The sequence below is a fragment of the Vibrio penaeicida genome (assembly GCF_002933855.1).
Lineage (GTDB): Bacteria > Pseudomonadota > Gammaproteobacteria > Enterobacterales > Vibrionaceae > Vibrio > Vibrio penaeicida_A.
Genome location: NZ_BFAQ01000008.1, coordinates 173950 through 231620, shown reverse-complemented (window position 1 = coordinate 231620; position 57671 = coordinate 173950). Strand labels below are relative to the sequence as shown.

Annotated in this window: 47 protein-coding genes and 1 pseudogene (1 of these 48 running past the window's edge); 15 read left to right on the top strand and 33 right to left on the bottom strand. The window is 43.1% G+C overall.

Annotated features, from left to right (window positions below; all coding sequences use genetic code 11):
- Positions 1-293 precede the first annotated feature (293 nt).
- From VPNCDNU1_RS02830 to VPNCDNU1_RS02780, 12 genes and pseudogenes are all read right to left on the bottom strand, one after another.
- Positions 294-1508, bottom strand: coding sequence for an iron-containing alcohol dehydrogenase (locus VPNCDNU1_RS02830; protein WP_104398949.1), 1215 nt, complete (start codon positions 1506-1508; stop codon positions 294-296).
- Between the two features lie 212 nt (positions 1509-1720).
- The gene (locus VPNCDNU1_RS02825) at positions 1721-1966 is read right to left on the bottom strand and encodes a hypothetical protein (protein WP_104398948.1); all 246 of its coding nucleotides are present in this window, start codon (positions 1964-1966) and stop codon (positions 1721-1723) included.
- Positions 1967-2083: 117 nt separating this feature from the next.
- Positions 2084-2914, bottom strand: coding sequence for a methyl-accepting chemotaxis protein (locus tag VPNCDNU1_RS29400; RefSeq protein ID WP_442758990.1), 831 nt, complete (start codon positions 2912-2914; stop codon positions 2084-2086).
- 36 nt (positions 2915-2950) lie between these two features.
- Positions 2951-3448, bottom strand: a pseudogene (locus tag VPNCDNU1_RS29395) (HAMP domain-containing protein); the annotation flags it as partial.
- An 807-nt stretch (positions 3449-4255) separates the two neighbouring features.
- A complete protein-coding gene (locus VPNCDNU1_RS02815; protein WP_201797106.1) occupies positions 4256-5449 on the bottom strand; it encodes an ABC transporter substrate-binding protein in 1194 nt (397 codons plus the stop codon).
- A gap of 262 nt (positions 5450-5711) precedes the next feature.
- Positions 5712-6191 (bottom strand): DUF2947 domain-containing protein, encoded by a 480-nt coding sequence (locus VPNCDNU1_RS02810; protein WP_104398946.1) that lies wholly within the window; start codon positions 6189-6191, stop codon positions 5712-5714.
- A gap of 12 nt (positions 6192-6203) precedes the next feature.
- Entirely contained in the window at positions 6204-6785 is a 582-nt protein-coding gene (rimJ, locus tag VPNCDNU1_RS02805; protein WP_104398945.1) for a ribosomal protein S5-alanine N-acetyltransferase, read from the bottom strand.
- Positions 6786-6787: 2 nt separating this feature from the next.
- Complete coding sequence (gene tyrR, locus VPNCDNU1_RS02800; protein WP_104398944.1) at positions 6788-8329, bottom strand: transcriptional regulator TyrR; 1542 nt, start codon at positions 8327-8329, stop codon at positions 6788-6790.
- 160 nt (positions 8330-8489) lie between these two features.
- Entirely contained in the window at positions 8490-9512 is a 1023-nt protein-coding gene (locus VPNCDNU1_RS02795) for a YcjF family protein (RefSeq protein WP_104398943.1), read from the bottom strand.
- Positions 9509-10888, bottom strand: a complete 1380-nt coding sequence (locus VPNCDNU1_RS02790; RefSeq protein WP_104398942.1) for a YcjX family protein — start codon at positions 10886-10888, stop codon at positions 9509-9511. Before VPNCDNU1_RS02790 ends, VPNCDNU1_RS02795 begins: the two co-directional genes overlap by 4 nt.
- 69 nt (positions 10889-10957) lie before the next feature.
- The gene (locus VPNCDNU1_RS02785; RefSeq protein ID WP_101114690.1) at positions 10958-11143 is read right to left on the bottom strand and encodes a hypothetical protein; all 186 of its coding nucleotides are present in this window, start codon (positions 11141-11143) and stop codon (positions 10958-10960) included.
- A 159-nt stretch (positions 11144-11302) separates the two neighbouring features.
- On the bottom strand, positions 11303-12823 hold the full coding sequence (locus tag VPNCDNU1_RS02780) for a fumarate hydratase (protein WP_104398941.1): 1521 nt from the start codon (positions 12821-12823) through the stop codon (positions 11303-11305).
- A gap of 239 nt (positions 12824-13062) precedes the next feature.
- On the opposite strand from VPNCDNU1_RS02780, the gene pabB reads away from it, so the two are divergent.
- On the top strand, positions 13063-14430 hold the full coding sequence (gene pabB, locus VPNCDNU1_RS02775; RefSeq protein WP_104398940.1) for an aminodeoxychorismate synthase component 1: 1368 nt from the start codon (positions 13063-13065) through the stop codon (positions 14428-14430).
- A gap of 64 nt (positions 14431-14494) precedes the next feature.
- Here pabB and VPNCDNU1_RS02770 read toward each other — a convergent pair whose 3' ends face one another.
- Together VPNCDNU1_RS02770 and VPNCDNU1_RS02765 are read right to left on the bottom strand one after the other, a co-directional pair.
- Positions 14495-16210: an ATP-binding protein gene (locus VPNCDNU1_RS02770; protein WP_104398939.1), complete on the bottom strand. Its 1716-nt coding sequence runs from the start codon at positions 16208-16210 to the stop codon at positions 14495-14497.
- A gap of 10 nt (positions 16211-16220) precedes the next feature.
- Entirely contained in the window at positions 16221-16760 is a 540-nt protein-coding gene (locus VPNCDNU1_RS02765; protein WP_104398938.1) for a heme NO-binding domain-containing protein, read from the bottom strand.
- 118 nt (positions 16761-16878) lie between these two features.
- Between VPNCDNU1_RS02765 and VPNCDNU1_RS02760 the strand changes: the two genes are divergently transcribed.
- The 4 genes from VPNCDNU1_RS02760 to VPNCDNU1_RS02745 all read left to right on the top strand — a co-directional run bounded on the left by VPNCDNU1_RS02760 (position 16879) and on the right by VPNCDNU1_RS02745 (position 21043).
- Positions 16879-17469: a CoA pyrophosphatase gene (locus VPNCDNU1_RS02760; protein ID WP_104398937.1), complete on the top strand. Its 591-nt coding sequence runs from the start codon at positions 16879-16881 to the stop codon at positions 17467-17469.
- 335 nt (positions 17470-17804) lie between these two features.
- The gene (locus VPNCDNU1_RS02755; RefSeq protein WP_104398936.1) at positions 17805-19058 is read left to right on the top strand and encodes an aromatic amino acid transport family protein; all 1254 of its coding nucleotides are present in this window, start codon (positions 17805-17807) and stop codon (positions 19056-19058) included.
- A gap of 81 nt (positions 19059-19139) precedes the next feature.
- Positions 19140-20501, top strand: a complete 1362-nt coding sequence (locus VPNCDNU1_RS02750; protein WP_104398935.1) for an L-serine ammonia-lyase — start codon at positions 19140-19142, stop codon at positions 20499-20501.
- A 146-nt stretch (positions 20502-20647) separates the two neighbouring features.
- On the top strand, positions 20648-21043 hold the full coding sequence (locus VPNCDNU1_RS02745) for a GNAT family N-acetyltransferase (RefSeq protein WP_167404706.1): 396 nt from the start codon (positions 20648-20650) through the stop codon (positions 21041-21043).
- Positions 21044-21200: 157 nt separating this feature from the next.
- Here the strand turns inward: VPNCDNU1_RS02745 and queD are convergent, their stop codons facing one another.
- The 3 genes from queD to VPNCDNU1_RS02730 form a co-directional block, all read right to left on the bottom strand.
- Positions 21201-21563 carry a 6-carboxytetrahydropterin synthase QueD gene (gene queD / locus VPNCDNU1_RS02740; RefSeq protein ID WP_104398933.1) on the bottom strand — a complete coding sequence of 121 codons (363 nt, stop codon included), beginning with the start codon at positions 21561-21563 and terminating at the stop codon, positions 21201-21203.
- Between the two features lie 144 nt (positions 21564-21707).
- A complete protein-coding gene (locus tag VPNCDNU1_RS02735) occupies positions 21708-22889 on the bottom strand; it encodes a hypothetical protein (RefSeq protein ID WP_104398932.1) in 1182 nt (393 codons plus the stop codon).
- On the bottom strand, positions 22886-23458 hold the full coding sequence (locus VPNCDNU1_RS02730) for a hypothetical protein (RefSeq protein WP_104398931.1): 573 nt from the start codon (positions 23456-23458) through the stop codon (positions 22886-22888). Before VPNCDNU1_RS02730 ends, VPNCDNU1_RS02735 begins: the two co-directional genes overlap by 4 nt.
- Positions 23459-23891: 433 nt before the next feature.
- Here VPNCDNU1_RS02730 and VPNCDNU1_RS02725 point away from each other — a divergent pair, with 433 nt between their 5' ends.
- The 6 genes from VPNCDNU1_RS02725 to VPNCDNU1_RS02700 all read left to right on the top strand — a co-directional run bounded on the left by VPNCDNU1_RS02725 (position 23892) and on the right by VPNCDNU1_RS02700 (position 33167).
- Positions 23892-25511 carry a methyl-accepting chemotaxis protein gene (locus VPNCDNU1_RS02725; RefSeq protein WP_104398930.1) on the top strand — a complete coding sequence of 540 codons (1620 nt, stop codon included), beginning with the start codon at positions 23892-23894 and terminating at the stop codon, positions 25509-25511.
- 122 nt (positions 25512-25633) lie between these two features.
- Positions 25634-27034 carry an asparagine--tRNA ligase gene (gene asnS / locus VPNCDNU1_RS02720; RefSeq protein ID WP_104398929.1) on the top strand — a complete coding sequence of 467 codons (1401 nt, stop codon included), beginning with the start codon at positions 25634-25636 and terminating at the stop codon, positions 27032-27034.
- Positions 27035-27355: 321 nt separating this feature from the next.
- Positions 27356-28858, top strand: a complete 1503-nt coding sequence (locus VPNCDNU1_RS02715; RefSeq protein WP_104398928.1) for an HD-GYP domain-containing protein — start codon at positions 27356-27358, stop codon at positions 28856-28858.
- Positions 28859-29117: 259 nt separating this feature from the next.
- The gene (locus VPNCDNU1_RS02710) at positions 29118-30308 is read left to right on the top strand and encodes an amino acid aminotransferase (protein WP_104398927.1); all 1191 of its coding nucleotides are present in this window, start codon (positions 29118-29120) and stop codon (positions 30306-30308) included.
- A gap of 238 nt (positions 30309-30546) precedes the next feature.
- Positions 30547-32430: a DUF294 nucleotidyltransferase-like domain-containing protein gene (locus VPNCDNU1_RS02705; RefSeq protein WP_104398926.1), complete on the top strand. Its 1884-nt coding sequence runs from the start codon at positions 30547-30549 to the stop codon at positions 32428-32430.
- Between the two features lie 11 nt (positions 32431-32441).
- A complete protein-coding gene (locus VPNCDNU1_RS02700; RefSeq protein WP_104398925.1) occupies positions 32442-33167 on the top strand; it encodes a 3'-5' exonuclease in 726 nt (241 codons plus the stop codon).
- A 98-nt stretch (positions 33168-33265) separates the two neighbouring features.
- Here VPNCDNU1_RS02700 and VPNCDNU1_RS02695 read toward each other — a convergent pair whose 3' ends face one another.
- The gene (locus VPNCDNU1_RS02695; protein WP_104398924.1) at positions 33266-34843 is read right to left on the bottom strand and encodes a BCCT family transporter; all 1578 of its coding nucleotides are present in this window, start codon (positions 34841-34843) and stop codon (positions 33266-33268) included.
- A 499-nt stretch (positions 34844-35342) separates the two neighbouring features.
- Here VPNCDNU1_RS02695 and VPNCDNU1_RS02690 point away from each other — a divergent pair, with 499 nt between their 5' ends.
- The gene (locus tag VPNCDNU1_RS02690) at positions 35343-35831 is read left to right on the top strand and encodes a MarR family winged helix-turn-helix transcriptional regulator (RefSeq protein ID WP_101114716.1); all 489 of its coding nucleotides are present in this window, start codon (positions 35343-35345) and stop codon (positions 35829-35831) included.
- A gap of 57 nt (positions 35832-35888) precedes the next feature.
- On the opposite strand, the gene VPNCDNU1_RS02685 is transcribed toward VPNCDNU1_RS02690, so the two are convergent.
- The 6 genes from VPNCDNU1_RS02685 to VPNCDNU1_RS02660 form a co-directional block, all read right to left on the bottom strand.
- Positions 35889-36545 (bottom strand): response regulator transcription factor, encoded by a 657-nt coding sequence (locus VPNCDNU1_RS02685; RefSeq protein ID WP_104398923.1) that lies wholly within the window; start codon positions 36543-36545, stop codon positions 35889-35891.
- 74 nt (positions 36546-36619) lie between these two features.
- Positions 36620-37975 (bottom strand): cache domain-containing protein, encoded by a 1356-nt coding sequence (locus tag VPNCDNU1_RS02680; protein WP_104398922.1) that lies wholly within the window; start codon positions 37973-37975, stop codon positions 36620-36622.
- 128 nt (positions 37976-38103) lie between these two features.
- On the bottom strand, positions 38104-39387 hold the full coding sequence (locus VPNCDNU1_RS02675) for a TRAP transporter large permease (protein WP_104398921.1): 1284 nt from the start codon (positions 39385-39387) through the stop codon (positions 38104-38106).
- 15 nt (positions 39388-39402) lie between these two features.
- Positions 39403-39927: a TRAP transporter small permease subunit gene (locus VPNCDNU1_RS02670; protein WP_101114668.1), complete on the bottom strand. Its 525-nt coding sequence runs from the start codon at positions 39925-39927 to the stop codon at positions 39403-39405.
- Positions 39928-40148: 221 nt separating this feature from the next.
- Entirely contained in the window at positions 40149-41246 is a 1098-nt protein-coding gene (locus VPNCDNU1_RS02665; protein WP_104398920.1) for a TRAP transporter substrate-binding protein, read from the bottom strand.
- A gap of 522 nt (positions 41247-41768) precedes the next feature.
- Complete coding sequence (locus tag VPNCDNU1_RS02660) at positions 41769-42137, bottom strand: MarR family transcriptional regulator (RefSeq protein ID WP_101114666.1); 369 nt, start codon at positions 42135-42137, stop codon at positions 41769-41771.
- A 197-nt stretch (positions 42138-42334) separates the two neighbouring features.
- On the opposite strand from VPNCDNU1_RS02660, the gene VPNCDNU1_RS02655 reads away from it, so the two are divergent.
- Positions 42335-43009, top strand: coding sequence for a DUF2982 domain-containing protein (locus VPNCDNU1_RS02655; protein WP_104398919.1), 675 nt, complete (start codon positions 42335-42337; stop codon positions 43007-43009).
- A gap of 12 nt (positions 43010-43021) precedes the next feature.
- Here VPNCDNU1_RS02655 and VPNCDNU1_RS02650 read toward each other — a convergent pair whose 3' ends face one another.
- The 9 genes from VPNCDNU1_RS02650 to VPNCDNU1_RS02610 all read right to left on the bottom strand — a co-directional run bounded on the left by VPNCDNU1_RS02650 (position 43022) and on the right by VPNCDNU1_RS02610 (position 52571).
- On the bottom strand, positions 43022-43675 hold the full coding sequence (locus VPNCDNU1_RS02650) for an MBL fold metallo-hydrolase (protein ID WP_104398918.1): 654 nt from the start codon (positions 43673-43675) through the stop codon (positions 43022-43024).
- 88 nt (positions 43676-43763) lie between these two features.
- Positions 43764-44315, bottom strand: a complete 552-nt coding sequence (locus VPNCDNU1_RS02645; protein ID WP_104398917.1) for a DUF882 domain-containing protein — start codon at positions 44313-44315, stop codon at positions 43764-43766.
- Between the two features lie 111 nt (positions 44316-44426).
- On the bottom strand, positions 44427-46028 hold the full coding sequence (locus VPNCDNU1_RS02640) for a L,D-transpeptidase family protein (RefSeq protein ID WP_167404704.1): 1602 nt from the start codon (positions 46026-46028) through the stop codon (positions 44427-44429).
- 108 nt (positions 46029-46136) lie between these two features.
- Complete coding sequence (locus VPNCDNU1_RS02635) at positions 46137-47255, bottom strand: DUF1513 domain-containing protein (protein WP_104398915.1); 1119 nt, start codon at positions 47253-47255, stop codon at positions 46137-46139.
- On the bottom strand, positions 47245-48330 hold the full coding sequence (locus tag VPNCDNU1_RS02630) for an imelysin family protein (RefSeq protein WP_104398914.1): 1086 nt from the start codon (positions 48328-48330) through the stop codon (positions 47245-47247). The genes VPNCDNU1_RS02635 and VPNCDNU1_RS02630 overlap by 11 nt, the downstream gene beginning before the upstream one ends.
- 12 nt (positions 48331-48342) lie before the next feature.
- Complete coding sequence (locus VPNCDNU1_RS02625) at positions 48343-49728, bottom strand: di-heme oxidoreductase family protein (protein WP_104398913.1); 1386 nt, start codon at positions 49726-49728, stop codon at positions 48343-48345.
- 330 nt (positions 49729-50058) lie between these two features.
- On the bottom strand, positions 50059-51318 hold the full coding sequence (locus VPNCDNU1_RS02620; RefSeq protein ID WP_104398912.1) for an imelysin family protein: 1260 nt from the start codon (positions 51316-51318) through the stop codon (positions 50059-50061).
- A gap of 164 nt (positions 51319-51482) precedes the next feature.
- Positions 51483-52079 (bottom strand): GTP cyclohydrolase II, encoded by a 597-nt coding sequence (locus tag VPNCDNU1_RS02615; RefSeq protein ID WP_104398911.1) that lies wholly within the window; start codon positions 52077-52079, stop codon positions 51483-51485.
- A gap of 312 nt (positions 52080-52391) precedes the next feature.
- Positions 52392-52571, bottom strand: coding sequence for a hypothetical protein (locus tag VPNCDNU1_RS02610; protein WP_104398910.1), 180 nt, complete (start codon positions 52569-52571; stop codon positions 52392-52394).
- 433 nt (positions 52572-53004) lie between these two features.
- Between VPNCDNU1_RS02610 and VPNCDNU1_RS02605 the strand changes: the two genes are divergently transcribed.
- Positions 53005-57399: an ATP-binding protein gene (locus tag VPNCDNU1_RS02605; protein ID WP_104398909.1), complete on the top strand. Its 4395-nt coding sequence runs from the start codon at positions 53005-53007 to the stop codon at positions 57397-57399.
- Positions 57400-57407: 8 nt separating this feature from the next.
- Positions 57408-57671: the 5' portion of a response regulator gene (locus VPNCDNU1_RS02600; RefSeq protein WP_104398908.1), read on the top strand. Its footprint extends 1029 nt past the window's final position; 264 of the gene's 1293 nt are visible here — the first part of the coding sequence; its start codon is at positions 57408-57410; its stop codon lies off the right edge, out of view.

The following is a 57671-nucleotide window of genomic DNA, read 5'->3' as shown; positions in this document are numbered from 1 at the left end:
ATTAACTTATTTATCTTCATATTAAGATTGTTTACGTTAATACAAATATTCAACCGGATCAACTCCCTTTACATGCTTTATGTCAAAAGTGGAAAAGAAGCGTTCTGAAAAGAAGGAAACGCGAGCTCATGCCCCAGTTACCTCAAAGTACTTGGCGGCTAGTGCAGCTTAGAATTGGACATTGGAGTTGGGTTGGCTTTAGAACTAGGCACAAATTTAGCCACTTCAATACCAACTCTAGTGTCTGTAACAGGCGAAAAGTTGAATTAGACGTTGTGCCTAGAAAAACACATCTAAGTCGATGGGAGAAATTTATGAATAAGCAATTCACACTGATGTTGGTTCATCTGCTTAGGCACAGGATAGTTCCACTGCGCCTCGTACAGGGCTGCTTTTGCGATATCTGGGATATCTTCATCCACCAATTTATCCAACTTTTCAGGTATATGAAGTTTTGACTGAAGGCTTTGAACATACTGTATAAACGCTTGGGCTTTCATCCTCTCGGTGCTTTTTGGCTCACTGACATGAATAAGATCAGCAAGTTCGGCCAACTGCTTCGTAACCGCCGGTTTGGAGAACTCTAAAACGTGCGGCAATATCACGGCATTCGCCAATCCGTGAGGTGTTCCGTACTTAGCACCAATGTTATGTGAGATGGCGTGAACATAACCAAGGCTAGCTTTCGTAAAGGCTAAACCGGCATAGTAAGATGCAAGCGACATATTTTGCCGAACCGCACTGTTCTGGCCGTAGATAAAGGCTTTTTCTAGGTTCTCGTGAATAAGGGTGATGGCAGCTTTTGCGTACCCATTGGTTTCAGAGCTCGCATTAACAGAAATATACGCTTCAATAGCGTGGGTTAACGCGTCCATACCTGTATGAGCGGTAATATGAGGAGGCAAACCCATTGAGAAAGCAGGGTCCAACGAAACCAACATAGGGACCAATTTCGGGTCCATTAATGGCGTTTTTTGATGAGAAATAGGATCGGATACCACAGCCGCAACCGTGACTTCAGACCCCGTGCCCGATGTTGTTGGCATGACAAAAAGTGGGGCTGGTGCACGCCAAACTTTGAGTAATCCAGTTAGGCGCTTAATGGATTTTTTATTGGTTACACGTGCCGCAATTACTTTTCCACAGTCGATAGGCGATCCCCCTCCCAATGCCAATATTCCCTGACAGTGGTCGCGTTGATATTGTTCCAAACCGAGTTCAACCTGATCGTATGTTGGATCCGGTGTGACTTTTTTAAACACCGAGTATTCAACACTGGCTCGCACCAATTCCGACTCCAACTTTTCCAGCAGACCAGATGAACAAATCCCCTCATCAGTAACAATAAGAACACGTTTGATGCCAAGCAGTGAAATAGAGTGGCAAAGCTGCTTGTGCGAATCCTTTCCCTGAAACAGAGTCGGCTTTGGAATCGGAATAATATCAGCCGCGATTTTCAGTGCTTTTATGTACGCTTTGTGCATTAAAAGTAGTAACTGGGAACGCATGAGATTGCCTAATTTGGAAGCCCTAAGACAAGTCTAGGCAATACAAACAGTTATCTCTACATAGAAAAGTTAAATTCGAGAGGGAGATGCAATAAGAATGGGGGCTGGGTATAGATTTCGCTGTGTTGAGAAAGAAAAAAACCAGCTATCTTCGTAAGCTGGTTTTATTCATTAATATAGTGATACGCCTAAAAATAAGAGTGATATTTGAATCAGTGTTGTTCACCCGTTGGGTTAGCACCAAATACCGACTCACTGTATATATCTGACAACAATTTAGGTCCACGATGTGATGTGTTTTCCTGAGCTACTTTCAAGCGTTTTTTTCGAACAATTGCATCTTCTTTCGCCATTGCTTTCAATGCGTCTTCATGCTCTTTTGCAGCCTTGATAAATTCGGGATCAGCCAATGCTTGCTGACGTAATTTGTTCACCCTTTCCATTGTTTCCCACAACATACTCAGCCCTCCTATAAAAACTGTATACACATACAGTATAGAAATTTTAAAGTACGAGTCAAGAAAAAAGCTGTTTTTTTATACAGTAATAATCAATACACGTAATACGCTATTAAATTATGATGCTTGGCACTTAAACTGACCAACGAGATCTCTCAGCGATCCACTGAGTTGATTGAGGCTCTCACTCAACTCGTCCACATTGCCTGCGCTCACCAATGATTTTTCAGTATTTCCCTGCATCACACTGATACTGTCTTGAACGCTTTCTGAAGCTGTTACCTGCTCGTCCACTGCTCGGGAAATGTCCGACGAACGATGAGCAATTTCTGCAATTGAATCGACGCTGACATTCACTGAATCGTTAGCTTGATTCACTAACTTACTGACCTCTTCTGCCATTTTTACCGCTTCATCGATTTCTTTTGCGGCATTCATCGTTCCTTGTTGTAAGTCTTCAATAATGGTTCCGATTTCTTGTGTCGATTGCTGAGTCCGCCCTGCCAAACTTCTTACTTCATCAGCAACAACGGCAAAACCTCTTCCATGCTCTCCGGCTCGCGCCGATTCAATTGCGGCATTAAGCGCCAGTAAATTGGTTTGCTCTGCTATTTCAGAAATAACACCCAATACAGAACTTATCGAATCCGAGCGAGTTTTAAGCTCTCGCATGACTTGGTCAGCATTTCCCATAACGTTATCAAGCCGCTGGATATTGGTTACAACACTTTCCAATTCATTTGAAGACGATTTTCCGTTTTCACGGGCGACGTTTGATGCATCATCTGCTGAACTAATATTCGTTTTAACCTGCTCAACAACCAAGAGCATTTTCTCCATTGAGCAGGAGACTTGTTTGGTTTCGACATCCTGTTGAACGACTAAGTCGCGAGAGTACTTGGACTCATCCACCAAGGTATTTACCGACTTATCTAAGTGCTGGGTCATGCTTGATACTTCGACAATCACTTTCTCAATGCGGCTAACAAAATGATTGAACAAATCACCGATCTTTCCTAGCTCTTTGAGTTTCGACTTCTCTAGCCTAACCGTTAAGTCGGCTTCGCCTTGCGCAATTCGTTCTAATGCATCAGACAAAGACTTAAGTGATCCCGATATGAGCCGGACAACAGTAATACTGATGATAATAGTAAAAAGAATCACCACGCCACTGACCACATTTAGTATCAACTTGTTTCTTTGCAGAACGAGGGTCGCCGACTCTAATTCTTGATCCTTGAGATCGTTAACACGGCTTGAAATTTCTTGAAGTTTACTGCTGAGGATTTCCCCGGTACTATTCACTTCCAAAACTTCACGGCGAATTTGCTCACCAAGCTCGATGATATGACGCTTTAGATAAAATATGGATACTTTGTCGTTGAATGCGATCAGTAAAAATTGGTTCAGGAGCTCTTCCAGCTTTTGATACTCTTTTTGATACTTATTGATCTCATTAACATAGCCATCAATCGAAGACATTTTCTTGTTAATGCCATCCAGAATCTGCTTAGCTTGGTTCGCCTGAATACTAATAATGGTATCCACTTGTTCGGCAGCTGCTGCTTTCCAAACCAACCCACCTAACGCGGCAATATCAAACCTAAGCTTAGAAACATTATTTTTTGCATCGACAGCGCTACTGCTTAGTGATTCATTAGAGTACTTAATCAAATCTGCGACCTTTTTAGGGTCATCTGCCAATGTTTTACTTTTTAGCGTTCGCTTTAACTTCCTTTCGTTACGCTTAATCGCAAACGCAATTTTCCCATCCAAACTATCTATTGCGCTTTGCAGGTCTTTTTGAACAACGCTGAAAATAGCGATCTTCTCGCGAAGCATAAACTCATCTTTAAGTTGGTCGCGCTTTTCTACCATTAAAAGATCTGTTTCTTCAATATCGTGCTTAAACGACGCCTCTAGAGAAGCACGATCGATGAACCCTGGCATCGACGCTTCGAATTTATCCAACAGAAGCTTAAATTCTTTATCTGCATTGGAGATATCAGGTAGATTGGCTAATTCCTCACTCTTCAGTGAAGAGAGGATGGTGGTCGTCCTCGACAGTAAAGTGAACACAGATTCTTGAGCAAGCCCCATAGACTCTTGTAGAGTCGACATCGTGCCCAATTTCTGCTGTCCCACTTCACTCCTCTGCATTGAATACAGAGACATTGTCAGCAAAACAGCAATAGCGATTAAGCTGGTTCCTGATAATAAAAAGACAAGCAGCTTTATTGATAACTTGGCATTCGCTTTACTCGAAGACATACACCACCTCACCTACGCTTACAGTTCGTTCCAGTTCAGTTTCACGAACTGACCACCTTTAATCTGAGTCGGCCACACATCGTTACTCGCCTGATGATGCGTTGCATCCAGCATGTTTTTGGTTCCAATGCCCAAATCAAAATTGCTTAAACTTTGGATACCATTAACGATGTCTTCTGAATTCAAGATACCTGACTTGCTTTTTATTCCATCAACAAGAATTTTTGCCGCAAGGTAACCTTCTAATGCCAAAAACGAAGGAGGAACTGAATTGTTGAAACTGGATAGGGACGATCTAAACTCATTTACTGTCGGTAAATTAGCCTCATAGTGCGGTACGACCTGAGTGATAATGACACCTTCAGACTTCTCTCCCAGCTCTTTCATCAAAGACACGCTGCCAACAAACGAAACGTTTAGGAACAAAGCATCGGGTAACTCTTCTTGAGCCAAGGATATAAACTCTGCACAAGGCTTATAAGCACCAACCATAATGATGGCTTTCGGTTCAACTTCTGCGTCTAAAACCGTGATTAGCCCATCTTCTACGTTTGTGGTATTTCGCTCATAACGACCATGGGCAATAGAGCCAATGTCCGTAAAACCATGAGATTTAAGTGCGCTCACGCCACCGTTGTAACCCGCATCACCATACCCATCTTTTTGAGTAAAAAATGCGATTTCTTCCGGCTTGATACCACTGCCGAGTAAGCCATCAATCATTGCGGCTGTTTCTTGTGCATAACTCGCACGGTAATTAATAATGTATCGGTCTGGTGGGCTTTGGCGAAGTAAGCCAGCACCGGTTACAGCTCCAATTAATGGCACCTTCATTTCATTTGCAATAGGTACTGTCACAACCGCTGTCGGTGTACCAACATTGCCGATCATGGCAACCACTTTGTGGTCGTTTATTAACGCTCGCGTGTTTTTGGCTGCTTTTCCAGGTTCATAACCGTCATTAATTGCGATTAGTTCCAGTTTGTTGCCATTTACACCACCAGCATCGTTAACCATCTTAAAATAGCTTTCGACACCCGCTTTCACATTGGTACCTAAGCCACTTGCAGGGCCTTCCAAAGCTGTAGACATGCCCACTTTTATGGTACCTGCAGTACTTCCAAACGCCACTAAAAGACAACTTAACGATACAGCTGAAGAGATAGAACCAAGTTTCATAAACCTGGATAGAAAATGTTTTCTAACTAGCATTTTTTGATCCCCTTATTCTTATTGTGGGTAAGATTAACCCTAAAAATAATGCTAGTTCTCTTTCTAAGATGATCCACCATTTTGCGAGTCAAATATCAAACTTTTAAATTAAGTTCGATTTATCAACACATTATAGTTTTAGTTATTTTTACTATAAAACTCACTTTCTTACATAACCTTCTCATATAGAGAAAACTCAAAGCCCAAAAAAAAACCGCCATGAATGCATGGCGGTTTCTTAAGTACAAAATCTAAAGGTTCATCACGGCTTATTTCGGTAACCCACTTTTACGTTACCATTCCCGCTAAACCAAAGTGCTTCATTGCGACGGCGAGCAATTAAGATCGGTCCGTCATCATAAAAAAGGAAGTTCTTCCAATACCTCTTAAAGAATACCCATTTTGTCTCAATCACATTGTACTTCTCATAACAGAAATACACAGTAACGTCGTCTTGCCAATCAATGTGTTCCAAAACTTCAGCAGGCAAATCTTCTATATCGGAATCCCAATCTTGCATCCAGTCGACTTCATGTAACCAATTACTGGTTTTCATTGGCCAGTCTTGAGAGCTAAGACGTTCAGAATCAGGGCTTTGAGCACTGATATTTTCTTTCCAAAGCTGTGCGGCACGTGCTTGTGTCATGGGCTTTATATGGCTCAGTTCTGCTTCAGGAACAGGCATCGACTGATGGGTAAAAATCCATTTGCGTTGATAATCATCCAAGGACAAATAGGACATGTGTTTCCTTTATTAATTAGAGTAATCTGGCTTTTCGCGCCAGTTAGGATTAATCAATGAAGTTAGGTTGTGATCTCGCCACTTACCATCAATAAGCAAGTAATCTTTTGCCGTCCCTTCAAGTTGAAAACCTAGGTGCTTCAAAACCCCTTCACTACGCTGGTTAGTCGGGATATACGCGGCCATAATACGATGCAAATTTTGATTTTCAAATAGCCAATCGCAGGATAATTTAAGCGCGGTTTTCATCACGCCTTTTCCTTGGTGATATTCGGCGACAGAATAACCTACATTACAGGCATGAAACGGATGACGAGATACGTTACTAAAAGAAACCGTCCCCATCATTTCATCCGTTTCTTCGTCGACGATAAGCAAATAAAACGCCAATCCCATTCGATGAAGTTCATGTAGCTTTATCAGTCGCTGTGCCCAACCATCTTCACGAAAAAAGGCTTCTTCACGCTTAGGTTCCCAAGGTTTTAAATGCGCTTTATTTCTTCTGAAATATTCACTGATTTTTTTTGCGTCACCGGGTTCTGCTGTACGCACAATCACACCGTTGCAAGACGCATGCATTATGTATGAACTCATGACTAGGGCTTCCTGATACCGTAATCGCGTAATTTGTTCGCAATGGATGTATGTGAAACATTCAAGCGTTTGGCCAACTTGCGACTGGAAGGGAACGATTGGTATAAGTTTTGAAGAATTTGAGACTCATAGGATTTCATGATCTCATCGAGCGATCCATCCATATTAATGCCCACAAGCGCATTAGATTGCTCAATTGAAGGCAGTTCAAAATCATCAATTTGAAGCGTATCACCCGATAACCGAGTCATCGCTCTTAGCACCATATTGTCGAGCTGGCGAATATTACCTGGCCAAGGATACTGGCTGAGCTCTTCGAGCGCGCTTTCACTAATGGCGGGCTTATTTATCCCCAATTGATGGGCGTACTTAGAAATGAAGAGATCCAGCAACGTGCCAACATCAGCATTGCGCTCTCTTAGGGCAGGGATATGCAAACTTAAAACGTTAAGACGATAATACAAATCTTCACGGAATACGCCTGTTTCCGTTAATTCAACGAGCATTTGCTTGGTTGCTGCAATCACTCGAACATCAACATGTACTTCCTTTTCTTCACCTACACGGCGAAACGTTCCATCTTGCAAAAAGCGTAAAAGCTTAATTTGCAGATGCGCGCTCATTTCCCCAATTTCATCGAGAAAAACCGTTCCGCCATTGGCTTGCTCAAATATGCCTACGTGCCCTTCTTGATTGTTAAACGTTCCAGGCGCGTGCCCAAACAGTTCCGTTTCGGCTACATCATCTGGCATTGACGCACAGCTTAAAACAAGAAATGGGTGGCTCGCTCTTTCTGAGCGGTTATGACATGCTCGCGCCAACATCTCTTTGCCTGTACCCGTTTCACCTTCAATAAGTAAAGGTTGGCTCATGGTGGCAAGCTTTTTGGCTTGCGCCATTAAGCTTTTGTGTCGGTTTGAGCTGCCCACAAAATGTTCAAAGCCCAGATTATTGCTTTCCGATAAGAATGGATCATTTTGCACGTTCGGCAATCGATTTTTCAATGTAACTACCGCACTGGCTAAGACCGTATCGTTAGATTCGCCAGTAATGTACACCGGCATCACTTCTAGCGTGTAATCGAGACCATTGATGACAACTGTATCGCGAAAACGCGCACTGCTCTCTTCTAGCCAGCGAGCAAAGTTAAACTGCGGTATGTAGTGACCTATCGGTTCATCGATGAGTTCTGCACCTTGATGAAAAAACAGATCATGAGCGGAATGGTTTGCCACGTCTATGGTGCCTTTTAAGCTCACCGATAGAACAGGATCGGGCAAATTAGCCAACAATGCCATGAGTTCCGTGCTTTGCCTTTCACTTGGCATAAATTGGATTTTTCGCACGTCCGTCACGCCGTTTATCAAACGGATTTGTGCCATGAGATCACGGAAATCATCAAATTCGATTTCAGGGCAATTGAGGTAGATGATGCCTCGACGATCAATCTCAATCCCTCTGAGATCGATCTCTTTGGTCGCGAGGATACCCAGCAACTCACGGGTAAGACCTAACCGATCTTCACATAAAACTTCTAAACGCACTTTGGAGTCCATCAAGGTGTCAGGAAAAGTTGACACCAAGTCTGGGACAAGCACGAAAGACAGTCAAGAGAACTCCCCAAAATTGAGAGTTCTTAAGGAATTAGCGTCGCCGTTTGCTGGTTCTATATACAAAAAACGCAACAATGATGGGAAAATTCATCTAGGAGACAGATTTAGAAATACGCGAAACAATGCCTTTTCTCACTTCTCCAAGCTTGATCTTGTCGCTCGCTTGCCAGCGTACTGGGCGCAGTAAAGACATAGCTCGAATACCGAGCCTAGCAGTAAGTAAACCGACACCAATACCTTGGGCTGCGCGGGTAGAAACCTTCCCTGCTAAATCCATGGAAAGAAGGTCCATACTGGCGTCGGCAACTAACTCCGTTGCCCCTGCGGCGGCCATGTTCACTAAAACCAGTTTTAGTAATTTGATGCGCGACCAATACCCTAGATCGACACCGTACAACTTTGCGAGATCATCGATTAACTTAAAGTTTCGCCAAGCCACCAAAAGCATATCAGCGGTCGCTAACGGGCTCACCGCCACCAGCAATGCCGATTCGCTTGCAGAACGAGTGATAAGATCTTTTCCTTTTTTATCCAGTTCCTTAAGCACAATACTGTCGTACATTTGCAGAACTTCTTGATCACTATGGTTGGCGTTAATCGCGTTCACCCAACGATCATAAGAAGGTGAAAGTTCATCTATTCCCGCTTGTTTAGCAATTGCAGTACAAAAGGGTTTCGCTTTACCAATTTGGTCGGCATCGTAAATAGCCTGTGCGTTATCTTGAGTGGAGAACTGGTGGCGAAGCTTTTTCAGCTTCCAAAGCTCTTTTCCAATAAAGCCAATGCCTATAGAAGCGAGCCCTGCAACAAAGGCAGACCAACCAAACGCCAGCCAGTCTCCTGATTGAAAAGCCGTTAAAAACGTATCGACCGTTTGCCAAGCAACAAGCCCTGTAAATCCCGTGAGCAACCCTGCCACTCCCCAACGGCCTTTCGTCGAAGGTTTAATGACGGTTTCTAAGTTCTCGTCATTTTCTGATTCAACCGTCACTTCAGCAGGCACAAATTTGGATTTTTCATCAAACTGAAGGTGCGCATTGAGCTCCCTCTCTGATTGCTCATTTTCACCGTCTAAAGATTCGTTAAAAACGCGTTTGGGTTTGAATTCACTCATGCTAGTTTGTCCCCTATCAAGTATTGCAACGCTTTATCCATCCGAACGTGATTCAATGGTTCGCCCTCCCCAACCTGAGAAGGTCTGAAGCTTTGAAAATCAAAGGAATGCGTTGCCCAGTAGCGCTCGTCGGGTAAAGTACGTGGCACTTCACCGGGATAAAGCGTCATAGCTTCATCGGAAAGGAGCGTGCCTTGTATTGCAGGGCAATTGTCGTCACCAGTGCCAACAAACCCTGCTTGCGTAGCTTGTATCGATGCTAATGTCATACAACTCATATCTATATTTTCGAATGCAGCGTGTTGCCATGCTGGGTGTACCATTTGTTTTAGCAGCGAAGCTAAATTGGCATGCTGGTCGGGTGTAACGTGATCAGACTTCGTTGCTGCAAATAACACTTTGTCTATTTTGGTCGAGAAAAGGCGTCTTAGCAGATTATTCCGGCCATATTTGAATGAGCGAAGAAGCTGCTCAATCGCTCCTTTCATATCATTAAAAGACTCTCTTCCGGCATTTAAGGGTTGTAAACAATCCACTAATACGATTTGCCTGTCGAACGTTGAAAAGTGCTCTTTATAGAACGCTTTCACCACTTTTTGCTGATATTCCTGATAACGCTGCTTTAGCATGGAGTACTGGCTGCCTTTCAAGGCGTCATCAACTTTGGAAAAGTCTTGCAGAGGGAAAAATTGTAATACGGGTGCGCCCGCTAATTCTCCAGGTAACACGAAGCGCCCGGGTTGCACCCAATGAAACCCTTCATCTTTGCATCGGTGCAAAAATGAGGTATAGCTAGCACTCAGTTCAGCCAATTCCTTTTCGTTGGCGTCGGCATTGGGTTCAAACCCTTCCATTGCGCTAAACCATTCTTGCGCGAGTGCTTTCCGAGCGTTTTTCATCGATTCAAACTGCGACTGACTCCACTCTTCAAAACTCATTTCAAGAAGGGGTAAATCCAATAACCATTCACCTGGATAATCAACAATATCCAAATACAACGTTGCCGTACTCGAAAGGTATTTCATGACACCGGAATGGGGTCGATATTTGATGGCTAAGCGAATTTCACTGACGTCTCGTGTCGGTTTAGGCCACGATGGTGGAATAGATTGAAGCGAATCTATGGCATCTTCATAACCAAAACGAGGCACCATAAGATTCGATTGAGGTACACGCTTGGCACCAACAAGTCGATGCTCTTGTGAAACCGCCAATAAGGGGAGATTATCGTGAGTAGACGAATGAAGCAGTTGATTAACCAACGAAGTGATAAAAGCCGTTTTTCCTGCTCTAGAAAGACCAGTAACCGCCAGTTTTACGTGTCTGTCCATTCCACGATGGACTAAATCATTGACTTCTTGGGTGATTCGTTTCATTCACATACTCCAGTACTAACCGCAGCCAGAGTATGCAAAAAATTGGATTAATACCAGATGAACTGTTTCTTAATCGTCTTCAATCAATTTGTAGATAACGAATAGCGCAAGTTCCAGTAGTAAAGTCAGAACAACCGTGGTGATCACATAGGTTTCTTGAAAAATGGCGATACCACGGAGGATCATGTCGTAACCGACGATCGCTCCGACGATAACGGCAATTAGAATTTGTAGAAATTTAACAAAACGAGGCATCATTTCTCCTTTTAGTTTTTGCCTTTTATATAGACCGATATTAACCCTTACCAAATGAAAAACCACAAAAAACGCAGCCTTAGCTGCGTTTTTATAATCAATATTTGAAAAGTGAGATTTGGCTTATACTCAAACCAACCTATTCTCTATGCCTATCCATTAAACCTTGTTGGCTTCGGCAATTTTTACCTTCCAAGTATCTGGGCCAATCTGGTGCGCATTTGCGCCTGTTGAGTCAACAGCAACGGTCACTGGCATATCTTCGACTTCAAATTCGTAAATCGCTTCCATACCTAAGTCTTCAAATGCCACAACGCGGGCTTTCTTAATTGCTTTTGCAACCAAGTACGCCGCGCCACCAACTGCCATTAGATAGACGGCTTTGTGATTTTTGATTGATTCTACCGTCGCAGGGCCTCGCTCCGCTTTACCAATCATACCCATTATGCCTGTCTCTTCGAGCATCATATCGGTGAATTTGTCCATTCGTGTTGACGTTGTTGGGCCTGCTGGCCCCACTACTTCATCACCAACTGCATCAACAGGGCCAACGTAGTAAATAAACTTACCTTTCAGATCCACCCCTTCTGGTAAGCCTTCGCCACTATTAAGCATACCTTGCAGACGTTTATGAGCTGCGTCGCGACCAGTTAAGATCTTACCGGATAGAAGTACAGTTTCGCCTGTCTTCCAGTTTTGAACGTCTTCTTTGGTGACGGTATCTAGATTGACTCGGCGTGTATTTTCACCCGCTTCCCAAGTGATGTCTGGCCAATCTTCTAACTTAGGTGGCGTTAGTTCAGCAGGTCCTGTGCCATCCAAAGTGAAATGAACATGACGAGTCGCAGCACAGTTAGGAATTAAACACACTGGTTTTGATGCAGCGTGCGTTGGCGCTGTTTTGATTTTCACATCGACGACTGTCGTCAATCCGCCCAAGCCTTGTGCACCAATACCAAGCCGATTCACACGGTTGAAGATATCCAAACGTAACTCTTCTTCTGCATTTTCAGGACCACGTTCGATCAACTCATGAATGTCGATGTGTTCCATGAGCGATTCTTTCGCCAATACAGCGGCTTTTTCAGCCGTACCGCCAATACCTATACCCAACATACCCGGTGGGCACCAGCCTGCGCCCATGGTGGGTAACGTTTTCTCTACCCATTCAGCAATATCGTCAGATGGGTTTAGCATTACCATTTTGGTTTTGTTCTCACTACCGCCGCCTTTCGCTGCGATTTGTATTTCGACTTTGTCACCCGGCACCATATTGATATGGACAACGGCCGGAGTATTGTCTTTGGTGTTGATTCGCTTACCTGCCGGATCCATCAGAACCGATGCACGCAGCGGGTTATCTGGGTTGGTGTAAGCTTGGCGTACACCTTCATCTACCATTTGTTGAACGGTTAAATCTGAAGAGTCCCATTGCACTCCCATTCCGATATTCACAAAACACGTCACGATGCCCGTATCCTGACAAATAGGACGGTGACCTTCGGCTGACATGCGTGAGTTGATCAGAATCTGAGCGATAGCATCTTTTGCTGCTTGGCTTTCTTCACGTTGGTAGGCTTCATCTAGGGCTTGGACAAAGTCCATAGGGTGATAATAAGAAATGTATTGAAGTGCATCAGCCACACTGCTGATAACATCTTGCTTACGAATGACGGTCATACATTGCCTCGATTGTTATAATTTATGCTTCCATTTTGTATACCAAAGACACTTTTTGGCTTTGTTAAACAGCTCAAAGTGGCTTAGGTATAGCAAGAAGTCTTAACGATTGCTTCCACATGGGATGCTTTTTAATCAGACCGTTAGTACGGATGCATCCTCTCGCTCTCTTTTATGATACTCTTGCTCGCCATAATCCGCTACGTAGTCTCCGAACTCTTTGTCACAAATTTATACAAATGAATAACAAGTCTATTAAAACTCTATCTTCGGTCTCTATTGAGTACTCACCTTCGCTTGCATCAGACCTATTCAGCAAAATCGAATCACGACCTTGGTCCATGCTGCTGCGTTCCGCCTCTGAAAGCCACCCAGATAGCCGATTTGATATTCTTGTAGCCAACCCAGTCGCGACTATCATTACGTCTGGAGACAATACGACGGTTGCCAAAGGCGGTGAGTTTTTTGAATCCCAAGATGACCCTTTCCTGCTTTTGAATGCTCTTCAATTGGAATGCCTCCCTAAAATACAGCCTATTGATGATTTGCCGTTTGTAGGCGGTGCTTTGGGTTATTTTAGCTATGACTTGGGAAGACGCGTAGAGGCACTGCCCGTACAAGCAGAAAAAGATATCCGTTCGCCAGATATGGCGGTCGGTATTTATGATTGGGCACTGATTTGTGATCATCAACTAAAGAAAGCGACGCTTATCGGTACTTCTGCTCAATCCCAATGGGAATGGTTGTCCGGTGTTGCGGATATTCAAAAGCGTGATCCTTTTTCACTCGTCAGCACTTGGCAGAGCAATCTGAGTAAAAGCGAGTACGTTACACGCTTCAATCAAGTTCAGGAATATTTGCAAGCTGGGGATTGTTATCAAATCAATTTAGCGCAACGTTTTTCAGCCAAATATGACGGCAGCGAATGGCTTGCTTACCTAAAGCTTGAAGAACAAAACAAAGCGCCTTTTTCTGCCTTTATTCGCATGGAAAACAGCGCAATCATCAGTGTTTCTCCAGAACGTTTTTTGCAGCTTAAAGAAGGAACGATCGAAACAAAACCCATAAAAGGCACCAGACCAAGATCGGACGATCCAATACAAGATGAAGCGCAAGCGCGAGCTTTAAAGTTAGCTGAAAAAGATCAGGCAGAAAACCTGATGATTGTTGATTTATTAAGAAACGATATAGGCAGAGTGGCAAAACCCGGTACCGTTACCGTTCCAAAACTGTTTGCAATTGAGAGCTTTCCGGCTGTTCACCATTTGGTAAGCACAGTGACGGCAGTATTAGCAGAAGACAAATCCGCGACCGATTTATTACGCGCCTGCTTCCCTGGCGGTTCAATTACTGGGGCGCCAAAAGTAAGAGCGATGGAAATCATAGAAGAACTCGAACCGCATCGCCGCAATGCTTACTGCGGTAGTATTGGCTACATTAGCCGCTGCGGAAAAATGGACACAAGTATCACCATTCGTACGTTGGTAGCTGAAAATCAAAACCTGTACGTTTGGGCAGGTGGTGGGTTGGTGGCAGACAGTGAAGCAAACGCCGAATACCAAGAAACATTCGACAAACTCAGTCGAATCTTGCCCGCTCTTAGCTAGCCAGCTCTAGGTTAAACCACCCGAAAGCAATCCGCTTTAACTTAATGTCAATCATAGGGGGTTATCAAAGACCCCATTTAACAAGCGCGCTTTTGAGATCTGCGCTGGTATACGGTTTATTTAAAATATCGTTCATTCCAACCTTCAAGCATCGCTCTCGTTCCAGCAAGGTTGTTCCTGCGGTTAAGGCCACGATTGGGACACGGATATTACGCTCACGTAGAGTCAGTGTTGCTTCAAACCCATCCATTACTGGCATGCGGCAATCCATGAAAACGACGTCATAATGGCCATTACTCATCGCATCGACCCCTTCTTGTCCATTGTTGGCAAATTCAGGCGTAATACCGAGTTTCTTCAGCATCTTTTTGATAACAAACTGATTTACTCTCAAATCTTCCACCACCAAAACTTTGAGTGTATCAATCGTTTCATCGTTTCCTAGGCTTTCCAATTTATTCGGCTCTACATCTTTAAGCTCCCCCTCAGGTAAACGCAATGACACGTCAAACCGAGTCCCCTTACCCAGTTCACTTTTTAAACATATTGCCCCTTGCATCATAGATATAAGCTGCTTACAAATGGCTAGACCTAACCCCGTACCTTCGTGATTTCTTTTGCTTGAAATATCAGCTTGAACAAATGGCTGAAAAAGATTGGATTGGTCTTTTTCATCGATCCCACACCCTGAATCTTGCACATAGAAAGTTAGCCAACCTTTTTTCCATGAGACATGTACCGAGACATGCCCAGACTCAGTAAATTTAATTGCGTTACCTATCAAATTGACGAAAACTTGTTTAACTCGCTCGGTGTCGCCAATCAAAGTATCTGGGATACCATCAAAACCTTCTAAACGAAAATCGATTCTTTTCTCTTTAGCCAAATTAGAAAAAATACTCACCAGTGTTGATTGAATATCTGGCCAGTGAAATGCTTTTTCTTGTAGCTGCATCATACCCGCGCTAATCTTGCTGTAGTCGAGCAAATCATCAATGATCACTCTTAAAAATTGCCCAGATTGATCCAGTGTATTAAGCAGCTTCCCTTGTTCGTTGGTCAGCTTGGTGTCTGAAAGTAATTCAACAGTGCCCAACAAACCGTTAAGTGGTGTTCTTAGTTCATGGTTGATCATGGCAAGGAAGTCTCTTGTCGAGCGCTCTGAGGCTTCTGCTCGTTCCCTTTCATCAATAGCGTTCCGCAGTATCAGTTGACGGCTGATAGCGCTGCTAACCAACTCTGCCACCAAGGCTATTTGATTCTCGATCCAAGCCTTATCATCAACACTTGGGGCGGGTTTTACAGCTAAAACACCCACCATCATGCCTTCTGCCAATAGAGGCCACCACAAGACTCCTTTCCCGTCCCAAAATTTGTCGGCATGTTCGATAACATGAAGCGGAATAACGTGATACTCCAACCCCCCAAATTCGGTGGTTGAAAGCCCCAACGTGTCCTTTTTAAGTAAAAGAACTTTCGCGCTAGTCATCAATTCATTATTGCAAAGCTCCTTTACCATGCTATTCAGAATGACTTCGTCTGGTGCATGTTTTAGAAACTGTCTGCCATAACGAATCAGAATCCTAGAAATATGCTCATGAAACTGTTTTTTAAGTAACTGTGCATCCGATTGGGCTTTCGCCTGCTGCAAGCTTTCATCCAATTGCTGATTTAAGCCGTACATTTCAATCGATTTTTCTTCGAGCAGTTTTTCAGCCTGTTTTCTTGCGGCCACTTCTCTACGCAGCTTTCTTTCCAGTAATTCGAGCTGGGAATTCATTCTCGCCTCGCTAATTAAGTGTGAGGGTAAACCTCACTAAACTGGCATCTTCAGACTTTGTTTTCATTTTCACCACTAAGTTCTCTTGAAAATGATCCGCGCATCCCAGAATCAATCCTTTACAAACACTCCCCATGCACCGGGCACTTTGATAATCCATCACTAACTCAGTCTTGTTTTCAGACAGAAATTTAAACTGTGGTGGATGAGCATCGGGGTACAGTTTTTTTACTTCTAAATGAATGTAGTCTTCAACATGGCGAAGAAACTGGAATGTACTTTTACTGTGAATTAAAGCGTCTTCTGGTGGCAATGTACTTAAGAGCTTGGCGAACACTACCTTACCAAATACTTCTTGAAGATCATCTGCGCTGACGCCAGTTTCTTTACTCAGTGCAACGATGAGCTTAACCAAATCATGATGATCATAGCTTCCCACTGACGTATAAACGCCATCGTCGCCTGCAATATCAAGTATTTTGTCCAGTGTTGGTAGACCGAACTTTTCTTCAACCAACTCAAGGAATTCGGTAAATATTAAGCCCTTCATTTTCCCCCCTTATCACGTAACCATATTTACGACTTTGGTAATAAAAGCATGATCCACACTAGTCATTTTTTCAATTTTCATTAACAATTAATAAGATAGTTAGAAAAAGTAGGCATTTATGGATAAAGATGAGTTTCTGAAACGTTTTCTATTTACTCCACCTTCGGAATACCATAGAGAAAGCTTCACAAGGCACCATGACTTGGAACACGATACTTTTCGCACCGCTGCTGTACTGATAGGTCTAGTGGAACGAGAGTCGGGTCTCAACATTATATTTACTCGTCGAGCCTCCCATCTTCGCCATCACCCTGGGCAAATAAGCTTCCCCGGTGGGAAAACAGAAAAAGGCGATGCGTCGCCATTTGAAACTGCCATGCGAGAAGCAAATGAAGAAATTGGGTTAATCGCAAATCAAATCCACCACCTTGGTCAACTCGACCCAATAAAAACCATCAGTGGTTTTGAAGTCACTCCAGTCATTGCCTTTGCTGATAATCGCTATGAACCACATACTGACCCTAATGAAGTGGATATTGTTTTCGAAGCGCCAGTTGAATATTTATTCAACAAATCGAATATACACGCCGTGGGAGCGTACTTTAATGGTTCACGTAGAGTTGTGTACAACATACCGTTTAAAAACCACCTCATATGGGGAGTCACAGCACAAATAATTCATACTCTCCATACACAATTCACAAGGTAACGCTTGTTGAACACATTAGCTTTATAGTTTACTTTTTCTCATTCATTACATGCTTATTTTCGTAAACCACTCTCAACATACATTACCAAACCCAAAGCGCGCAAACGTTTGCGTGCCAACAAGAGATAACCAGCCCAGCTTCGGATTACTTTTACTAATAACCAAACACATTAAAACTAATGTGTAGCACGTATTTTTCGTGACATATATCTCTTTTGTTAACCATTGTTTTCATACCTGCAATATTTATTGATCCCGATCCTGATATTTCACTCAAAAACAGAGACAATAGCACCTGTAATTCCTGTTCCCCTAAATTACACGAGATAATAAATATGCAATCAAACGTTACTACGGCTCGCGCCGAAGGGACTCAATCAAAATGGACTTATAGAGACTTCACTTGGGCTCTTTCACTTTTTGGCACTGCTGTTGGTGCTGGTGTTCTATTTCTACCCATTAAAGCAGGTGCAGGTGGTTTTTGGCCATTAGTTATCCTTGCTTTGCTCGCTGCACCAATGACTTGGTTTGCACACAAAGGTCTTGCTCGATTTGTTCTATCCGCTAAAAACCCTAATGCAGACATTACAGATACAGTGGAAGAACATTTTGGTAAAACTGGCGCAAACATCATTACTTTTGCTTACTTCTTCGCCATTTATCCTATCGTTCTTATTTATGGTGTTGGTATCACCAATACTGTCGACTCTTTCATGGTGAACCAACTTGGCTTTGCATCCATGCCACGTTGGCTACTTTCTGGTGCATTGATCTCTTTGATGACTGCTGGTGTCGTTTTCGGCAAAGAACTGATGCTTAAAGCAACGTCTATGATGGTTTATCCTCTGGTCTTCGTTTTATTGGCATTATCGTTTTACCTGATTCCTGATTGGAACACGTCTATGATGTCTGTGAGCCCAGATTGGGCTGCCATGCCTGGCATTATTTGGTTGGCCATTCCAATTATCGTATTTTCATTTAACCACAGCCCAATCATTAGCCAATTCGCGAAAGAACAACGTCGCATATACGGTGAAGACGCAGCCAAGAAAACCGACATGATCACAGGCGGCGGCGCGATGATGCTGATGGGTTTCGTCATGTTCTTCGTATTCTCTGTAGTACTTTCACTGTCACCTGAACAATTGGCGACAGCACAAGATCAGAACATCAGCGTACTGTCTTACCTTGCGAACGTGCATGAATCACCGCTGATTTCAATTCTTGGTCCATTCGTTGCGTTTGCTGCTATCACTTCTAGCTACTTTGGTCACTTCTTAGGTGCACAAGAAGGATTGGTGGGTCTCATAAAGTCTCGCAGTGATGCGCCAGTTAAGCGCATTGAAAAAACCTCTTTGATCTTCATCGTGATCACAACCTGGATTGTTGCGATTGTGAACCCATCAATTCTGGGTATGATTGAAACGATGGGTGCTCCTATGATTGCTGCTATTTTGTTCCTTATGCCTGTATTTGCAATGCAAAAAATCCCAGCAATGGCGAAGTACAAAACATCAGCATTTGTGCAAATATTCACAGCAATTTGTGGTCTAGCGTCTATAACTTCTGTAATCTACGGCGCTCTTTAAATTTCGCTGAAGCGAATACAATTCTATAAAGATAATAAAGAGCCTCCCTATACTTGCGGGGGCTCAACCTAAGGTAAAGATATGATCAGCGTATTCGACATCTATAAAATCGGTATTGGGCCTTCAAGCTCACACACGGTAGGGCCAATGAAGGCCGGTCAATCTTTTGTGGATGATCTTGTTGAACAAGGTCGTCTAGCAGATGTTGACCATATTAAAGTGGATGTTTATGGATCCCTTTCTTTAACCGGGAAAGGCCACCATACGGACATAGCCATTATTCTTGGCTTAGCTGGTAACTCTCCTGAGAGTGTAGATATTGATTCTATCCCCTCTTTTATCGAAACGGTGAAATCCTCAAAAATTTTGCCTCTTGCACTGAACCAAAAAGAAGCAGCGTTTGACTACGACGTAGACATGACATTTCAGACTGGCAACTTATCGTTGCACGAGAATGGGATGCAGATTCACGCGTTTAACCAAGGCGAGTTGGTTCACACTAAAACGTATTACTCTATCGGCGGTGGATTTATTGTTGATGAGGAAAACTTTGGTGTAGAACCTGAAGACAAAGTGATCGTTCCTTACGAATTCAACAGCGCAAAAGAGTTGGTTGATCTTTGTAAAGACAACTGCCTATCTATCAGCGCCTTGGTAATGGCAAACGAGCGTGTTGTTAAAGACACAAACAAGATTGAAGTTGAATTTGAGCATATATGGAACACCATGCAAGCATGTATGGATAGAGGTTTGAACACCGAGGGTGTATTACCAGGACCTCTTCGCGTTCCCCGCCGTGCGGCAGCTTTGCATCAACAATTGAAAACAGGCGAACGCTTATCCAACGACCCGATGACGGTTGTTGATTGGGTAAACATGTACGCGTTTGCTGTTAATGAAGAAAACGCTGCCGGCGGACGTGTGGTTACCGCTCCTACAAATGGAGCATGTGGTATTATTCCGGCTGTTTTGGCGTATTACGACAAATTCGTCCAACCTGTTGGTGTAAAAGAGTACACTCGTTATTTTGCAGCATCTGGCGCTGTGGGTGGTCTGTTCAAACAAAACGCATCCATTTCTGGAGCCGAGGTGGGTTGCCAAGGTGAAGTGGGCGTGGCTTGTTCCATGGCTGCTGCTGGTCTTGCTGAATTGATGGGTGGAAGCCCAGAGCAAGTTTGCATGGCTGCAGAAATCGCAATGGAGCATAACCTTGGTCTAACTTGTGATCCTGTTGCTGGTCAAGTTCAGGTACCTTGTATTGAACGTAATGGTATTGCCGCAGTAAAAGCCATTAACGCTACTCGCATGGCATTGCGTCGTTCTTCCGATCCACGAGTATCTCTCGATAAAGTCATCGAGACGATGCTGGAAACAGGTAAAGACATGAACGCAAAGTACCGAGAAACGTCACAAGGCGGATTGGCCGTAAAAGTTATTTGCTGATAACTTAATCTAGAAATAAACTAAGGGCATGGATATCCATGCCCTTATTTGTATATATAACTATTATGATTGCGATTAAACGCCCTAAAATTAAACATTTTTCTTCGCTTATAGAATTGAACGTTACGTCAGAACAGAGCCATTTTGTGGAAACCTTTGACCACCTGTATGAACACAGAGACAAACAGGATGTCATTTATTCGGTTTCTGAAGATGGCAAGCCAATTGGTTTCTTTGCGCTTGATGAAGGATTTGAAAAGAAATTTACCTTTGTAAAAAGCCGAGAGATTGGATTGAGAAACCTAGTAATAGACCAACGTTTTCAACGCCAAGGAAAAGCAAAGGCCACACTCGAACGCCTATTCGTTTACCTTTACACCGCGTACGCGAACTACGATTCCGTGTGTGTCATTGTAGAAAAGGAAAATGAAGCCGCTTATGAGTGTTTTTTAAGTGCCGATTTTAAAGACACCAACAAACCATTTTATGATGGTAATAAACAACTTAGAATTTTGAGAAAAGCGATAACTGCACCTTTCTGATGAATCTAACACACTACGTTTAATGCCATTTATCTTTCGGCGTTAAAGCATAGTGACCTCTAGATGCTTAGATGCTTAGATGCTTAGATGCTTAAGTATATAGATACAAAAATCCCGAGATAATCTCGGGATTTTCATATTCTAAATATAGAGGCGATTACTCACCTTTATAGATACAACCCGCAGTACAGGTTTCTTTGATTTCGACTTTACTTAGCAAAGGCAATGACGGTTTCAGTTCATTCCATATCCATTTTGCCAATACTTCGCTGGTTGGGTTTTCCAAACCAGGAATGTCGTTCAAATAGTAGTGATCTAAGCGATCATAAATCGGCTTAAATACTGCTTTGATCTCAGAGAAATCGATAACCCAGCCTGTATGTGGATCAACTTCACCTTCAACGTACAAGCGAACAAGGAACGAATGACCGTGTAAACGACCACATTTATGCCCTTCAGGAACATGTGGAAGACGGTGTGCCGCTTCAAACATGAACTCTTTATATAATTCAGTTTTCATCTGTTAACTATGCAGTAGCTTAATTAGGGGGCAATGCTACTCAAATCCCTCGCAATAGACAAGGGAAGATCGGTAACATCTTATTGTTGAGGATGCGTTGCAACCGATACACTTAAATCACCTCAAAGTACAAGACTCAACACTTTAAACCGTAAAGAAAACACGTGAAAAGAAACCAATAGTGATAATCACCGATAGCGCACTAAAAGCACATAAAGTGGGGATCCTCGCCTTCGGGTATTTATCTAACAACAATACGAGGCATAAAAACGCAGGATACAAGCCAAATATGTATCTAGGCATTGCATTCACGCCAGAAGAAAACGGCAGATACAAATTGATGAACATAAATACCGCTTCTGCAAAGTAGCGTTTAACACACAGATACCCCACCATCCCAAACCCGAATAGAGCCATTAATGTGAGGTAGAGTTTAGCTCCTCCTTTTTCAAACCCATATTCAATCCAATTGAACGGGTGTGAGAAAGTACGCCCCCAAGCAATCTGAATATGTCCAAACGCCAACGCATCTCCCGTTTGAAAATACAAAAATGTCATGAATCCGAAAAAGCCCAAGGGCACAACCCAAATCGCTGTCAAAGCTTTAGCTGCTGGCATTTTAAAACGAATCAGCTCTCGAAAGCCGTAATGCTGGATGGCAATGATAAGTATGGAAAATACTAGCATTACCCCTAAGTTGCGTGTAATAGCGGCAGCGAGTCCCAATAGCGCAACGTACAGCCATTGTTCTCGATAAGCGAAAAGGAAAACACCAGATACCAGCGCAATAAACAAAGGTTCGGCATACCCAGCCATTGAATAGACGGTAAAAGGACAAAAACACATAATCCATACCGCGTTTTTCTGCCCAGAAGCACTGATCCCCATTTGTTTTAACACCATAACAAAGACAGGAACACTTAGAGCAAAAGAGAGATTAGAGACAACAATCAATGCAAGCCTAGCATCATCTATTATGGGTAAGAGTAATTTCGCTAGATATGGAGTAGCAGGCATAAATGCCCAATTTGCTGCGTTTTTTCCGCTTAACCATTTAGGGTATAGATCATAGCCATAGTCAATCATTCTCCTAAACCATACGCAATCAAACCGGCAGATCACCTGCCAAGCGGTGAGCTCGCTGGTATCGACAGTATTGAAAGATTCAACACCCACAAAACCAATTAGATACAACAAAGCACGGCTAAATATTACGGCAAAGAGTATCAGTAGCCATTCTTCTTTTGATAACGAGATATCGATTTCTTGTATTGGTGACGTTTTATTTAACAAGCCTTCACGATGAGGGGTAACATTAGAAATCATTGAAACACCACCGAGCTTATATTAATTTCATCGGGTGCATTTATTTTTAAATAATTCAATTCACTTAAAGACTCGTTCATATTTGGGATTGACAGTTTAACTCCATCAAAGGTACGGAATGAGCTCAACTTAATTCCATTTAAAAAATAAGAAGCATTATTCGCCATGTCTAACTCTTTTATTTTTATGGTGATTGTTTTCTTACCCAGTGGAATAGAAGAAAAGTAGATTCCTCCCTCAGATTTTAAGGTCCGAAAGCCCTGCTGTGTTTTCTTTGTCCAACCTGATCTCGATATTAGAGGGGATTTTTGTGATAAGTCGACAACACCCGATGACGGTATCTTAAAGGTTTCGCTGTCTCGCCCCCAGTAGCGCGTTTTTTTATCTATATAATACGTTTTATAAGATAGACTCACTTGAGGGGTAGCTATAAGATACAGCACCCATAGGTAGTATAAGGAAAGTACGGAAAACAATATAAAGAGGGATATATGAATTCTCGACTGCCCCTTGTCAGCACTAACCCTATCGCTTTTTATGCCTTGTTCCTGCGTCACGTTATTCGACACGTTTTGCCCTCCTTGATTGATTCACATTTGAAGTTAATCTTCTTCTTGAGTGTGCTCATCGAAGGGTTTAGTTCTACATTACACCAGCGGGATTTTTGTCAGCCTATAGTCAGCTAACAGACATGCTATCGACCAAATACGATAAATATAAACTGGATTCCAATAGTTCTCCCAAACGCATTCTAATGTTCTAGGAATAAATCGTATTTTCATCCACCTGTAAGTTTTATATTTATTTCAATTCAAAAAATATTAAATTCAGCTCACCAATAACCGAGTTATTAACTCAAGTATTCGGTTTTTATTTGTTCTAAATCAATTTACGATTAATTATTAACATCGACTTCACAATAATAATTTAAAACCACGAGTCAGCGATATTTATTAACATAAAATACAAGATGTCTACAACGAACATTTGAAGTCATCATTTATGCAAATTTCGATTACGTCTAAACTACTCTTAACATTGGTTTCTGTTTTCACTCTGGTATTAGCTTCATCAACAACCTACCAGTACTTTCAGCAACGTAACTTAATCAATACCGTATTAAGTGAACAGCTGATGGATAAAGCAGGCAACTATTTTGACAGCCTTAATATGATGATGTTAACAGGCACAATGTCGCAGAAAGAAACATTACGAGAAAAGGCATTAGCACAAGATGGTATTGAAAACGTCAGGGTGTTGAGAGCTGACGCCGTTTCTAAGCTTTATGGAGCGGGTTCAGAATATCAAAACCCAAAAGATGATATTGATAGGCGCGCTTTGGCTGGCGAAACCGTAATCGAAACCATTGACGCAGAATGGGGAAAAGGGATTGTAGTTGCACTTCCGATGAAAGCGAGAGAAAACTACCGTGGCACCAATTGTATCGCCTGCCATATGTCTCAAGATGGTGAAGTGCTCGGCGCTATTCGGCTGGAGTATAACCTAAGCCATTTGAATGCCTTAGTGAGTCAACGTACGTTAATCGCCGTCGCAATCATGACTGGAATTGCTGCTTTAGGTTTTTTCATTGCGATAGGTGTCATACGCAAAATTATCGTAAACCCTCTTAAGAAAACGTCTTTATTTATGAAGCAGGTCAGCACTAAGAAAGATCTTTCTATCCGGCTGAAAATTCATAAAAAGGATGAAGTCGGTCAACTCACAGAAGACATCAATACACTGCTCGACAATGTTGCAGATAGCCTAGCGCAAGTGCAAAAGACATCCCACTCTTTGGTCGTATCCGCAACGCAGCTTACTGGCGTTGCACGCGACAACGACAATGCAGCGAACAATCAGCAGTTAGAGACATCTGAAGTCAATCAGAACATTATAGAACTGCAAGAGCAGCAACAAAGAATTGAAAATGCGACCATCGAAGCTTCCTCTTTAATTACGCACACCACAGACACGGCCAAATCGGGCTCCACACGTTCGCACAACGCAAGTGAAGATATTCAAAACCTAGTGGGCGATATTGAATCGGTAAAAGGCATGATTACCGACTTGAATGAACAAACAGGCCAAGTTTCTTCCATTCTAGCGGTCATCAAAGGCATTGCCGAGCAAACCAACTTACTCGCCTTAAACGCTGCAATTGAAGCTGCCCGAGCCGGTGAACAAGGAAGAGGGTTTGCCGTTGTCGCAGACGAAGTCCGCCAACTCGCCAGCCGTACTCAAGAAGCGACAGCCAGCATCGAAAGCATCATCTCGAATTTTCAGCAAGGCAGCGATCAGTCACTAGAATCCGTGGATCATGTCTGTCAGCAAGCTCACTCAAGAGCAGAGTCTATTGAATTGCTGTCTAGAACACTGACAGAAGTGGTAGAGGAAATGCAGCAAGCGAATCAACACGCTAATAGCATTCAGGAACAAGTGAGAATGCAGACTTCTGTTAGCAATAATGTGAGTCACAAACTGGAAACCATTACTTTACATGCCGATCAAACCTCCGCCTCCGCAAGTCAGACACGAGAGATCAGTCTAAATCTTGAGCATTTGTCCGAGCAACTTGAGGCATTACTTAATCAATTTACGCTTCCACACGACATTAAAGGTTGAAGCTAATGATTTGACAGGTAATATGTCAGGTTGAAATTGAAGAAATGATTTCTAACCCGATTGAGCGTTCACAAATCACTCAATCGGGTTGTATTTTGACCTCTATGGAGAATATATCAAACATGACTTACGCGCCTGTAACAGACGTACTAAGCGGTAAGCTAGCTGTAGATAGTGAAGTCACTGTCCGCGGTTGGATCCGTTCACGTCGTGATTCCAAAGCTGGAATCTCTTTCCTTGCCATTTATGACGGCTCTTGTTTCGACCCGATTCAGGCCGTGGTCCCAAATAATCTTAATAATTACGAAGACGAAGTATTAAAGCTAACTACAGGCTGCTCTGTTGAAGTAACAGGTAAGATTGTTGAGTCTCCTGCAAAAGGTCAAGATTTCGAACTTGCTGCAACCGACGTTAAAGTTGTTGGCTGGGTAGAAGATGCTGACACTTATCCAATGGCTAAGACACGTCACTCTATTGAATACCTTCGCGAAGTAGCACACTTACGCCCACGTACAAACGTGATTGGTGCAGTGGCTCGTGTTCGTAACTGCCTATCTCAAGCTATTCACCGTTTCTACCACGAAGAAGGTTTCTTCTGGACATCTGCCCCTCTTATCACTGCATCTGATGCAGAAGGTGCAGGTGAAATGTTCCGCGTTTCTACGCTAGATATGGAAAACCTACCTCGTACTGAAAAAGGCGACGTAGATTACAACGAAGATTTCTTCGGTAAAGAGACTTTCCTAACGGTTTCTGGCCAACTTAATGCGGAAGCTTATGCTTGTGCGCTAAGCAAGGTTTACACCTTTGGTCCAACTTTCCGCGCGGAAAACTCAAACACGAGTCGTCACTTAGCTGAATTCTGGATGGTTGAGCCTGAAGTTGCCTTCGCTGATCTTGACGATGTCGCGAAACTGGCTGAAGACATGCTTAAGTACGTTTTCAAAGCAGTTCTTGCAGAGCGTCGTGACGACCTAGAATTCTTTGCTCAACGTATCGACAAAGAAGCGATTACTCGCTTAGAGCAATTCGTTGACGCTGACTTTGCACAAGTTGACTACACAGACGCTATTCAAATTCTTCTTGATTCCGGTAAGAAATTTGAATTTGACGTTGAATGGGGCATCGACATGTCTTCTGAGCATGAGCGCTACCTAGCGGAAGAGCACTTCAAAGCGCCTGTTATCGTGAAGAACTACCCGAAAGACATTAAAGCTTTCTACATGCGTCTAAACGACGATGGTAAAACAGTTGCGGCAATGGATGTACTTGCGCCGGGCATCGGCGAAATCATTGGCGGTGCGCAACGTGAAGAGCGTCTAGATATTCTCGACGAGCGTATGATCGCAATGAATATCGATCCTGAGCACATGAGCTGGTACCGCGACCTACGCAAATACGGAACAGTTCCACACGCTGGTTTCGGTTTAGGTTTCGAGCGTTTAGTGTCTTACGTAACAGGTATGGGTAACGTTCGTGACGTGATTCCATTCCCACGTACTCCGCGTAGTGCAAACTTCTAAAAGCTGCCTACCCTTCTGAATCCAAACGCCACTCAGATGAGTGGCGTTTTTAATTTAACTATCTTGATCTCGGCTAAATTCCAAACCGTTTTTTGTTCCTTTGCTTGCTTTATACTCATACACCTCAGGATACTTAGAGATGTATAAAACATGAAATGGTTTAGCTGAAATGAAAAGAATGAAAGGTCGGTCTTAATTTTATATAACTCTATATTCAGTAGCCTCAAGAAGCAGGATTCGGCATCTTAAAGTTACCTAGATATAAAAGTGCTAGACTGAAACAAAGACAAGATAGGCTACAGAACTACTAAGGATTGTCCTATGAATGCCAAGGACTTTAATACATCACTTACCTTTAAGCTATATACCATAGCAGGATTGCTATTTGGTATTTACGGGGGGCGAGTATGCCCAATGCTGGAGACTCTAACGCTCAAAGAAGTGCTTTTTCATACTGGCGTGGTCTATGCCATTCTTTTTGCAATAAGACTCACGGTCACCAATCTTTATATTAACAAGCAAAATGCCAATTTCATTCGTTTAGATACGACACTCTTTTTCTTAATCAGCCTTCCATTTGCTTATTTTTATCACTCCGTTTATGAATTCCCTATCGAGAGCAATTTAAAAGTTCTTTTTGGTATGACGCTGTTTGGTTTCTTTACCGGAAGCATTTTACATTTGAGCTATCAGATAAAAGAATTCAGCTCTTTAATGAGGCAAGATCAAACTGGCTTTAACTTAATGGGCAAGAGACGCTCCATGGTAAAACAAATGATTACACTGGTTGTTTTGCTGTTGTCGACTCTAGCTATCATGCTAAGTATGGTGGCATTCAAAGACATACATTGGCTAGAAAACACACCAGAAGCCTTACATGACGGTTCTGGAAAACTCAGCATCTTAAAAGAATTCATTTACATCGCCGCAGTGCTCACTGGCTATGCAATAACCATTATGGTGCTTTGGGCAAAGTTAATGAAAAAGGTTCTACTCAGCCAAGAAAAAGCGCTCATTCAAGTCACAAATGGCAATATCGCGGCTAGGCTTCCGATTGCGCAAAATGACGAATTAGGCGCGATGGCTACTCTGACGAATCAAATGCTGGATTCATTGCAAGAATCTCAGGATGAAGTACAAACGACACGTGATGTCGCCATCGTTAGCCTCGCCGCTCTCGCTGAGTCTCGTGATAACGAGACAGGGGCACACATTTTACGTACCCAAGAATATGTGAAAGCTCTGGCTATTCATCTTTCTTCTTCGGAAAAATTCAGCCAACTTTTAACCCCTTCCTATATCGACCTTCTTTATAAATCGGCCCCCTTACATGACGTGGGTAAAGTCGGTATCCCTGACGCCGTACTATTGAAGCCAGGAAAACTGACTGATGAAGAGTTCGATGTTATGAAAGGGCACCCACAAATTGGGGCAGACGCTTTGTCCATTGCTGAAAGGCGGATGGGCAGCTCATCGTTTTTGAAACTTGCTCGCGAGATTTCATTGTCACATCATGAAAAATGGGATGGTAGTGGCTATCCAAATGCGTTATCAGGAGAGGACATTCCACTCTCTGGTCGCTTAATGGCCCTAGCAGATGTTTATGATGCTCTGATTTCTAAGCGCGTATACAAACCCGCTTTCAGCCATGAGAAAGCGAAAAGCATCATTCTGGAGGGGAATGGGAAGCACTTTGATCCTGAAGTGGTAGACGCATTTTTAAGTGTTGAAGAAGAGTTCAAACAAATAGCAGCCCACTATAAAGATAAAAAACAGGAATCCGAAGAGCAAAAGCCTGATGCTGGTGACCTGCAATTTGCATAATCTTATTCGGTTCGATACTCGGGCTCCCCTACCCCACGAACAATGTGTGGTTTGCGCGGTTAACTGGCGATAATCGTCTAAAATTACAGGAGATTAATTGGATTTTTCTTACGTTATGCAGCCACTGGTCTGCTAACAAATAAAAATACCACTTTCTGTTGAAATCCGGTTGTAACCCGTGTCGGGGAAAGGTATAAATAAGCGTATATTGATACTCAAGTTTAACCTTTCCCCCAATTAATTAAAACGGACGCCGATTATGTTTGAAAAAGTCAATGCCGCCCCCGCTGACCCAATCCTTGGTCTAACTGAAGAATTCAAAAAAGATACCCGCAAAGAAAAAATCAACCTTGGTGTTGGTATCTACAAAAATGAGCAAGGTCAAACTCCTGTTCTGGCGACAGTTAAAAAAGCGGAAGCAGCGCTTCTTGAAACAGAAAAAACCAAATCTTATCTGACGATTGAAGGGACAGCTGAGTATGGTTTAGCGGTACAAAAGTTACTATTTGGTGCGGATTCTGATGTCGTTGCGTCTAAGCGTGCAAAAACAGCACAGGCTCCAGGTGGTACGGGTGCATTACGTGTTGCTGGCGAATTCATTAAGCGCCAACTTAATAGCCCTAAGATCTGGATCAGCAACCCAACTTGGGCCAACCACAACGGCGTATTTACAGCAGCTGGTCTTGAGACGGCTCAATACAGCTACTACAACGCAGAAACGAAAGACAAAGACTTTGCTTCTATGGTCGCTGATCTAGAAACAGCAAGTGCAGGCGACATCGTGCTTCTACACGGCTGTTGTCACAACCCAACGGGCATTGATCCAACTGCAGATGAGTGGGAAACACTGGCTAAGCTTTGTGCCGACAAAGGTTTACTTCCTCTATTCGATTTCGCGTACCAAGGTTTCGCTAAAGGCGTAGAAGAAGATGCTGCGGGTCTTCGTGTATTCGCTAAGCATAACTCTGAGATTTTAGTTGCGAGTTCTTTCTCCAAAAACTTCGGATTGTACAACGAACGTGTGGGTGCATTTACGCTTGTGGCAAAAGAAGAAGACGTGGCTGCTACAGCTTTCTCTCAAGTGAAAAGCATCATTCGTTCTATCTACTCTAACCCTCCAGCGCACGGCTCTGCGGTTGTAACTCACATTCTTAACGATGCTGATCTTCGTGCAGAATGGGAAAAAGAAGTCGCTGAAATGCGCGACCGTATTCAAGAGATGCGCGAGCTTTTCGTTGCCACTTTAAAATCGGAAGGTGTAGAGGCTGATTTCAGCTTCATTGAACGCCAGAATGGCATGTTCTCATTCTCTGGTTTATCCAAAGAGCAAGTTACCCGCTTGAAAGAAGAGTTCGCTATCTACATCGTGGGTTCTGGTCGCATCAGCGTTGCTGGTATGACAAAAGAAAACATGGGACCACTTTGTAAAGGTATTGCAGCGGTTCTTTAATGAATTCGCTCTGTATTGTTTCGTTGGATTTGTCTTTTTAATGAACTAGATGGATTTAATGAACAACTCTGATTCAAAAGACCAGCCTCGTGGCTGGTCTTTTTTATTGATTCCTATACGATGAATATATCTGAGTACCTCTAAGTTCGGGTTCAGAAAAAATTTCCATCATTAGACCTCGTTACGCACTCTAAAAAGTCAGCGACACCAGTAACCGAAGGTCAGCCAAGAGCGAATCATGCAAGCAGAAATTATAGAAATAAAATCCTTCATCTCTCAATACCCTCCGTTCAACGTATTGACAGAAGACCTGCTCGATAGCGTTGCAAACAGCATTGAAATCTCCTATTTCAGGCAAGGCACACCTATTATTCATTTTGGCGATCACATACACGATTTGTACCTAGTTCGAAGTGGCGTTGTCGAAGTCTACCGCCGGAATGGCGAGCTTTATAACCGCCTCGATGAAGGGGACGTATTTGGGCAAATGGGCTTGTTAACCAACAACAAAGTACGATTCCCAGTAACCGCGATTGAAGACACACTTGTGTACTGCATTCCGGAGGATACGTTTCAAACACTTTACGATGAAAATGATAACTTTGCGGATTTTGTTGAAGTAGAGGATTCAGCAAGATTGCGCCAAGCGGTATCAAACAACAGTGACGCGAACGATCTTACAACGTCCAAAGTTAGAACGTTACTGACCAGAGAACCCGTAACGATTTTCAGCGATCAATCCATTCAAGAAGCCGCGCAACTCATGGCCGCAGAAAATGTTTCCTCTTTATTGGTGTTTCACCAAGAAACAGCTGAAAACGAAGAAGATGAAAGCCCCTTAAAGGGCATCATCACTGACCGAGATCTGTGTACGCGAGTACTTGCGTCCGGGCTTTCTCCTGACTCCCCCGTTGCTGATGTTATGTCGACCGACGTTGTCTCTCTCGATCACAATGCCTATGTGTACGAAGCCATGTTGACCATGCTTCGATACAACATGCACCACCTCCCTGTAGTAAAGAACCACCAGCCACTCGGGATCATCGAAGCAACGGATATTGTTCGCTACGAATCTCAGAACTCTCTACTGCTTGTTAGTAGTATTTTCCAACAACAAACATTAGAAGAGTTAAAAAGCCTTTCTGAGCAAGTGAAAGACAGCTTTGTGAGGCTCGTAAACGAAGATGCCAACTCCCACATGGTGGGCAGCGCCATGTCGGTTATTGGACGAAGCTTCAAACAAAGAATCATAGAGATGGCGGAAGAAAAGCTCGGCTCCCCTCCTGTTCCCTATTGTTTCTTGGCTCTGGGCTCTATGGCGAGGGATGAACAGCTCATCGTGACCGATCAAGACAACGCCATCATTCTGGATGAAGGTTACGACGCGGAAAAACACGGTGAATACTTCGAAAACCTTGCAACGTTTGTCTGTGATGCGCTAAATGAGTGTGGTTATAACTACTGCACTGGTGACATAATGGCCACCAATCCAATGTGGCGCATGACACGCCGAGAGTGGGAAGAGTGCTTCAACGATTGGATAGATGATCCGAACCCTAAAGCACTTCTGAACAGTTCCATATTCTTCGATCTAGATGGTGTTCATGGGCGCATTAAGTGGGCAGAACAGCTTAATGGTTACATTGTTCGCCGTGCGAGAAAAAATAATCGATTCTTAGCTTGTTTGGCCCGTAACGCCATTAGCCGCACGCCACCATTGGGTTTCTTCAAAAGCTTTGTGATGGAAAAAGACGGACAACATAAGAATTCCATTAATCTAAAACGACGTGGAACCGCTCCTCTCGCGGATCTTATTCGTGTACATGCTCTTGCCGTCGGTTCACGCTCCCAAAACTCATTTGAGCGCTTAGACGACATTATTGATGAGGGAATCCTTCCTAAAGGCAAAGGGGAAGATCTCCGTGATGCCATGGAGTTTATTTCAACGGTTCGTATACGCCACCAAGCGCTTGACGTAGAAGCCATGATAGAACCGGATAACAACATCGAGCCTGACAATATGTCTGACTTCGAACGCCGTAACCTAAAAGATGCATTTCAGATTTTAAGCAATGCTCAGAATTTTTTGAAATATCGTTACCAAGCAAACACCTTTAAATAACGGGTAGCATTTTGAATCTATTTAGAAAAAACCGGCTCGGTCACTCGGATAACTGGGTGGAACGATTTAAAGATAAAGCGAGCACCGTCAGTGATGAACGGCTACGAAGTTTCTATGAAGCGGGTATTGTTGATGGCGCGACACCGCTTTCAGAGGTTCCAATGGTCGCATTGGATTTTGAAACCACAGGGTTGAACGCCGAAAAAGACGATATCATCAGTATTGGTTTAGTCCCCTTCAACGTAAACCGAATATTTTGCCGTCAAGCAAAACACTGGATTGTTCGCCCTAATACCCCTCTTGAAGAAGAATCCGTTGTCATTCACGGTATCACCCACAATGACATATTAGGCGCGCCCGACTTAAAACGCATTCTTGACGAAGTACTGGATGCTTTAGCTGGTAAAGTCGTGGTTGTGCATTACCGAAAAATAGAGCGAGAGTTCCTTGATATCGCATTGAAAGAACGCATTAAGGAAGGCATCGTTTTCCCAGTTATAGACACCATGGAAATTGAATCTCAGGTTCAAGATGACTACACCGCTGGCATCATGAACCGCTTTAAGGGAACGAAGCGACAGTCTGTTCGGCTCGGCTCTTCAAGAGAACGATATGGGTTGCCGACCTACCCTCCGCATCACGCACTAACCGATGCAATGGCAACGGCCGAGTTGCTCCAAGCGCAGATTCAACATCACTTTTCAGGGGATACACCAATCGAAAAGATCTGGCTTTAAGCGCTCACTTAAGTAGGTTCAGATCCTGCTCAAAAATAACCATAAAAAAAGCTGCCGAAGCAGCTTTTTTTGTATCTTATACCGACATTTACATCAGCTTATCGATATGTCTTTTCCGTCTTCATACCCATTACTAGGCTGACACACATCAGTAGCAGGATAAAAGTAAACGGCAGTGCAGTTGAAATCGCACCGGCTTGCAATGCTTGAATGGCTTGTGTACCACCAACCCAAAGTAACGCAGCAGCAATAGCGCCTTCCATAAATGCCCAGAAGACACGTTGCATGACAGGAGCATCGACTTTACCGCCAGCGGTAATGCTATCGATAACCAATGAACCTGAATCCGAAGAAGTAATAAAGAACACCATGACAAGAACAATCGCAATCACAGAAAGTACTGTGCTAAATGGAAGCTCTTCAAACATCTGGAACATAGCCAATGGTACTTCTTTCAAACCATCTGTGCCTAATGCGCCAACGCCATTGATCACTTGATCGATCGCCAAGCCACCAAAGACTGACATCCAAATCAAAGTAACAACAGTTGGAACAATCAATACAGCCGTCATGAATTCACGAACCGTACGACCTTTTGATACGCGAGCGATGAACATACCTACGAATGGCGACCAAGAGATCCACCAAGCCCAGTAGAATACAGTCCAGCCTTGGAACCAAGCTTCGTCTTCACGACCGTGCGGGTTGCTCAATGGAATGATGTTTTCAACATACGCCATAAACGTTGTTGGAATTGAACCAAACGCCACGGCATAGCCAAGAAGAGCCACAAAAGCCAGCAGTACGAAAGCAACAATCATGTTGACGTTACTGATCAATTTTACGCCGCCATCAATACCACGAAAAACGGATACGACAGCAAGCAGTGTAACCAACACGATCACAGCAATTTGCAAGCCAATGCCGCCATCCATTCCAAACACATGGTTAATACCACTTGCTGCCTGTTGAGCCCCTAAACCTAGCGATGTTGCCAAGCCAAATAAGGTTGCCAACACGGCAAGAATATCAACAATGTGACCAGCCCAACCCCATGCTCTGTCGCCTAAAATAGGGTAGAAAATTGAGCGAATAGAAAGAGGTAAGCCTTTGTTGTAAGTAAAGAAAGCTAATGAAAGAGCAACAATGCCGTAAATAGCCCAAGGGTGAAGGCCCCAGTGGAACATTGTGGCACCCAGCGCCAATTTAGCCGCTTCAGGTGTGTTTGGTTCAACGCCAAGAGGGGTTTCATACCAACCGGTAAAATACGCGACGGGTTCTGCTACACTCCAAAACATTAAACCGATGCCCATGCCTGCCGCAAATAGCATCGCAAGCCAAGACATGAAGGAGTAATCTGCTGACGCATTTTCACCACCAAGACGGATCTTACCGAATGGTGAAACAATCAATGCAAGACAGAATACTAAGAAAATGTTACCTGACCAAATAAACAGCTTGTCAAACATGCCGATGATTTGCCATTTCAAACCATCAAGTGTTGATTTCGCAGTTTCGGCGTCAGAAACTAAAACAGCAATTAAAAATAGAATGATCAATCCGGCACTGGTGCCGAAAACTGGATTATGAACATCAAATCCCCACTTCTGTACGTTATCTTGACCAACCGTGTAGTCGGTACTGTCGATACTGTACTTGTCGATTCCTTTTGTCATATCTCCTCTTTAACCTTGTAACAGGTTCGTTAGATTAGAACTCAATTCACCAGCATTCAGAACAGGAATGATTAGTGAACAGAACAGTTCGTTGTTTTAAATCTCACAAACCCTAACCAAATTGAACGGTCAAAACCAGAGATAACTCGAAAAACCTGCCAAAATCTCAGATTTCACATTCCGAATGCTTATTTTTAAACCAATCAATACAGCTATTTGTTTTGTAGTCTAAACATTCGTACTCATATCACATTGTGAAGGGTTCAGTACTTTATCCCAAAAAAGAGTGTTCTATCATTTATTTTGACGTACCCAAGCGTCGTAACTTAGGTATACTCAACACAATCACGCTAAGAAACACTCATTGTAATGAAAAAAGCAAAGTGTCCTCGCCTTTGATAACGACGAATAGATGTCGTAAATAGATATATCTCACTATACAAATTTGGGTGATAATGCAGTTTACCTACCTCTACAACACTGGAACGGAAAAAATAAGTTGGAAAAACACGAAGAAGTTCTGATAGCGATGCGCCAAATCATTCGAGCGATCGACTTACATTCAAAAAAACTTGGCAAAGAGCTAGGGTTGACTGGCCCACAGCTTATTCTTATGCGCTCTATCCGGGAGCTCGGTGAAGTCACTATTCGTGAGTTGTCGAACAATACCAACATGAGCCAAGCAACAGCGACGACCATCCTTGATCGCTTAGAACGTAACGGTTATGTAGAAAGGAAGAGAAGTGTGAGTGATAAGCGCAAAGTGCATGCGTACCTCACAAATGAAGGCAATGAAATTTTAGAAAAAGCCCCTCTTCCATTGCAGGACAACTTCATTGACCAGTTCCATAAACTGGATGAATGGGAGCAAAGCCTATTGCTATCTTCTGTTCAACGTATCTCATCAATGATGAATGCTGAAAGTTACGACGTAGCGCCAGTTCTTGAACTAGGTAGTATTACGAAAAACGAACAACCAGTCGGCTAAACAAAAAAGCGAGTGACGCCACTCGCTTTTATATCTTTCTATCTAATCTACGCAACCTTAGTCTACCAACCCTTTCTCTAACGCATATTTGGCAAGCTCTGCTGTCGAATGAAGATCCAATTTGTGTTTGATATTCTGCCTATGCGTTTCTACTGTTCGATAACTAATGTTGAGTGCAGATGCTATTTTCTTGCTGCTCTGCCCTTCCGCTACCAGTTTAAGTACGGCTTCTTCTCGTCGACTCAGAGGGTTGGGTTTTTGATTGGCAGGCATAATAGGCTGGGTGAACAACGTTTGGGTGACCGATTCGCAAAAATACGTTGAACCTTGAAAAACAGTTTTTATTGCTTGTACCATCTTTTCTGCGGAAATCTCTTTAAGCATGTACCCGACTGCGCCAGCTTGCATGACTTTCATTATGTATTCACGGTTATCATGCATCGTCAGCATCAGGACTTTTACATCAGGGTATTCTTCCTTAAGTAGCATGGTGGCTTCTATGCCGTTCATAACAGGCATGCTTACATCCATTAATACGACATCTGGTTTTTCGCGCGAGACGGCTTCTATTGCTTCAACACCATTACTTGCCGTCGCAATCACGTTAATCTCATCTTCCATCTCTAGACGCGCCAAAAAACCATCCAATACCACTTGGTGGTCATCAACGATAACAATGTTAATAGCCTTACCTTGGCTTACTGCTTTTTGCATTCCATTCATCCAGATAAATTAAAGTTGCTCTGATATCTCTTAGGGATAGTTTCACTGTTAAAGCTATACAGTACTTAAATCAAAACCAACACCGTAATTTCTGTACCGTAATTGGGTTCGCTAAAGAGCTCAAAATCTCCACCAATAAACTCAACCCTTTCCCGCATATTTCGGAGCCCTATCCCTTTAGCTCTCATCGTATCGCTCACCGAAAAACCGCGTCCATCGTCACGTATCATTAGCTGAATTTGGTCGCCAATTTGGTGAACAATCACTTCAACTTTAGTGGCAAACGAATGTTTCTCAATATTCATAAGTGATTCTTGCACAACACGGTACAAGGTCGTCGTTACTTCAGAGTTCATTCTCGACAGCGAATTGTCGATATTGTATTCCACCTGAATCTCAGAATGATCTTTAAAATCCTGAAGCAAAGTGACCAGAGCCGCTTGCAACCCTATATCATCCAGAGAACTCGGGCGCAGGTTATGAGATATACGGCGAACTTCATTAATGGCAGTGACCATCGAGAGCTGTGATTTTTCTAAGTGTGCCAGAGTTTTATCATCAATATCAGGGACTTTTTGTTTTAATTTGTGCGCTAACAACTCTAGATGACACTTACAAGACACCAAGAGTTGGTTAATACCATCATGAAGCTCTCTTGCTAGGTGCTTTTTTTCGTCCTCTTGAAACATAACGGTTTTATGCGCCAGCTCTTTTAAGTTTTTATCCGCTATACGGTGCTCATGCCAATTTACCGCAAGCGTCAGCACAACAATCACGGCTACTGTGACACTCAAGATAGAAATGGTACTAATAAACGTTGCTTCTATATTTTCATTTATAGAGGCTTCCATTTGAGCAACTTCCAAATGGATATCCTCAATATATAACCCTGTGCCCACCATCCATTCCCACTTCGACAGCCAAGCGGCGTAACTCAGTTTAGGGACAATTTCATTGGTAGACGGTTTCTGCCATAAGTAGTTTGCGAACCCGCCTCCGTTTCGAGCTTGATCAATCAAAGACACAATCAGCAAATTGCCATTTTCATCTTGCATATCTATTAGGTTTTGACCGATCAATTCAGGAAGGATCGGATGAACTAAATTGACGCCTTCTTTATCGTATGCAAAAAAATACCCATCCGAACCGTATCTTAGTCTGGTTAGGATTTTTTTTACCTGCTCTTTGGCATCGTTATCGTCTAAAGATTCGTCGGTGTATACATGATGAATAGCATCAAACGCTAGGTCGAGTTTGTCTTTAAGAGCGTTCTCACGAGAACGGATAAGGCTTGTGCGGAGTGTTTCTACCTCTTTCAAACCCAAAGCTTTTGTTTGATGTATCGAGATCCAACTAATACTAGCTGTGACCAAGATTAGTGGTAATAGAGTGAGCAATATCAGTTTGGCTCTAAGAGGCATTCCATTCCCTCTTTCACCCAAGCGTTGAAACTATTTGGGGATAACGTTTAACCTGCCTCTGACTGTATCAGAGGCAGGCATTAAGTCCCATTCTTTCAATGAAACACGCGATAGCAACAATCGTGAGATCACATTCCGTAGAAAGAAGGGAAAGCTAGGATTGAGCCTAGAACCGCAACTTGAATGGCGATAAAAGGCATCACACCGCGGTATATATCTCTCGTTGTGACACCTTTCGGAGCAACACCTTTCAAATAGAATAGGCTAAAGCCAAACGGCGGGGTTAGGAAAGAGGTTTGTAGGTTCATCGCTATCAAAATAGCAAACCAAACCATGTTGATCCCCATGAGCTCAGCAACTGGCGCCAATATAGGAACAATGATGAAACAAATCTCTACAAAATCGATGAAGAAGCCCAAAATCAGAATCACCAACATGGTAATGATTAAGAAGCCCCATTTTTCACCTGGAATTTGCAACATCCACTCTTCAACTAGGTAATCACCACCTGTATAAGTAAACGCCATAGAAAACGCCGTCGCACCGAGTAAGATAGCGAAAACCATTGCCGTAACTTTAACGGTTTCTTTCGAAGCTTCGTACACCATGCTCCAGCTGAATTGACGATATAAAAGTGCCAAAACTATTGCACCAGCACCACCAAGCGCCGCGGATTCTGTAGGCGTAGCCACACCAGCGAAAATCGAACCTAGAACAACAACGATAAGAGCCAAAGGAGGAACAACGGCTTTTAGCGCTTCTATCACTTCTTCACGGCGAGAAACAGATTCATCACGATCAATAGGCTGGGTCGCATCTGGGTTCATTTTTGCGTAAATTAAGATGTAAACAATATACGCACCCACCAGTACTAAGCCAGGAATCACAGCAGCTTGGAATAAATCCCCTACTGGAACCCCTAATACATCACCAAGAAGAATCAATACGATAGAAGGTGGGATAATTTGACCTAACGTGCCCGAAGCACAAATGGTTCCGCAAGCTAAGCCCTTGTCATACTTATATTTAAGCATGACAGGCAAAGAGATAAGCCCCATCGCCACAACAGAAGCACCAACCACACCGGTAGAGGCTGCAAGCAACGCACCGACTAACACTGTCGATATCGCAATACCACCGCGTACGGTACCAAAGAGGCGCCCCATGGCTTCAAGTAGCTGCTCAGCCAATTTGGTTTTTTGCAGAACAAGCCCCATGAAGATGAACAGCGGTACTGCCATCAAAACCGTGTTCTGCATAATGGATTCTATGCGATACGGCATAAAGGCAAACATTTCTGCGCCTTCAGCCCACACGCCAAAGAGCAGAGCAATACCACCAAAGGTAAACGCGACAGGAAACCCTAATAGCAAAGCCACCAGCGCAACCAGAAACATGACAATTCCAATCATAAAAGTACTTCCTTGTTATCTGGTATGAGCTGGGCTTGGGTTAAAAATCTTGTTCAATGAGTTAAGCAGTAAACCAATGCCACTCACCGCCATGAAAAAGAATGAAACTGGGATCACAGCTTTAATGATCCATCGATACGGCAATCCGCCGGGATCGCCTGATGTCTCTCCTAGAGCATAAGATTCTTTGGCAAAGTCAATGCCATACCACGCAACAAGAAGACAAAACGGAAATAGGAAAAATAGGGTGCCCAAAATATCGATGATCGCTTTTGCTCGGTAAGAAAGGCGCTCGTAAAAAATATCGACACGAACATGCCCACCCGCTTTGAGTGCATAAGGTACACCCAGCAAGAAAACAGCAGAAAACAAATGCCATTCCATCTCTTGGAAGGCAATGGATACATCGTTAAAGGCATACCGCATTACAACGTCGTAAACGACATTAAGCAGCAGCAATAGAAATAATATACTGGAGATCCAACCCAGCACATCGCTGATACGGTTAAAGAATCGTTCCATGTAAATGAGGCTTCTCATTCCATACTCCTTGGAAAGACAAACGAGAGGTCAGAGTCTGACTAAGTACTACGTCGACAATCTAAGGGGGGCGTAGAATCGAAGTAGACCCTGATGTTTCTTGGGCTTATGTACTCAAATCACTAAAGCATTTTAGCTAAAAAGGCTGAGTATAAGCTGGGTGATGACTCACCCAGCAGCAGGTTCTTTGACCTACTTATCTTTAGGGTCTAATGACCGAATTATTGTTGTGCCTGACTGTTCAAGTAAGCACGGTGTGAAATGTCAGTCCATGAGCGAACTTGCTTCAAGTAATCCGCTTGAGATTTTTGAATCTCTTTTGCTAGATCATCACTTTCAGCGTGTTTCGCTAACAAACGATCATTCGCTTCACGCAATGCACTCATTACGGATGCAGGGAAATCTTTCACCTGAACGTTTGGATATTCAGACTTGATTGTTGACCAGTTTTTACCACTTTCATGAGTTGCTTGCGTGTACATATCGTACGCCGCTGTTTTCATTGCCACTTGAAGGATAGCTTTCAAGTCATCTGGTAGACGTTTCCAAGTACGCTTGTTCACAAGGAATTGAAGCTCTGAACCTGGCTCATGCCAACCTGTGTAGTAGTAAGGTGCAATTTTGTGGAAACCCATTCGTAAATCTAACGATGGACCAACCCACTCCAACGCATCAATGGTGCGGCGCTCTAATGAGGTATACAGTTCACCTGGCGCAATGTTTGTAGGCTTCGCTCCTAGTTCTGCAAGGATTTCTCCAGCAAAACCTGGGATACGCATTTTCAGACCTTTTAAGTCATCAACAGAGTTGATCTCTTTTTGGAACCAACCACCCATCTGAATATCTGTGTTACCACCAGGGAAAGACATCAAGTTGTGCGGTGAGTACACCTTATCCATCAACTCCATACCGCCACCATGGTAGAACCAAGCATACTGCTCTGCTGGTGTCATACCGAAAGGCATAGACGTAAAATAGAGTGTATTAGGCACTTTGCCTTTCCAATAGTACGAGCCAGAGTGACCCATATCATATTGACCCGATTTCACCATATCGAAAACACCAAGTGGCGCTTTGTGCTTGTTCGCGGAGTCAATACGAATCTGTAGACGACCGTTAGACATTTCTTCGGCCATCTTCGCCATGTTCTTAGTCGCATCACCGAATACTGGGAAGTTTGGTCCCCAAGTTTCAGCCAGTTTTAGTCGATACACTTTGTCCGCCGCGCTTGCGGAAGCTGTCACCATTGCAGCACATGCCGCAGCAGCGATTAAAGTGCCTTTTAGAGTGCGTTGAATTGATTTTTTTAAGAGACTCATTGTTTCACGTCCTATGTTGTGTTTGCTCACAAACCATCCCTGAATGGTGTTGCGAATATACCCAAGTGACCTCTACATCCAGATGTTCTTGTTACCCATACCTTCTCTTCACCAAAAACGTTAAGAAGTTAGGCTAGAACCTTTCCGGATCTCACTTGGATTACACAACAATGCCCTATTACAACCCATTAACCTATTGGGGTGAGCACGGACGTAATTATTTACACTGAGAGCATATAGAACTTTAGTCTTACGTAGATATACGTAATCTGATAGATAACTGCAATTATTAAACTTTTTATTTCAATAGATTGAATAAGGTAGGATTTAATGCATTTAAGAAATGTACGTACGAACTGTCGCGTTTTTCACGTTAAATTATTTAAAACAAGGAAAGCAAAAAGCCCCAAAACTGGGGCTTCATCACGAAATAATTCGCTAAATAGTCTCTGCTTTGGATAAGAAACAGCGTAATTTATGGCGTTAAATCGAAACTGAGTGTATATCCAGAAATGAGGTTATTTATACTGGCTTGTAAACAACTTTATTGCCTGCCAATTGCTCTTTCACTACTAGGCTTTCTTCTAGAAGTTTTTTTAGAGCACCTGTTGCCCAAGATGCCGCTTTCGCGTCTTCTTGACCAGCTTCTAGGCCAATCCCTTTAGGATTAATGCCTTCTGGGTTCTTTGCAACGATATCCAAAACACTCTGTTGTTTTGGCGTTAAGCTAACTGTGGATTGCGCTTTTACAGCTGGCTTTTCCACTTTTGCTTCAACGGCTTTCTTAGCAGCAGGCTTCTTTACTTCAGGAGCTGCTTTAGCCACATTTAAAGTCGCTTTGATGCGTTTTTGCAGCTTAGCCTGCACTTTACGTTTGTGAGCGAGTCTCATTGGGTTTTCTCCATTTCACTGCTATACCGCGCAGTGGTGAAAAATTTGAAGCGCGATTTATACCAAAATCTGACACTAATTTGTAGCCTATCGGGAACTTTCAACGTAAAAATGGGGGAAGACCCGCCGAAAGGCTATTATTTAAGCAGAACCTGAAGCCGGAGCTACCACTCAAAGGGATTGAATAGAGCAACATTATGAATACCGTGCACCTAACCAACATACCGTTCAGTTACTACTCTTCTACTGGAAAAGTAGTGATGGCACTAGCAACACTGATTGCTTTTTTTCTGCTCATACTGTCACCGGGTATTCCACAAGCGTTACTGTCACTTTTTGGTCTTCTAACCTTTTTTGCTGTCACTCACTTTCTTATTGAAAAGAGTAAAGTCTCTTTCACCCTAACCGCGACCCATTTTCAACAACACATGTTTAAAGGGGGCTGGGTAGTCAAATGGAACAACATTAATCAGATCGGTATTTGCACCTACGAAAAAGAGGGGTGGCACCAACCTATTCCTTGGATTGGTATCAAGTTAAAGGACTACGAACCCTATCTCGATAACATATGCCCAAGAATCAGCACACAGCTGCTTTTGGAGCAACGGTCTTTGCTTTATTTAGGAATGAAGCAATCAGGAAAAGAGAACACACCCTTCGAAGATGTAGTACTGGATTCTAAGCATTTTGTCACTCCCAGTGGCTTTAAGTACAAAGGGTTACAAGCCATGCTGGCAAATAGAATGGCGTATCAACGAGAAAACTTTGGATACGATATTTTTATTTCTACGTCGGATTTAGATAGAAGTGGCGATGAATTTGTCGGCTTAGTTAGACGATATCTAGCAGCAGCCGACAAGGAAAGCGTGTAAGTATCATCACTCTTAATAGAGCGGCATTTCATCTGCTACGAACGGGTTAGTTGCTCTTTCACGACCAAATGTTGATTCAGGACCATGACCCGGGACAAATTTCACGTCATTGCCTAACGGCCATAGCTTTTCTTTAACTGAACGTATGAGAGTATTGAAATCACCTTGAGGGAAATCCGTTCTGCCTACACCACCATTAAACAGCACGTCGCCGACAAATGCCGTCTCTGATGCGTAGCTATGGAGAATAACGTGTCCCGGAGTGTGGCCAGGAGTATGGAAGACATCGAGCTTCTCCTCACCAAAAGTGACAATGTCACCTTCATCTAGCCATTCAGTCGGTTCAAATGCTTCCGTTAGAGGAAACCCAAACATTTGGCTTTGCCCTTCTAGCCCTTGTAACCAGAAGTTATCGGCTTTATGTGGTCCAATGATGTCAACCTTATGGGACTGCGCTAGCTCTTCAGTGCCGCCAACGTGATCTAAATGACCATGAGTGAGAACTATCTTTACGACTTTAACGCCCAACTCCCTGATTGTCGCTTCCAGTTTTGGCACGTCGCCCCCAGGATCAACCACAATGGCTTCCATGGTTACATCGCACCAGACAATGGAACAATTTTGTTGGAAAGAAGTGACAGGCACCACTCTATATTGAAGGCTCATTTTCCTTACCTTGTATAGACTTAAACTGCCAAGAACTATGACATTTACCTTAAATTTTTACAAGCAAAGAGACGGGCTGAAAAGAAGGCTACCAAGCCCGAACGGGACCAGTATCAATATGGATAAAATTACTTTTAGGGTAATACCCCACTCCACCTGCTTTTAAGGAAAGTGCCGCTTTTTTAACTTCGGACAGCCGAACGCCATCTAATCTAAAATCGATCGCTCTTCCTTGCATGTGATAACTTTTTTTAGCCACCGCTTTGGACTTCTTACGTAACGCTTCATTCGTTGTTGGCGATCGATAACCAGAAATGATTTGAACTTCCGCTTCGCTGCCAATGATGCTTTGAATAGCATTTATCTGATCGAATAAAGCTCTATCCATTGCATGTACTTCATTTCGACGATGATCACGGCACAAACGGTTTATAAGGGCCATCTCATCAGACACATACTGTTTGCCATCAAAATAACAAGATTCAAGCAATTCACCCGTGTGTAGATTATTAAGCAACAATGTTCGCGGCTGATTTGCATATGTAGCAAGTGCTGAAGGAGTAAAAGGAAGAGTCGCCATAGCACCAACTAAAACGGTACTGCGTAAAAAATCTCTGCGAGTGAGTTCTCGTGTTGTCATCTCAATGGTCTAGCGCGGTTTGCAAAGTCGCGACAGTAACCACAATTGATATAACCGTCAATTAGCCAGCAGCTCAAATTATTGACGGCTTGGCCTAATAGTAGTGGTTAGTTATTGAGCAAAAAGATTTTTATTTAAATTGATCAAATTTGTAAGTTTCGCGTCAAAGTTTGAACTGCGACTCAATTGATCGTATTTGTAAACGTCACTGCGGTATTGTACTTGCCCGTTTTCTGTCCAGACTGTTTGGTAGATGATGGACACGGGAATCCTCTCTTTTAATGCAACTGCAACCGTTTCTTCTCGGCTTATTCTTTCATGATGACTGGGGCGCATTTTAGAATGGGTGTTTAACAAAAGATGCGCAAAACCCTCTGCAGACTCGATACGAATACATCCGGAACTGAATGCCCTCCGAGATTGAGCAAACAGTGACTTAGCCGGTGTATCATGCAAGAAGATCGCGTTCTTATTTGGCGTGTTGAATTTGTATTTCCCTAGCGCATTAAATGGTCCAGAGGTTTGACGCATACGATGGGGGAAACGCTTAGGGTCTATGCTCGCCCAATCAATCTCTTTTGGGTCGATCAACGTCCGATTGTGCCAGCTTTCTACAATCTCGTAATTATGGCTGGTCAAATACGATTCCTCTTTGATGACCTTGGGTAATATGTCTTTCTCCATGATTTTACGAGGCACATTCCAACTCGGATTCACAATCACTGAATCCATTCTGGTGTCGATTAAAGGCGTCTTCCTAGAAGGCCGACCGACGATCACATCGGAAGAAAAGGTTTCTTTCCCATCTAACCAGTACGACATGGAGTATTGAGGAACGTTAACTAGCACAATGCGATCTCTTTGAAGAGGCCAGATACGCAACCGCTGCGCATTCAACGCGATGAGTCGAAGGCGCTCCTCAATTGACACGTTAATCCATTTGATCGTTTTAGGACCAATAATGCCATCAGGCTCCAGACCATGCTGCATTTGAAACTGTTTGATCAACACTTCAAGGTTGGCATCGTATCGTTTATCTGCGTTGTTTTGGGTTGAAAGATCTACTGATGATACGTCGTACCTCAACACCTCAAGGCGATTAAGCAATACACGTTTATGTGAAAGCTTATCGCCAAGACGAGCATATCGTCTCTTTTGGGTGTAATCGCTCAAATAGGTGTTAAGCCATGGCTTGAGCTCACGAATCGCAAACTGATAGTTGGAATATAGGGGGGATTGCGGTGCCAGAGCTGAAATAAACTCAACCAACTTATCCTGAGATAACGCCACACGAAACGCATTCAAGCTGATTTCAGAAGGAGGAGGCAGGGTTGCAGGCACTCTTCCTCCAAAAAACCACCCCTTCCCCATAGATTGAGCCAGCTCTGTATAGCTGATGTAATTCAAAAGAGTGTCTGTCGCCAGAACATCAAACTCTTGCCAGCGATTGTGATAACGAGCTTCTTTAAGTGCCATCAACCTTTTATAAAAAAGCTCACTTACGTCCGACAGTGCTAGGTTTTCTAGCTGAGATTCAAATGCAACAATCGCATCGTATTGAAACCAAATAGGTTGGTATTGATATTCGTGGTAAAGCGAAGTGATGGCATCTTGATGCGACAAAGCCACCCCTATTGGGGTTGAGCTGTTTACCCATGTTGCAGCGTAGTAATTGTTCGCTGACGAAAAGTACGGAAACATAGCTATAAGCATGAAAAAAAAGCACTTCTTCAATCCCATAGCCAGCCTCACTTACTTTAGTTTCTAATATATGTGTTCCTAAAGTATGGCAAAAAATACTGTAAAAACTTGTATCAGTTTTTAGATTATCGCCGACCAGTGGTTATCCCAATGAATACCGGATGAATATTTTTTTTCATCACCTTGAACTGGTCGCGAAATCACCTTTCCTGCACCTGAGCTTATTTTGAAAGAATTGTTATTAACAACAACCCCCGAAGCATCAGGAAGTGATTCAATTTCCAATAATTCTCCAGTTGATATGCGCCATATTCCATAGCAATTCCCTCTTGGAGACGTGGCTAGTACCCAGTCACCCGCAACTGCGATGCTTGCGATATAGTGATTAAAGCGCGCCCACTGCTCAGGTTCTGCGTTAAATTGAACCATAGGTTGCCCTAATCGGTGTGCAGCGAGCAGAGCTGGATAATCATCTGGTGAGCCACGATACTGTTGCCCACAAAATACGAGACCTTGAGTATGAGTGGAATCGTCAATTCCATAAGCCAAATGGCGAATACTCAACTTGTTATCTGGAAGCGACACTTGCTCTACTATTTTGCCTTCAGCGCTTATATAGGTGAGAGATGGCAACATTGTTTCGAGATTTAACGGTGTTCGCCCGTTGGTGTGAACCCCACCGACTCCTACCGCTAAATTGCCGCTAGGTAACATGATGATTTCGTGAGGCCCTAACCCGAACCCAGTAAATTCTGAAACTTTTTCGAAATTTCTAGCAACGTCATAAACGCCAATGATCCCTCGACTTGAGCCTTTTTCCCCTTCCGTGGCATACAGTAATTGCCCATCAGGAGAAAACACGCCGTGCCCATAAAAATGACGCTCAGGTTTCGCTGCTACAATCGGCAGCATGTCACCGGTGCGAAAATCAAAAGGCTGGAAGAAAGCGCCCGGCCTTCGACCAAAGACCACTGCCAGTGATCCATTTTTGTGGATTGCCACACCATGACCTCTTGCTGGAAGAGGAATTTGATGGATTGGGCTACCTTCTATATCTGCAACCGTAGCAAAGTATTTGTCGCGGTTTAGAATGGAGCACCCTATCAATGCAGGCGAATTCAGGGCAGATGAAGAGTAGTGCGTTTGCCCTCTTGATGAGCAAGCGACCGTTAAAAATGGTGCAGAAGCACCAAATAAGGCTGCTTTGAGCAGCCTTCTACGTGTGTGATCAGTCACCATCAGTTGCGTTAAACCCTACTACTACACCCAATTCAATCGCGACCTCTTCATGGATCAGATATTTCAAATGATCCAATTTATTGTATTGCGCCAACGTGCTTTGATAGCCTTCTTTCGACTTTAGTTGTGCAAATAGGCTTGCATCCTCCGGCCATGTATCAAGAGTGAGTTCAAACTGCTCAACAATGGCATTTGCCAGTGCCTCTCTTCCACGTTGTCTCAGTTGTTTGTCGAGACCATACCCATGTGCCAAGTACAGAGACTGTAGAGCCTTTACGTTTGCTTTTAGGTTTGAAAGCGACGTTTGTGAGCGCCAAGATTCCGAAAAGTACGGCCGAGGATTGCCAATCTTAGCAAGCGGTCTGCTCATTTTTTTCAAGCTATATTCCAACTGGTTCGACAGTAGGCTGAGGTATTCAGAGTTCCACTTGTTGCTATCCAATGATCGCCACGGGTTTTCTTCCCATGCCTGCGCAATCACTTGGGCTCGGTTAGCAATGTTTTCACTGATCGCCAAACCACTCTGACAAGTCTTAGATTTATCCGTTGAAATTGGTGATGCCGAATCATATAGCAACCACTCAATGGCTCCTAAACCTTGAACAGTCACGCTTTTTGTAGAGATTTCTTCAGCGGTCCAGACTTGGTTTGACTTCACTATTGCAGACATTTTTCTGCCCGTCGTGTTCTTTTTATCTGGCCAAAACTGCATATTCCAACTTTCATTTAATGCATCTTCAGGGCCTCGTTCTTGTCCTTGCAATGCCATCCAGCTGATCATGGTGCTATGCCAAACATACTTAAGCGCGTCCTCGCTCAAATCCTGAGAAAGACAGTATTGTTGCCAACTGAGTGCTTGAAGTTTACTTTCAGCAAGCAGTAAAAACGCTGCTTCTTTTTCAACTTCATAAACGGCTTCACTAGCATGGCTACCCGCGTAATCTTTTGTTGCTGGGTCATACGCAACGACAGAGCCGTTATCACCGCTCTGAACCATAACCGCTTGAGGGCTCTCAGCATCATTGGACTGACACCCCGCCAAAGCGAGTAGACATAAACTCAATGTTTTTTTCATGTTTCGCCTCAATTACAGTGAGTTAAGGAACGCGACCAAAGCTTCACGCTCTTTTTTCGACATGTTTAGTACTTTCTCTTGCGCTGGTTTTGCTTCTCCACCATGCCAAAGCACGGCCTCCATAACATTTCTGGCGCGACCATCATGTAAGAAATTCGTATGCTTATTCACTTCTTGTGTATAGCCAATACCCCAAAGTGGCGGTGTTTTCCATTCTCGACCATTTGCAAGATACTCTGGTCTGTTATCTGCAAGCCCTTCGCCCATGTCATGCAATAACATATCAGTATAAGGATGAATGGTCTGTTCTGATAATGCAGGCAGGCGATCATTTTTAGCCGTTTTAATGTTTACAGCATGGCAAGATTGGCATCCCGCTTCAACGAATTTTGCCTGACCTAATACGACTTGGGGGTCTTTTACATTTCTGCGAATCGGTACAGCTAAGTGTTGAGAATAAAATTCGACGAAGTTAAGGATCTTCTCACTCACTTCTGGTTTTCCACCATGAGGTAAGTCAGCACAAATAGACTGTGCACTGGTGCAATTTTCATTTGGGAATAGCGCGCTCGTTAAACCTAAGTCGCCGTTAAAAGCGGCCGCATTCTGCTGCATAAGATTAGGTTGACCCGCTTTCCAGCCAAATCGACCCAATGCATAATCGTTTGCCGCGACGTCCCATACGCGGTTTGCTTTCCCTGAAATTCCATCTTTGTTTTTGTCTTCAGGATCAGCCATCGCTTGGATAGTCTCTTCCGGAATCGCCTCTAAAAGCCCTAGACCAATCATTGGAGGCGCAATTCGGGCAGAAAGCTGTGTATCTGGGTGCATTGGGCCATAATTCAGATTTGTGATACTTAGATTGGGTTTTCTTAATACCACTTTTTCACCATCGGAAAACGCCACTTCTACATCACTGTAGGTAAGTTTGATTTTCCCTTCTGGCTTGGCGTCAGGAAGACCAAAATCTTGTAACTGCCCGCCGTATGTGGGTTCGGGAACAATACCATCGCGTATGAACTGTTGTTTTTGTTCTGGAGTCATCGCCGGAATACTTAGCCGAACTAACATGGAAACAGCATTGGCTTCCCCAGGCTCTGGCGGGTGGCCACGTCCATCTTTAATGTGGCAGTTTTGACAGCCATTGGTATTAAATAAGGGTCCTAAACCATCTCTAGCATCTGTTGAAGCTGGCGCTTGAACCCATGGGTTACGGAAAAAGCTGTTACCGACACTGAAATCTAGACGCGATGTCATGGGTAGGTTGTTGGCAGGTAAAGAAAAGGCATTCGAGCCATCTTTCTTCACACTGGTGTTACCACCCGACTTGGTATCGTATGCATAGACGCTCGTTGCGATTAGGCTTGAAACAATGGTAGGAATTAGAAACTGCTTCATTCTTGGCTTCTCAAGTGTAAAAAGGGCTCATAAAGAGCCCTTGGATATTATTATACCCAAGTGTCCTCAAGATACAGTGTTCAGAGCCTCATATTCTGTTTCAGTTTAAGGAAAAGGACGCAGTGGAATGACCCGTCCTTTCCAAGTTCTTTGACGAAGAAATGGAGCAGAATATGGGCTCCCAAGGGCGAGTTGAATTGGCTTTCATGCTACGTTACCGATTTTTGATTTAGAGTGACTAAATCTTCATATCGGTGTCTTGCCTGAAAACCAATTCATTCTCGCTGAACCAAGTATCTTGCGGTTACTTGGGTATATATTTTTATGCGATTAAAACTCGTGGTCAGCAGTATCTGGGTTAAGGCTATCAATGCCAATAATGTTAGCAGCACGCTCAATAGAACCTGTCTGCGTCACTAGAGACATGATGGTGTCGTTAACCAACGCGTTACCTTTTGCGTTATTAGACGCAATCAGCTGATCAAAGTGTTGGTTGTTCTTCTCTGCAGAAACCACCAGTTGACCGACTTGTGCACGCGCCATATCAAATTGCTTCTGGATCTCTTTCGCTGCTTGTTTGTCTTTTTGAGCAACTAAGTCATAAATACTAGGACCCGAAACAAGCTGACCATTTTCACGCTTGTACAAGCCAGTGAAAACGTTGTAGATACCTTGTTCGTTGTAGTAGTGAGAGTTATGAGTGTTATCAGAGAAACAATCGTGCTCGTCTTCTGTCGAGTTTGCTTCCAGTGCGACTTTCATACGCTCACCTGCAAGCTCACCAAGAGAAAGTGAACCCATGCCGAATAGCATTTTGCGCAAACCGTTGTCTGCTGAACCTGCTAGCAGTTCTTTGCGGTAGTTGTCTGATTGATTTGGAGCCCACTGCTTTTCCATCCACTCAAGATCTTGGATAAGAAGCTGAGAAGCAGCTTTCAAGTAGTCGCGGCGGCGATCACAGTTACCATTAGTACAGCCGGAACCGTCAACAAAATCTGTGTATGAGCGTTCACCAGCACCAGAGTTAGTACCGTTTAGATCCTGACCCCAAAGCAAAAACTCAATCGCGTGATATCCAGATGCAACGTTCGCTTCAGATCCACCAATCTCATTAAGATCGGCAATCAGTTGAGGCGTAATCTCGCTTGCATCGACGACCTGAGAACCCACTTGAATTTTAGTGTTGGCAACGATGTTAGCCTGCGCACCTTCGTTACCTAATTCATATTGGTAATCACTTGTAACGTAGTCGATCAAACCTTCATCTAATGGCCATGCATTCAACTGACCTTCCCAGTCATCAACGACAGCATTTCCGAATCGGAAAACTTCTGTTTGTTGATAAGGTACACGAGAATTTACCCAAGCTTGACGTACAGATTCCAAAGAGGTTTTAGAAGGGTTTGCTAGGAATTGGTCAATGGATTGATCGAGGTTCTTTGCAGTGATGGTCGCATCAGAAAATACAGCGTGAGCGAGGTCTGCGTAATGCTCTACTACTTGGCCTTTAGTTACAGCCGCAATTGACGCACCACTGGTCACAAGAAGTGAAGCAGTAATGGCACGAGCAATGAGTCGTTTTGAAATCATGGAAATCGTCCTTGTTGAGCAAAATTGTTATATGTAATTTGTAGTGCTAATTATTATCATTTGCACCTAGATTTCGATCATACAAACTTACACTTTAATTTCAAGCGACAAAAACGAAAAAACCCCACATCTGTGGGGTTTATTTCAAACAAATAATAGATCTATCACAAATCAAGTAAGTGCTTACCATGCGAGACTTTTGCTTTCAAATAGCTCTCGTTTCCATGTTTGATATGAGCATGAGTGTTTACCACTTCCTCTATCTCGATATCATGATCTTGCAGCTCTTTTATCTTCTTAGGATTATTGGTGATCAGGCGAATCTTTTTAACGTCTAATGCATCAAGCATTTGAGCGGCTTCTGTGAAATCTCGAAGATCATCACCAAAACCTAAATGATTGTTTGCTTCATACGTGTTCATACCTTCACTTTGTAAACGATAAGCATCAATTTTGTTGTACAAGCCAATGCCACGCCCCTCTTGACGCAAATAAAGAATGATGCCGCCTAGCTCACCCATTTTTTCAATGGTTTCATCTAGCTGTTCTCCACAGTCACAACGTGACGAGTGAAAAACATCTCCAGTTAGACACTCAGAGTGCATCCTAACCAGTGGTGCTTTGCTATCCTGATCTGCTGATTTAAAAACAATCGCGACATGTTCTTTATCTGTTTCTAATCCGTGAAAAGACAATAATTCTGCATCAATGTGACTTTTAGAACCAACTTTTAACTCTACTCTGGCTCGTACTTCCGCCATAACTCTTCCCATTTATGATGAATGTGCTCTGCACATTCTTATATTCGCTCTCTATATTGTATGACAGAGGCATTCTGACTACTAGATGGGGATACGAGATATGATAATCAACCGATCACTCCCTATCTCCCCGATTATGAATTGTTATATTATAACAATTACCAATAATCACAAAACCTCCTTCGAATGAAACACGAATAAAATGAAAAAGCCCGCAACAGTTGCGGGCTTAGAAGAGAATGAATTTATGTTCTTCACAAAAAACCACCAGCGATGGGTGGGTGAAATTGCATTAGATCGAGATTAAGCCATCTAATGTTGTTTTTTCTGCCAAAGAATAAGCTGGACCCAGAGGTTTTCAAGCTCTGAAAGCTCTTCTTTTGTTAGAACAGATAAGGTAGACGCAGAACCGGAAACGGAAGATTGCACGCCAGAAGCGGAATGGACCTTATTTTGAAAAATTTGCCGTAAATTGGAGATAGTTGGTTCCACGAAACATCACCTTTATTGCGAAACGTTTTTCTATATAACTACAATAATTTATAAGAATAATAGTAACATTTGCTATACAGTACAAGGAACGTTTAGAAGTTTTTCTGGCTTAATGTCACAAAACCATTTTGATACTGTGAGCCATTTACTAAAAATTGAGACAACTCAAAACTTTATGAGCTCTTTAATTAACATAAAGAGTCAAACAAAGATAACGCCTTAAAACATCGCCAGATGCATCTCCCCTTAATGAGCTTTTAGTTAAAAAATCAAATCTAGATCTTATCTCATTAAACAGCTCGCCAACTATCACGGCATTTCCCATTATTTCCTCCCAGCATTAAACAAAGCTACTCCATTGTTTAACATGGTAAATATCGAACTTGTTTCATTTTTCTTAAAATCTGACAACTTGCGATGACTGAGTTTTAAAATGAAAGCAATTACCCAAGTTCTCTCGATGATTTGTTTGTTTGCAGTAAGCTTTACCATACAAGCAGAGCTAACAGGTGAAGACAAAAACACAAAAACCGTTCATATTGGTTTTCTCAGTGATGATCTTTCTCCTTATTCGCTGGTTCAAAATGGCAATATCACAGGTCTTTTGCCAAGTATCATCCATGAATTCCAAGACTACATGCTTGGAAACGTAGAATTCATAGCATACGAATCCTCGGAAGCACTCCAACAAGCGCTTGTTAACAAACACATCGATGCAATAACAACTCAGGGGACAAACTACAAGGATACGTCGCTTTCGTATTCAAACCCCATAGTATCTTCTAGACAAATTGGGTTAGCACGTGAACAAATTGGGTATCATCATGAGTTAAATACACACACTTTATCTTATATTAACGAGGAAGCCTTTCTTAAGGGGTTATACCCAAATGCGAAATTTATAAGATCCGAAACTGTATCTGATGCCATTTTTAATGTGGCAATGGAAGTGTCCTACGCGACGGTAGGTGATGGTCTTATGCTGTACCAACAACTCCAATCGAGTCCCTACGCTGACTTTTTGTCGATTTCCTTGTTCGACGATCTCCCAGTTCAAAGTCATTATCTGGCGGCGAGAAATGGCAACAGCCAGCTGATTGATAATTTCAATAATGCCATTGCAAACTTCAAACGAAGTGCACGCTATTCCAGTGTTCTAAAAGATTGGCTAGATGAAACACAAGAACGTTTCTTACTGGTGAAAAATGACACACTCGCACTCACGGAAGCGGAGCAAAAATGGTTAAGTAACAACCCACAATTATTAGTCATCACAAAAGGCAATACGCCTCCTGTCGATTTCTTTAATTCAAACGATGGTCATCAAGGTATCTCAGCGGAGATCTTGCAAGAAATATCGCGACTCACAGGGTTAAAATTAGAATACTTAAGTCTCGAATCCGTCAAAAACGACTCAAACGATTATCATCATTCCAACACGTTGCCCCTTATCCACGCTGCCAGTTCTTCAGAACAAGCCAAATACGCCGATCATTTATTTTCACCCCCCTATATGCGCGAGCCATGGGTGCTCATTGGTCGAAGTGAAAACTACAGAAGTGACCTGATTTTTTCAGACTTAGATAACGCAACTATCGGTACTGTAAAAGACACTGTGGGGATAGACAAAATCCGAGATTATTGCGCCGCATGCAAAGTCGCTCTTTACGACAACAGCGATCAACTTCTCGAAGCTCTTGATAATAAAGAGGTCGATAAAGCAATGATGTCTCTCTTCATTGCCTCCCCAAAACTTCAATCCAAGTATGCTGGTCAGCTACGAGTCGTTAGCCTGATGAACAAAAACGCTGAAGTACCCATTTCATTTTCAGTTGAAAAAAACCAGCAGCTCTTAATTAACATTATCAACAAAGCGTTGAACGCCATTCCTCCACAGCGAATTCAAGACATCCATAAAAAGTGGCGTAATGCGAACTACGAAACTGGAATCAACAGTAAAGATGTCGTTTATGGATTTCTCACCGTTGCTGGTATTGCTGGCTTTATTATTTTGCTATTTATCGCCTGGAATTGGAAACTAAAGAAAGAAGTCTTCCACAGAAAGAGAGCAGAGGAAGAACTGCAAAAACGCGTCAACTACGAGCGCTCATTATTAGATGCTATTCCCTTCCCTATCGTTGTTCGCGACGCAAATGGCATTATCCAAAGCACCAATAAGTCCGCGAGCGATCTTAAGTACCTCAATTATTTAACCGAGTCTCTTGTGAACAATAAAGACGAAGATAACTTAATTTTGAGTGGCTATTCTCTGCCTCGGCTAGAAAATGAAGTGGTTATTGATGGTGTCGAAAAATACTACGCCTACTGGAAATGCCCCTATGTCACCCCAGATCATCAGATTGATGGCACTGTAACCATACTCGATGACATTACCGAACTGCACCTAACAAGAAAGCGGGCGCGTGATGCCGAACAAAGGGTTCAAAAGCTTGCAGACAACGTGATTGGTGCCGTACTGCAACACACACAAAGTAAGAATTACCTTCATGCTATCCACTTTACATTTGTGAGTGCTGGTATTTGCGAATTGATTGGTATTGAGCCTGACCAGCTTATGAACTCCCCTCGAACCTTCTTTAGTCCAATGAGGCAAAAGGACAAAAGGGAATTGATTCACAAGGTACGCCAAGCCATTGATGAAGGCTATATGTCGCAGGATGTCGGATTACTTATCGATAACAAAGAGAAATGGCTCCACATCCAAAGCAAGATTACTGAAACTGATGAAAGCTACATTTGGAATACGGTTCTAACCGATATAACCGAACTCAAACAACAACAAAAAGAATTACGAGAAGCAAGGCAAAAAGCCATTTCAGCCACCGAAGCCAAATCCCGCTTCTTAGCGAACATGAGCCATGAAATCCGCACCCCAATTGGTGGAATTGTGAGCCTATTGGAGCTTTGCGAACAATACCCTGTTGCCGAAGAAGTAGAAAAAATTCACGGTAGCCTTTCGCAATCAGCCAATAACTTATTGCACATCGTGAACGACATTTTGGATTTCTCCAAAATTGAGGCGGGCAAGCTGACGTTAAGCCCTCAACCCTGCGTATTCGAAACATTAATAATTCGGATTACTCAACTTCAAGCGAGACATGCTCACGCCAAAGGACTCAAGTTTGGTTTGTGGCTGGATCCAGAACTTGCTCACACCGTTAATATTGATGAAGTTCGCTTAGGGCAGGTGCTCAATAACTTACTCAATAACGCTGTAAAATTCACCGAACACGGAACGATTAACTTATCCGTTAGCCTGATCGAAGAAACCGCTCATCAGCAATCGTTCATGATAAAAGTGACGGACAGCGGAATAGGCATTGAAAAAGAAAACCTCAAAGGCTTGTTTCAACCATTTGTCCAAGCTGATGAAGGTACAACACGGAAATTTGGAGGCTCCGGTCTTGGTTTAACCATCAGTAAGCAGCTTATCAATCAAATGGGCGGCGACATTGCAGTAAGTAGTAAAGTTAGCAACGGCTCTCAATTCAAAATCATTCTGCCCGTGGAAGTCATTCAAACAGCCGAGCACTTGGATAAAGCGCCGCTACAAGGGCTCATTATTAATGATTTCTTTCAATCAAAGGTGCTTTGCGCATACTTGCAAGATTGGGGGATATCAACCGATTTTGGAGAAACGGAAAGCAAAGAAAAATTAGATTTTTTAATCAGTAAACATCAGTGCGAATTCCTGTTCATTTCGGAAATGGATTATGCTCGCCTGGATCTGACTGCTGATTGGTGGAAGGTGAACCACGGCTCTGTTCAATGCTTGGTCCTGTCTGAGAAAGGCATGCTTTCACCGACCCCAAAAGACGATCATTGGCTGTTGTCTTCAAACCCAATCATCCCTTCTCAGCTCAAATATTGCATCAACTCTCAGCCTATTCGCAACGAAGTTAATGAAGTGGTTCACGATGCTCTTAGGTGCACCTCCAAGCAAACACGAGAAGAGGCTATTGATTCAAACCGGTTGATACTCGTAGCCGAAGATCACCCAATAAATCGTCAAGTTATTGCTAGCCAGCTAAAGCAGTTAGGGTATCACGCGGATATTTTTGTTGATGGTAAAGAAGCGCTTAGTGCATTCCAGCAAAACAACTACGGTCTTATCATCACAGATTGTCACATGCCTGAAATGGACGGATACGCCCTCACCAATGCCATTAGACAATTGGAATCTCATAGCCAGCAAAAACGTACACCTATTATCGCTCTCACAGCTAACGCGATTCAGGGAGAGCGAGAAAAGTGTCTTGACCTTGGAATGGACGATTTCCTCTCTAAGCCGACCAAAATGCCCATCATGGATGAAGCTATTGCTCGCTTGCTGCCTGCTGAATTACCTCTTAAAGAATCACCACAGGAGGAGTCAGAGAACGCAGAATTGGACTTTGGATTCTTAGATTTCTCTGATGAAGAAGCAATCTCAAGTGACGCATTTCCGAGCACAGAAACATCCGAACCAAAAACTCAACTCACAGCGCCTCTTATCGATATTACGAAAGTTTGCGACATATTTGGTGACATGGGTATTGCCAAGCAAATCGTTAAAGAGTTCATCGATAGCCAAAACAAGGATTTGTTAGAGCTCAGCTCCGCAATGGAAAACCACAATCACAACGAAATAAAGCAAGTGACTCATAGAATGAAAGGCGCAGCAAGAATGCTGGAGTGTCATGCACTATCTAATGTGCTAGCCGATTTCGAACATGCCGCCACACACGAAGATAGCCAAAAATACAACATGCTGCAGACAGAGGTTATCGCCATTACAAACGCTCTTAACCAATTTGAGTACTCATAAAAGCTCCCATGAATACCATTCAAAATAAAAAGATTCTCTTAGTCGACGATTGCGAGCTAATTCGAAATACGTCGCGAATTATGATTCTAAATATCGGCTTTTTGGCAGAAAACATTTTCATGTGTTCCAGTGCGAATCGTGCACTCTCTTTATGTAAAGCTCATATTTTCGATGTCATTATTATTGACCAGAACCTAGGCAACGGCGCTAGTGGGTTAGAGCTTTTGCAAGCTCTACATCTGCAAGAGCTTCGAGCTCACGATACCATTGTG

What these genes read in the sequence shown, in the direction of transcription:
- VPNCDNU1_RS02830 (WP_104398949.1), bottom strand. Translation starts at nt 1,508, where the DNA reads ATGCGTTCCCAGTTACTACTTTTAATGCACAAAGCGTACATAAAAGCA.
- VPNCDNU1_RS02825 (WP_104398948.1), bottom strand. Translation starts at nt 1,966, where the DNA reads ATGTTGTGGGAAACAATGGAAAGGGTGAACAAATTACGTCAGCAAGCA.
- VPNCDNU1_RS29400 (WP_442758990.1), bottom strand. Translation starts at nt 2,914, where the DNA reads ATGACCCAGCACTTAGATAAGTCGGTAAATACCTTGGTGGATGAGTCC.
- VPNCDNU1_RS02815 (WP_201797106.1), bottom strand. Translation starts at nt 5,449, where the DNA reads ATGCTAGTTAGAAAACATTTTCTATCCAGGTTTATGAAACTTGGTTCT.
- VPNCDNU1_RS02810 (WP_104398946.1), bottom strand. Translation starts at nt 6,191, where the DNA reads ATGTCCTATTTGTCCTTGGATGATTATCAACGCAAATGGATTTTTACC.
- rimJ (WP_104398945.1), bottom strand. Translation starts at nt 6,785, where the DNA reads ATGAGTTCATACATAATGCATGCGTCTTGCAACGGTGTGATTGTGCGT.
- VPNCDNU1_RS02795 (WP_104398943.1), bottom strand. Translation starts at nt 9,512, where the DNA reads ATGAGTGAATTCAAACCCAAACGCGTTTTTAACGAATCTTTAGACGGT.
- VPNCDNU1_RS02790 (WP_104398942.1), bottom strand. Translation starts at nt 10,888, where the DNA reads ATGAAACGAATCACCCAAGAAGTCAATGATTTAGTCCATCGTGGAATG.
- VPNCDNU1_RS02785 (WP_101114690.1), bottom strand. Translation starts at nt 11,143, where the DNA reads ATGCCTCGTTTTGTTAAATTTCTACAAATTCTAATTGCCGTTATCGTC.
- VPNCDNU1_RS02780 (WP_104398941.1), bottom strand. Translation starts at nt 12,823, where the DNA reads ATGACCGTCATTCGTAAGCAAGATGTTATCAGCAGTGTGGCTGATGCA.
- pabB (WP_104398940.1), top strand. Translation starts at nt 13,063, where the DNA reads ATGAATAACAAGTCTATTAAAACTCTATCTTCGGTCTCTATTGAGTAC.
- VPNCDNU1_RS02770 (WP_104398939.1), bottom strand. Translation starts at nt 16,210, where the DNA reads ATGAATTCCCAGCTCGAATTACTGGAAAGAAAGCTGCGTAGAGAAGTG.
- VPNCDNU1_RS02765 (WP_104398938.1), bottom strand. Translation starts at nt 16,760, where the DNA reads ATGAAGGGCTTAATATTTACCGAATTCCTTGAGTTGGTTGAAGAAAAG.
- VPNCDNU1_RS02760 (WP_104398937.1), top strand. Translation starts at nt 16,879, where the DNA reads ATGGATAAAGATGAGTTTCTGAAACGTTTTCTATTTACTCCACCTTCG.
- VPNCDNU1_RS02755 (WP_104398936.1), top strand. Translation starts at nt 17,805, where the DNA reads ATGCAATCAAACGTTACTACGGCTCGCGCCGAAGGGACTCAATCAAAA.
- VPNCDNU1_RS02750 (WP_104398935.1), top strand. Translation starts at nt 19,140, where the DNA reads ATGATCAGCGTATTCGACATCTATAAAATCGGTATTGGGCCTTCAAGC.
- queD (WP_104398933.1), bottom strand. Translation starts at nt 21,563, where the DNA reads ATGAAAACTGAATTATATAAAGAGTTCATGTTTGAAGCGGCACACCGT.
- VPNCDNU1_RS02735 (WP_104398932.1), bottom strand. Translation starts at nt 22,889, where the DNA reads ATGATTTCTAATGTTACCCCTCATCGTGAAGGCTTGTTAAATAAAACG.
- VPNCDNU1_RS02725 (WP_104398930.1), top strand. Translation starts at nt 23,892, where the DNA reads ATGCAAATTTCGATTACGTCTAAACTACTCTTAACATTGGTTTCTGTT.
- asnS (WP_104398929.1), top strand. Translation starts at nt 25,634, where the DNA reads ATGACTTACGCGCCTGTAACAGACGTACTAAGCGGTAAGCTAGCTGTA.
- VPNCDNU1_RS02715 (WP_104398928.1), top strand. Translation starts at nt 27,356, where the DNA reads ATGAATGCCAAGGACTTTAATACATCACTTACCTTTAAGCTATATACC.
- VPNCDNU1_RS02710 (WP_104398927.1), top strand. Translation starts at nt 29,118, where the DNA reads ATGTTTGAAAAAGTCAATGCCGCCCCCGCTGACCCAATCCTTGGTCTA.
- VPNCDNU1_RS02705 (WP_104398926.1), top strand. Translation starts at nt 30,547, where the DNA reads ATGCAAGCAGAAATTATAGAAATAAAATCCTTCATCTCTCAATACCCT.
- VPNCDNU1_RS02695 (WP_104398924.1), bottom strand. Translation starts at nt 34,843, where the DNA reads ATGACAAAAGGAATCGACAAGTACAGTATCGACAGTACCGACTACACG.
- VPNCDNU1_RS02685 (WP_104398923.1), bottom strand. Translation starts at nt 36,545, where the DNA reads ATGCAAAAAGCAGTAAGCCAAGGTAAGGCTATTAACATTGTTATCGTT.
- VPNCDNU1_RS02680 (WP_104398922.1), bottom strand. Translation starts at nt 37,975, where the DNA reads ATGCCTCTTAGAGCCAAACTGATATTGCTCACTCTATTACCACTAATC.
- VPNCDNU1_RS02675 (WP_104398921.1), bottom strand. Translation starts at nt 39,387, where the DNA reads ATGATTGGAATTGTCATGTTTCTGGTTGCGCTGGTGGCTTTGCTATTA.
- VPNCDNU1_RS02670 (WP_101114668.1), bottom strand. Translation starts at nt 39,927, where the DNA reads ATGAGAAGCCTCATTTACATGGAACGATTCTTTAACCGTATCAGCGAT.
- VPNCDNU1_RS02665 (WP_104398920.1), bottom strand. Translation starts at nt 41,246, where the DNA reads ATGAGTCTCTTAAAAAAATCAATTCAACGCACTCTAAAAGGCACTTTA.
- VPNCDNU1_RS02660 (WP_101114666.1), bottom strand. Translation starts at nt 42,137, where the DNA reads ATGAGACTCGCTCACAAACGTAAAGTGCAGGCTAAGCTGCAAAAACGC.
- VPNCDNU1_RS02655 (WP_104398919.1), top strand. Translation starts at nt 42,335, where the DNA reads ATGAATACCGTGCACCTAACCAACATACCGTTCAGTTACTACTCTTCT.
- VPNCDNU1_RS02650 (WP_104398918.1), bottom strand. Translation starts at nt 43,675, where the DNA reads ATGAGCCTTCAATATAGAGTGGTGCCTGTCACTTCTTTCCAACAAAAT.
- VPNCDNU1_RS02645 (WP_104398917.1), bottom strand. Translation starts at nt 44,315, where the DNA reads ATGACAACACGAGAACTCACTCGCAGAGATTTTTTACGCAGTACCGTT.
- VPNCDNU1_RS02640 (WP_167404704.1), bottom strand. Translation starts at nt 46,028, where the DNA reads ATGCTTATAGCTATGTTTCCGTACTTTTCGTCAGCGAACAATTACTAC.
- VPNCDNU1_RS02635 (WP_104398915.1), bottom strand. Translation starts at nt 47,255, where the DNA reads ATGGTGACTGATCACACACGTAGAAGGCTGCTCAAAGCAGCCTTATTT.
- VPNCDNU1_RS02630 (WP_104398914.1), bottom strand. Translation starts at nt 48,330, where the DNA reads ATGAAAAAAACATTGAGTTTATGTCTACTCGCTTTGGCGGGGTGTCAG.
- VPNCDNU1_RS02625 (WP_104398913.1), bottom strand. Translation starts at nt 49,728, where the DNA reads ATGAAGCAGTTTCTAATTCCTACCATTGTTTCAAGCCTAATCGCAACG.
- VPNCDNU1_RS02620 (WP_104398912.1), bottom strand. Translation starts at nt 51,318, where the DNA reads ATGATTTCAAAACGACTCATTGCTCGTGCCATTACTGCTTCACTTCTT.
- VPNCDNU1_RS02615 (WP_104398911.1), bottom strand. Translation starts at nt 52,079, where the DNA reads ATGGCGGAAGTACGAGCCAGAGTAGAGTTAAAAGTTGGTTCTAAAAGT.
- VPNCDNU1_RS02605 (WP_104398909.1), top strand. Translation starts at nt 53,005, where the DNA reads ATGAAAGCAATTACCCAAGTTCTCTCGATGATTTGTTTGTTTGCAGTA.